Annotated in this window: 50 protein-coding genes, 1 tRNA gene and 2 pseudogenes; 27 read left to right on the top strand and 26 right to left on the bottom strand. The window is 67.2% G+C overall.

Annotated features, from left to right (window positions below; translation table 11 throughout):
- Positions 1–69: 69 nt before the first annotated feature.
- Entirely contained in the window at positions 70–975 is a 906-nt protein-coding gene (locus ACIGII_RS14130) for a LysR family transcriptional regulator ArgP (RefSeq protein ID WP_399639009.1), read from the bottom strand.
- Positions 976–1,107: 132 nt separating this feature from the next.
- Between ACIGII_RS14130 and ACIGII_RS14125 the strand changes: the two genes are divergently transcribed.
- Positions 1,108–1,743 carry a LysE/ArgO family amino acid transporter gene (locus ACIGII_RS14125; RefSeq protein WP_399639008.1) on the top strand — a complete coding sequence of 212 codons (636 nt, stop codon included), beginning with the start codon at positions 1,108–1,110 and terminating at the stop codon, positions 1,741–1,743.
- Positions 1,744–1,867: 124 nt separating this feature from the next.
- Positions 1,868–3,850: pseudogene (locus ACIGII_RS14120) on the top strand (alpha/beta hydrolase family protein).
- 6 nt (positions 3,851–3,856) lie between these two features.
- Here the strand turns inward: ACIGII_RS14120 and ACIGII_RS14115 are convergent.
- From ACIGII_RS14115 to ACIGII_RS14105, 3 genes are all read right to left on the bottom strand, one after another.
- On the bottom strand, positions 3,857–6,508 hold the full coding sequence (locus ACIGII_RS14115) for a hypothetical protein (RefSeq protein ID WP_399639006.1): 2,652 nt from the start codon (positions 6,506–6,508) through the stop codon (positions 3,857–3,859).
- Positions 6,509–6,707: 199 nt separating this feature from the next.
- Positions 6,708–8,465: a peptide MFS transporter gene (locus ACIGII_RS14110; protein ID WP_399639004.1), complete on the bottom strand. Its 1,758-nt coding sequence runs from the start codon at positions 8,463–8,465 to the stop codon at positions 6,708–6,710.
- A 149-nt stretch (positions 8,466–8,614) separates the two neighbouring features.
- Positions 8,615–9,802 carry a DUF1624 domain-containing protein gene (locus ACIGII_RS14105; protein WP_399639002.1) on the bottom strand — a complete coding sequence of 396 codons (1,188 nt, stop codon included), beginning with the start codon at positions 9,800–9,802 and terminating at the stop codon, positions 8,615–8,617.
- Positions 9,803–10,011: 209 nt separating this feature from the next.
- On the opposite strand from ACIGII_RS14105, the gene ACIGII_RS14100 reads away from it, so the two are divergent.
- From ACIGII_RS14100 to ACIGII_RS14090, 3 genes are all read left to right on the top strand, one after another.
- Positions 10,012–11,979, top strand: coding sequence for an OPT family oligopeptide transporter (locus ACIGII_RS14100; RefSeq protein ID WP_399639001.1), 1,968 nt, complete (start codon positions 10,012–10,014; stop codon positions 11,977–11,979).
- A gap of 179 nt (positions 11,980–12,158) precedes the next feature.
- Positions 12,159–14,222 carry a prolyl oligopeptidase family serine peptidase gene (locus ACIGII_RS14095; protein ID WP_399638999.1) on the top strand — a complete coding sequence of 688 codons (2,064 nt, stop codon included), beginning with the start codon at positions 12,159–12,161 and terminating at the stop codon, positions 14,220–14,222.
- A gap of 177 nt (positions 14,223–14,399) precedes the next feature.
- Positions 14,400–15,641, top strand: a complete 1,242-nt coding sequence (locus tag ACIGII_RS14090) for a DUF819 domain-containing protein (protein WP_399638997.1) — start codon at positions 14,400–14,402, stop codon at positions 15,639–15,641.
- A gap of 62 nt (positions 15,642–15,703) precedes the next feature.
- Here ACIGII_RS14090 and ACIGII_RS14085 read toward each other — a convergent pair whose 3' ends face one another.
- From ACIGII_RS14085 to ACIGII_RS14065, 5 genes are read right to left on the bottom strand one after another with little or no spacing between them, the layout of a single operon-like run.
- Complete coding sequence (locus tag ACIGII_RS14085; protein ID WP_399638995.1) at positions 15,704–16,186, bottom strand: hypothetical protein; 483 nt, start codon at positions 16,184–16,186, stop codon at positions 15,704–15,706.
- A gap of 45 nt (positions 16,187–16,231) precedes the next feature.
- The gene (minE, locus tag ACIGII_RS14080; protein ID WP_068850125.1) at positions 16,232–16,492 is read right to left on the bottom strand and encodes a cell division topological specificity factor MinE; all 261 of its coding nucleotides are present in this window, start codon (positions 16,490–16,492) and stop codon (positions 16,232–16,234) included.
- 2 nt (positions 16,493–16,494) lie between these two features.
- Complete coding sequence (gene minD, locus ACIGII_RS14075) at positions 16,495–17,304, bottom strand: septum site-determining protein MinD (protein WP_399638994.1); 810 nt, start codon at positions 17,302–17,304, stop codon at positions 16,495–16,497.
- 36 nt (positions 17,305–17,340) lie between these two features.
- Entirely contained in the window at positions 17,341–18,123 is a 783-nt protein-coding gene (gene minC / locus ACIGII_RS14070) for a septum site-determining protein MinC (RefSeq protein ID WP_399638992.1), read from the bottom strand.
- Positions 18,124–18,136: 13 nt separating this feature from the next.
- Positions 18,137–18,733, bottom strand: a complete 597-nt coding sequence (locus ACIGII_RS14065) for a GNAT family N-acetyltransferase (RefSeq protein ID WP_399638990.1) — start codon at positions 18,731–18,733, stop codon at positions 18,137–18,139.
- A 137-nt stretch (positions 18,734–18,870) separates the two neighbouring features.
- Here ACIGII_RS14065 and ACIGII_RS14060 point away from each other — a divergent pair, with 137 nt between their 5' ends.
- The 6 genes from ACIGII_RS14060 (at position 18,871) to ACIGII_RS14035 (ending at position 23,199) form a co-directional block, all read left to right on the top strand.
- Positions 18,871–20,070: a sensor histidine kinase gene (locus ACIGII_RS14060; RefSeq protein ID WP_399638988.1), complete on the top strand. Its 1,200-nt coding sequence runs from the start codon at positions 18,871–18,873 to the stop codon at positions 20,068–20,070.
- On the top strand, positions 20,070–20,711 hold the full coding sequence (locus ACIGII_RS14055) for a response regulator (protein ID WP_399638986.1): 642 nt from the start codon (positions 20,070–20,072) through the stop codon (positions 20,709–20,711). The genes ACIGII_RS14060 and ACIGII_RS14055 overlap by 1 nt, the downstream gene beginning before the upstream one ends.
- Positions 20,712–20,741: 30 nt before the next feature.
- Positions 20,742–20,936 carry a hypothetical protein gene (locus tag ACIGII_RS14050; protein WP_399638985.1) on the top strand — a complete coding sequence of 65 codons (195 nt, stop codon included), beginning with the start codon at positions 20,742–20,744 and terminating at the stop codon, positions 20,934–20,936.
- A 56-nt stretch (positions 20,937–20,992) separates the two neighbouring features.
- The gene (locus tag ACIGII_RS14045) at positions 20,993–22,072 is read left to right on the top strand and encodes an SRPBCC family protein (protein ID WP_399638984.1); all 1,080 of its coding nucleotides are present in this window, start codon (positions 20,993–20,995) and stop codon (positions 22,070–22,072) included.
- Between the two features lie 79 nt (positions 22,073–22,151).
- Positions 22,152–22,523 carry a DUF423 domain-containing protein gene (locus tag ACIGII_RS14040; protein WP_399638983.1) on the top strand — a complete coding sequence of 124 codons (372 nt, stop codon included), beginning with the start codon at positions 22,152–22,154 and terminating at the stop codon, positions 22,521–22,523.
- Position 22,524: 1 nt separating this feature from the next.
- Entirely contained in the window at positions 22,525–23,199 is a 675-nt protein-coding gene (locus tag ACIGII_RS14035; RefSeq protein ID WP_399638981.1) for a DNA-3-methyladenine glycosylase family protein, read from the top strand.
- 49 nt (positions 23,200–23,248) lie between these two features.
- Here ACIGII_RS14035 and ACIGII_RS14030 read toward each other — a convergent pair whose 3' ends face one another.
- From ACIGII_RS14030 to ACIGII_RS14010, 5 genes are read right to left on the bottom strand one after another with little or no spacing between them, the layout of a single operon-like run.
- Complete coding sequence (locus ACIGII_RS14030; protein ID WP_399638980.1) at positions 23,249–24,067, bottom strand: M15 family metallopeptidase; 819 nt, start codon at positions 24,065–24,067, stop codon at positions 23,249–23,251.
- A 9-nt stretch (positions 24,068–24,076) separates the two neighbouring features.
- On the bottom strand, positions 24,077–24,619 hold the full coding sequence (locus ACIGII_RS14025; RefSeq protein ID WP_399638979.1) for a PH domain-containing protein: 543 nt from the start codon (positions 24,617–24,619) through the stop codon (positions 24,077–24,079).
- 1 nt (position 24,620) lies between these two features.
- A complete protein-coding gene (locus tag ACIGII_RS14020) occupies positions 24,621–24,797 on the bottom strand; it encodes a DUF4177 domain-containing protein (RefSeq protein WP_399638977.1) in 177 nt (58 codons plus the stop codon).
- A complete protein-coding gene (locus tag ACIGII_RS14015) occupies positions 24,794–24,973 on the bottom strand; it encodes an Arc family DNA binding domain-containing protein (RefSeq protein ID WP_070206839.1) in 180 nt (59 codons plus the stop codon). Before ACIGII_RS14015 ends, ACIGII_RS14020 begins: the two co-directional genes overlap by 4 nt.
- 2 nt (positions 24,974–24,975) lie before the next feature.
- Complete coding sequence (locus ACIGII_RS14010; RefSeq protein ID WP_399638976.1) at positions 24,976–25,845, bottom strand: SPFH domain-containing protein; 870 nt, start codon at positions 25,843–25,845, stop codon at positions 24,976–24,978.
- A gap of 198 nt (positions 25,846–26,043) precedes the next feature.
- Here ACIGII_RS14010 and purT point away from each other — a divergent pair, with 198 nt between their 5' ends.
- Entirely contained in the window at positions 26,044–27,231 is a 1,188-nt protein-coding gene (purT, locus tag ACIGII_RS14005; RefSeq protein WP_399638974.1) for a formate-dependent phosphoribosylglycinamide formyltransferase, read from the top strand.
- Between the two features lie 129 nt (positions 27,232–27,360).
- On the opposite strand, the gene ACIGII_RS14000 is transcribed toward purT, so the two are convergent.
- Positions 27,361–28,566 (bottom strand): endonuclease/exonuclease/phosphatase family protein, encoded by a 1,206-nt coding sequence (locus ACIGII_RS14000; RefSeq protein ID WP_399638973.1) that lies wholly within the window; start codon positions 28,564–28,566, stop codon positions 27,361–27,363.
- A gap of 37 nt (positions 28,567–28,603) precedes the next feature.
- Positions 28,604–29,359: an arginyltransferase gene (locus tag ACIGII_RS13995; protein WP_399657547.1), complete on the bottom strand. Its 756-nt coding sequence runs from the start codon at positions 29,357–29,359 to the stop codon at positions 28,604–28,606.
- Positions 29,360–29,517: 158 nt separating this feature from the next.
- Here ACIGII_RS13995 and ACIGII_RS13990 point away from each other — a divergent pair, with 158 nt between their 5' ends.
- Positions 29,518–30,087: an EF-hand domain-containing protein gene (locus ACIGII_RS13990; protein ID WP_399638970.1), complete on the top strand. Its 570-nt coding sequence runs from the start codon at positions 29,518–29,520 to the stop codon at positions 30,085–30,087.
- Between the two features lie 111 nt (positions 30,088–30,198).
- On the opposite strand, the gene ACIGII_RS13985 is transcribed toward ACIGII_RS13990, so the two are convergent.
- The 4 genes from ACIGII_RS13985 to ACIGII_RS13970 all read right to left on the bottom strand — a co-directional run bounded on the left by ACIGII_RS13985 (position 30,199) and on the right by ACIGII_RS13970 (position 34,310).
- On the bottom strand, positions 30,199–31,404 hold the full coding sequence (locus ACIGII_RS13985) for an RNA polymerase sigma factor (protein WP_399638969.1): 1,206 nt from the start codon (positions 31,402–31,404) through the stop codon (positions 30,199–30,201).
- Between the two features lie 297 nt (positions 31,405–31,701).
- Entirely contained in the window at positions 31,702–32,217 is a 516-nt protein-coding gene (locus ACIGII_RS13980) for a putative signal transducing protein (RefSeq protein WP_399638967.1), read from the bottom strand.
- Positions 32,218–32,223: 6 nt separating this feature from the next.
- Positions 32,224–33,132 (bottom strand): acyl-CoA thioesterase II, encoded by a 909-nt coding sequence (gene tesB, locus ACIGII_RS13975; RefSeq protein ID WP_399638965.1) that lies wholly within the window; start codon positions 33,130–33,132, stop codon positions 32,224–32,226.
- A gap of 398 nt (positions 33,133–33,530) precedes the next feature.
- A complete protein-coding gene (locus ACIGII_RS13970) occupies positions 33,531–34,310 on the bottom strand; it encodes an enoyl-CoA hydratase/isomerase family protein (protein ID WP_399638963.1) in 780 nt (259 codons plus the stop codon).
- Between the two features lie 34 nt (positions 34,311–34,344).
- Between ACIGII_RS13970 and ACIGII_RS13965 the strand changes: the two genes are divergently transcribed.
- Positions 34,345–34,779 (top strand): copper chaperone PCu(A)C, encoded by a 435-nt coding sequence (locus tag ACIGII_RS13965; protein ID WP_399638961.1) that lies wholly within the window; start codon positions 34,345–34,347, stop codon positions 34,777–34,779.
- A gap of 239 nt (positions 34,780–35,018) precedes the next feature.
- Here ACIGII_RS13965 and ACIGII_RS13960 read toward each other — a convergent pair whose 3' ends face one another.
- Positions 35,019–35,426, bottom strand: coding sequence for an acyl-CoA thioesterase (locus ACIGII_RS13960; protein WP_399638959.1), 408 nt, complete (start codon positions 35,424–35,426; stop codon positions 35,019–35,021).
- On the bottom strand, positions 35,426–38,431 hold the full coding sequence (gene uvrA, locus ACIGII_RS13955; protein WP_399638957.1) for an excinuclease ABC subunit UvrA: 3,006 nt from the start codon (positions 38,429–38,431) through the stop codon (positions 35,426–35,428). Before uvrA ends, ACIGII_RS13960 begins: the two co-directional genes overlap by 1 nt.
- 266 nt (positions 38,432–38,697) lie before the next feature.
- On the opposite strand from uvrA, the gene rplU reads away from it, so the two are divergent.
- The 3 genes from rplU to cgtA all read left to right on the top strand — a co-directional run bounded on the left by rplU (position 38,698) and on the right by cgtA (position 40,484).
- On the top strand, positions 38,698–39,015 hold the full coding sequence (rplU, locus tag ACIGII_RS13950) for a 50S ribosomal protein L21 (protein ID WP_399638955.1): 318 nt from the start codon (positions 38,698–38,700) through the stop codon (positions 39,013–39,015).
- A gap of 15 nt (positions 39,016–39,030) precedes the next feature.
- Positions 39,031–39,291 carry a 50S ribosomal protein L27 gene (gene rpmA, locus ACIGII_RS13945; protein ID WP_070209175.1) on the top strand — a complete coding sequence of 87 codons (261 nt, stop codon included), beginning with the start codon at positions 39,031–39,033 and terminating at the stop codon, positions 39,289–39,291.
- A gap of 143 nt (positions 39,292–39,434) precedes the next feature.
- On the top strand, positions 39,435–40,484 hold the full coding sequence (cgtA, locus tag ACIGII_RS13940; RefSeq protein WP_399638954.1) for an Obg family GTPase CgtA: 1,050 nt from the start codon (positions 39,435–39,437) through the stop codon (positions 40,482–40,484).
- A gap of 130 nt (positions 40,485–40,614) precedes the next feature.
- On the opposite strand, the gene rpsT is transcribed toward cgtA, so the two are convergent.
- Positions 40,615–40,884 carry a 30S ribosomal protein S20 gene (rpsT, locus tag ACIGII_RS13935; RefSeq protein WP_017354922.1) on the bottom strand — a complete coding sequence of 90 codons (270 nt, stop codon included), beginning with the start codon at positions 40,882–40,884 and terminating at the stop codon, positions 40,615–40,617.
- Between the two features lie 116 nt (positions 40,885–41,000).
- Here rpsT and murJ point away from each other — a divergent pair, with 116 nt between their 5' ends.
- The 7 genes from murJ (at position 41,001) to ACIGII_RS13900 (ending at position 50,861) form a co-directional block, all read left to right on the top strand.
- The gene (gene murJ / locus ACIGII_RS13930) at positions 41,001–42,605 is read left to right on the top strand and encodes a murein biosynthesis integral membrane protein MurJ (RefSeq protein ID WP_399639103.1); all 1,605 of its coding nucleotides are present in this window, start codon (positions 41,001–41,003) and stop codon (positions 42,603–42,605) included.
- A gap of 125 nt (positions 42,606–42,730) precedes the next feature.
- A complete protein-coding gene (locus tag ACIGII_RS13925; protein ID WP_399638953.1) occupies positions 42,731–43,678 on the top strand; it encodes a bifunctional riboflavin kinase/FAD synthetase in 948 nt (315 codons plus the stop codon).
- Positions 43,675–46,506, top strand: coding sequence for an isoleucine--tRNA ligase (gene ileS / locus ACIGII_RS13920; RefSeq protein WP_399638952.1), 2,832 nt, complete (start codon positions 43,675–43,677; stop codon positions 46,504–46,506). The genes ACIGII_RS13925 and ileS overlap by 4 nt, the downstream gene beginning before the upstream one ends.
- Positions 46,506–47,024 carry a signal peptidase II gene (gene lspA, locus ACIGII_RS13915; protein WP_399638950.1) on the top strand — a complete coding sequence of 173 codons (519 nt, stop codon included), beginning with the start codon at positions 46,506–46,508 and terminating at the stop codon, positions 47,022–47,024. The genes ileS and lspA overlap by 1 nt, the downstream gene beginning before the upstream one ends.
- Before the next feature lie 33 nt (positions 47,025–47,057).
- Positions 47,058–48,008 carry a 4-hydroxy-3-methylbut-2-enyl diphosphate reductase gene (ispH, locus tag ACIGII_RS13910; RefSeq protein ID WP_399638948.1) on the top strand — a complete coding sequence of 317 codons (951 nt, stop codon included), beginning with the start codon at positions 47,058–47,060 and terminating at the stop codon, positions 48,006–48,008.
- A gap of 286 nt (positions 48,009–48,294) precedes the next feature.
- Complete coding sequence (locus ACIGII_RS13905; protein WP_399638946.1) at positions 48,295–50,178, top strand: M61 family metallopeptidase; 1,884 nt, start codon at positions 48,295–48,297, stop codon at positions 50,176–50,178.
- Entirely contained in the window at positions 50,175–50,861 is a 687-nt protein-coding gene (locus tag ACIGII_RS13900) for a lysoplasmalogenase (RefSeq protein ID WP_399638944.1), read from the top strand. Before ACIGII_RS13905 ends, ACIGII_RS13900 begins: the two co-directional genes overlap by 4 nt.
- Before the next feature lie 23 nt (positions 50,862–50,884).
- Here ACIGII_RS13900 and treA read toward each other — a convergent pair whose 3' ends face one another.
- Entirely contained in the window at positions 50,885–52,501 is a 1,617-nt protein-coding gene (treA, locus tag ACIGII_RS13895) for an alpha,alpha-trehalase TreA (protein WP_399638942.1), read from the bottom strand.
- Between the two features lie 145 nt (positions 52,502–52,646).
- On the opposite strand from treA, the gene ACIGII_RS13890 reads away from it, so the two are divergent.
- The 3 genes from ACIGII_RS13890 (at position 52,647) to ACIGII_RS13880 (ending at position 54,347) form a co-directional block, all read left to right on the top strand.
- Positions 52,647–52,722, top strand: a tRNA-Thr gene (locus tag ACIGII_RS13890).
- Between the two features lie 354 nt (positions 52,723–53,076).
- Positions 53,077–53,943 carry an RHS repeat-associated core domain-containing protein gene (locus ACIGII_RS13885; RefSeq protein ID WP_399638940.1) on the top strand — a complete coding sequence of 289 codons (867 nt, stop codon included), beginning with the start codon at positions 53,077–53,079 and terminating at the stop codon, positions 53,941–53,943.
- A 38-nt stretch (positions 53,944–53,981) separates the two neighbouring features.
- A complete protein-coding gene (locus tag ACIGII_RS13880; protein ID WP_399638938.1) occupies positions 53,982–54,347 on the top strand; it encodes a hypothetical protein in 366 nt (121 codons plus the stop codon).
- Positions 54,348–54,653: 306 nt separating this feature from the next.
- Here the strand turns inward: ACIGII_RS13880 and ACIGII_RS13875 are convergent, their stop codons facing one another.
- Together ACIGII_RS13875 and ACIGII_RS13870 are read right to left on the bottom strand one after the other, a co-directional pair.
- On the bottom strand, positions 54,654–55,604 hold the full coding sequence (locus ACIGII_RS13875; protein ID WP_399639104.1) for a GIY-YIG nuclease family protein: 951 nt from the start codon (positions 55,602–55,604) through the stop codon (positions 54,654–54,656).
- Positions 55,605–55,620: 16 nt separating this feature from the next.
- Positions 55,621–55,734 (bottom strand): annotated as a pseudogene (locus tag ACIGII_RS13870) (hypothetical protein); the annotation flags it as partial.
- Between the last annotated feature and the right edge of the window lie 223 nt (positions 55,735–55,957).

Here is a 55,957-nt window from a genome sequence, read left to right as displayed (position 1 = left end):
GCAGCGGCCACGCGCGCGCAGCCGAGGTAGTGCCGACCGTTGGTCGGCACCTGCGCCGCGGCGGCGGCGCTAGCGCTTTCGCCGCACCAGCGACGCGGAGGCGGCCAGGACCGCCTGGGTCAACAAGGCCATGGTCTGCACATCGCCCTTCCAGTGCTGCCAGTACAGCGGCACGTCTTCCCACGCGCGCTGCTTCATCAACACCAGCCGGCCCGCTTCCAGGTGCCGCTTCACCAGCGGCAGGGGATTCATGGTCCAGCCCAGGCCACCCAGGTTGGCCTGCACGAAGGCGCGCGTGGACGGGATCCACCAGGTCGGTGCGGTCATCGGCAGGTCGTCGCCGGCCAGGCGCCGGGCAAAACGCGCCTGCATGTCGTCCTTGCGGTTGAACACCAGTACCGGCGCCTGGGCCAGCGACTGCGCGTTGACGCCCTTGCCGAAATAGCGGGCATGGAAGGCCGGGGTGCAGGTGGCGGCATAGCGGATGCTGCCCAGCGGATGGATCTGGCAGCCCTGCACCGGTTCGTCCAGCGTGGTCACCGCTCCCAGCACCGCCCCCTGGCGCAGCAGGGCCACGGTGTGGTCCTGGTCTTCCAGGCGCAGGTCCAGGGTGGTGCCGGTCTGTCCGGCGAAGCGCAGCGCGGCATCGGTGAACCAGGTTTCCAGGCTGTCGTGGTTCACCGCCACCGGGATGCTGGCATGCGGCAGGTCCTCGTCGGCGATGCCCATCCGGTGCAGGGCGTCGTGTTCCAGCAGCGCGGTCTGTTCGGCCAGCTGCACCAGCACCTGGCCTTCCGGGGTGGCCACCGCCGGCGAGGCACGCTTGACCAGCAGCCGGCCGACGCGGTCTTCCAGGGCCTTGACCCGTTGCGACACCGCCGAGGCGGTGACGTTGAGCGACTGCGCCGCGCGTTCGAAGCTGCCTTCGCGGATCACCGCCGCCAGGGCGCGCAGCTGGGCATGGTCGATCCGCATGGTCTTAAGTTCCGCTAAGGATGGTTAAGTAAGTTTAGCTCTACTTTTTCATGTTGCGGCGCGACAATACGCGCCATCCGGTGCTGTACGCCTTGGCGAGGCACCGCTCCCCCGCAAGACAGGTAGCAACCCATGTTCTCTTTCATTTCCGGCGGCCCCGGTCTGGCCGCGTGGTTCAGTGGCGCCGCCGCCGGCATCGGCCTGTTCGCCGTGGTTGGCGCGCAGAGCGCCTTCATCCTGCGCCAGGGCATCCTGCGCAAGCACATCGTGCCGGTGGTGGCGACCTGTGCGGCGATCGATGCGATCTTCATCTTCGCCAGCGTGGCCGGGCTGAACACGCTGACCCGCGCGCTGCCGTGGCTGACCACCGTGGTGCTGTGGGGCGGGGTCACCTTCCTGGCCTGGTACGCCTGGCAGTCGGCGCGCCGCGCGCTGGCCGGTACCGGCGGCATGCAGGTGGACGACAGCGACAACAGCTCGCGCCGCGCGGTGCTGACCGCTGCGGTCGGCTTCTCGCTGATCAACCCGCATTTCTGGCTGGACATGATGGTGATCGGGTCGATTGCCGACAACTTCGGCACCGCGCGCATGGCCTTCGCCGCCGGCGTGGTCACCGCCAGCTGCCTGTGGCTGACCGCCCAGGGCCTGGGTGCGCGCCTGCTGGCGCCGCTGTTCACCAAACCGAAGACCTGGCGGATCCTGGACGGCACCATTGCCGTCATCCTGTCCATCCTGGCGCTGAGCCTGGCGTTCCGCGGCGTGCATTGATCTCTCTCTCTCTCTCTCTCTCCATCAATACACGTCCAGATGGCACCGTTCGCGGTGCCATTTTCTTTTGCGGTATGGCTAGAATCGGCGCGCACGGACACGGTGTCCGGACCAGGGGGAAAGGATGCGTCATTCAATGTGGGCGGCAGGGGCGGTCATTGCCCTGCTGTGCGGCTCGGCCGCACCGCTGGCAGCGGCAGGACTGGACCTTGAGCACTAGCTCAAGCGCGACACCTTCACCGACATCAAGCTGTCGCCGGGCGGGGAGTACTACGCAGCCACGGTGCCGATGGAAGACCGCACCGCGCTGGCCATCCTCAGCCGCGCCACCGGCAAGGTCACCGGCTCGTTCGTGCCGCCGCGCAACACCCACGCCACCGCGTTCTACTGGGTAGGCGACCAGCGCGTGCTGATCGGGCTGGCCGAGAAATCCGGCAGCCTGGACACGCCGCGCCCCACCGGCGAGCTTTACGCGATGAACGCCAACGGCGGCCGCGGGGAATTGCTGGTGGGCTACCGCGTGGAAGGCAATGGCCCGGGCACCCGCATCCAGCCGAAGAAGGTCGAGTCGGTCGCCGCGTTCCTGATCGATTCCATGCCACAGGAAGAGCGCAACGTGCTGGTGGCGGTGTGGCCGTTCTCCGAAGACCCGTACACCCGCGTGGACCACCTGGACGTTGCCACCGGTCGACGCCAGACCGTGGCCCGCTCGCCGGTGCGCAATGCGGACTTCACCAGCGACCCGAACGGGCAGATCCGCTTCACCCACGGTGCCGGCATCGACAACGTCAACAAGCTGTACTACCGCGATGCGATCGGCGAGGGCTGGAAGCTGGTCAACGATGAGGCCGACAGCGGACGCATCGAAACCGCGCTCGGCTTTTCCGAAGATGCCAGGACCGCCTACCTGCAGGTGGAACAGCCCGAGGGCCCCGATGCCATCGTCGCCTGGGATCCGGTCACCGGCACCCGCACGCCATTGCTGCGCGACCCGGTGGTCGACCCGCACCAGCTGATCTACCGCCCCGGCACCCGCATACCGGTCGGCGCGCTGTACCTGGGCGACACCCCGCGCACCCGCTTCTTCGATGAGCGTTCGGCCGATGCCCGCCTGTACCGCAGCATGGAAGCCGCGTTCGGGGGCGATGCGGTGTTCATCGCCTCGAGCACGCGCGATGGCCGGCACGTGCTGGTGCAGACCTGGTCCGGGCGCAACCCGGGCGACTTCTACATCTTCGATACCGTCGCCAAGAAGGCCGAGCACCTGATCAGCCGCAGCGCCTGGGTCGACCCGGACGCGGCGGCCAAGGTGCTGCCGTATGCATTCAAGGCGCGCGATGGCATGCAGCTGCATGGTTACCTGACCCTGCCAGCCACGGCGGGTGCGGCCAAGCCGCCGCTGGTGGTGATGCCGCATGGCGGCCCGTTCGGCGTGTTCGACGACGGCAGCTATGACAGCGAAGCGCAGATGCTTGCCGGCGCCGGCTATGCCGTACTGCAGGTCAATTTCCGGGGGTCGGGCAACTTTGGTCGCGCCTACCGGCATGCCGGTGCCAGGCAGTGGGGAGCGGCGATGCAGGACGACGTCACCGACGCCACCCGCTGGGCGATCGCCCAGGGCCATGCCGATGGCGCGAAGGTCTGCATCTACGGTGCCAGCTACGGCGCCTATGCGGCCATGATGGGAGCGGTGCGCGAACCGGGCCTGTACCGCTGCGCCGCCGGGTACGTGGGCGTGTACGACCTGCCGATGATGCACACCACCGGGGATATCCAGCGCAGCGGCTCCGGCGGACAGTATCTGAAGGAATGGCTGGGCGACCCGAAGCAGCTGGCCGAGGTGTCGCCGGTGAACCTGGCCGCGCACATCACGGTGCCGGTCTTCCTGGCCGCAGGTGGCGAAGACGAACGTGCACCCATCCAGCACACGCGGCGGATGGAAGCGGCCCTGACACAGGCCGGGGTGCCGGTGCAATCGCTGTATTTCCCCACCGAAGGCCACGGCTTCTACACCGACCCGCACCGCCGCGAGTACTACACCCGGTTGCTGGCGTTCCTGTCGCGCAGCCTGGGCGGCGAGACGGCCAGCCCGGCCGCCCAGCCGTAGCGCCGATCAGAACGCCATCGACAGCTGCATCTGCGCCTGCAGGTCGCGCATCCCGAGCAGGCGCTCTGCGATGAGCGCGCCGCCCAGCCCGGCGCGCCGGTAACGGTAGTCCGTGCCCAGCGTCACCCGGTAGTCCATGCCGGACGGTGCCAGCCCGGGCACGGCGAAGTCGTGTTCGCCCGCACCGTGCAGGGTGGCGCGGCGCACGCTGGCCGTGTGCGCCAGCGCCGCGGACAGCGCGGCATCCCCCCGCAGCGTCCAGCCGTTGCCCAGGTCGCCGTGCAGGGCGGTGCCCAGTTCCAGCTGCATGCCGCGGCGGGTACCGGCCGACACGGCCAGGCCCAGGGCATCGGCACCGACCTCATGGAATGCGCCCTCGCGCGCACGGTACGCGCTGACGCCCAGTCGCGGCTGCCAGCCCAGGCCTGCGGCGGACAGCTCGGTGCTGAGCGTGGTGGCCAGCCGCGTGCGCGACAGGGCGCGCTGGCTGTGCGCGGTCCTGCGCGTGCTGCCCCAATGCAGCTGGCGCTGGCCGTCGGTCTGGTGCCACTCGTTGCCGAGCAGGTACTGCAGGGTGAATGCACCCTGCGGCCGGGCCATGCCGATCCCCGCAAAGCGCGAGTGAGAACGCGTCTGGCCCCCATCGCTGGAGAAGTCCGAGCCCAGCAGGCCGGTGCTCAGCTGCAGCTGACGACCGCCGCCCAACGGCATCGCCACCTGCATGCCGGTGCCCACGCCCTGCACGCCGGCGCTGCGTGCCGAACCCGGACCGAATGCCACCATGCGGTAGCCGCGGGCGGGCGTGGCACGCGCCAGGCTCGACCAGAACGCATCGCCGTTGGCGCCCAGGCGCAGGCCGGCCATGGCCAGCCCCGCGCCGGACAGCTGCTGCAGCGCGTGGTTGAACTCGGCAGCGCTGGCCACTTCCAGGCTGTGGTACAGCGCGTTGTTGCCGTAACCGGCTTCCAGCGCCGAGGCGACGCCTTGGGTGCCGGCGTCGGCCAGGTCGCGGTAATCGTTGCGGGTCATCACCACGTCGACCGTGCCGGCGGCGTCGCGCTCGGCCTGGGCCTGCCACACCACGGTGGCGCTGCGGATGTTCTGCTCGCCGCCGTCGGCACCGACGAATACGCCCTGCAGGCGGACCTGCGAGGCATCGGTACCACGGGTGAAACCGGTATCGACGTCGACATCGGACAGTTCACCGCCTGCATGCAGCACCATCTGCCCGGCGCTGCCGTCGGCGTTGGTGCCGACGGTGTAGCCGACGATGCCACGCGGTGCCTGCCAGCCCAGGTCCGGCGCCGGGCGATCGGCGCCCTGGGTGGCCAGGTCGGCATGCACGCCGCTGCCGTTGCCATGCACGTTGACCTGGCCGTTGTTGATCAGCCGCCCGCCGCCGCCGGCGCCCATGCGGAAGGCGTGCGAATTGTCGGCGTGGATGTTGATCACGCCGCCACGGCGGTTGTTGAGCGTGGCCGAGCCGTCGGACTGCATCGCCACCAGGTGCTGGCCGTTGCTGCCGCCGGCCACGCCCAGGTTGATCACCCCGTCGTTGATCAGGGTGGCGCCGCGTGCGCCGGACATCGCCACCGCGCCGTCACCGGTGACGGTGAGCGTGCCCTGGTTGAGCAGGGTGGCATGGCTGCCTTCGGCGTGCAGCGCCGCGTGGTTGCGCGCGTTGCTGGTGATCTGCGCGCCCCGGTGGTTGATGCCGGTGCTGGCATGGCTGTCGGCGACCAGGGTCAACACGCGTGCGTCGCCGGCCAGGCTGACCTGGCCGTGGTTGTCGAAGGCTTTGATGGTGTCGCGGTCATTGCCGACCCGCGCGGTCACGGCGTGCACCAGCGCGCCCTGGTTGAAGCGGCCGCTGGCGGTGACCGTACCGTGGTTGTCGAATTCGGCCATGCCGCCCAGGACGAAGCCGCCGCCGTCGACCACCAGCAGCGCGTTGCGGCGACGCTCGCCGTTGTCGAATTCGCTTTCGCCGCTGAGCGTGACCACGGTATCGCGCAGTTCCATGCGACCCAGGTTCTCCAGTTCCGAATCGCCGTCGATGCGGATGCTGGTGCCCTGCGCGAACAGGGTGCCATGGTTCTCCAGGCTGCCATCGCGCATCAGCTGCAGCTGGCCGTGCAGGTCGAGCTGGCCGTGGTTGCCCAGCTCGCCGTCGTTGTCCAGCAGCAGGCGCGCGGCCTGGCCGATGCGCAGGGTGCCGCTGTTGCGCAGCTGGCCGTCGTTGCGCACCGCCAGGGTGCCGGCGCTGATCTGCAGGCTGCCTTCATTGCGCGCGGTGCCGACCACGCGGGTTTCCACGCTGCGGTCCCAGTGGATGTCGGTGCCGGCGGCGGTCAGCTGCTGGTTGCCGCTGTACTGGCCGCCTTCGCTGCCGGGCGCCGCGCCGCCACCGCCACCGTCGCCGCGTCCACCGCCACCGCCACCGCCTGCTGCTGCAGCGCCGGCGGCCAGGGCCAGGCCGCCCAGCAGCCAGCCGCTTGCGCCGCGCGACCCGGCCTCGTTGTCGTCGCAGTGCAGGTCATCGTGCGTGGTATCGCAGTCCGGCGTGTCGTCGGCATGCACGGGCGCGGCGAAGGAGGTGCAGAGGGCGAAGGCGATGAACGCGGCCAGGGGCCGCGGGGACGGAACTGCACAGATCATTGGACACTCCATGGACGCGTCGGGAAGCGCATGCATCGGCTTCGGGCAGGCCTGCACGCGGGGAGCGCCATGGTGGTAAGCGCGGGGGGCGCGAGTAACTACAACTAGTTTCAACGACCGGGAAGTGTGACTCGGTCGGATGGTGTTAAGAACCGTTTATATGCAAGTAGCAGCGGCACCCGCGGGTGCCGCGGTCGCCTCACTTCACCTCGTGCATCATCCGCTTCAGCCACGGCGCGCTGGCCAGCGCGACCGCAGCGCAGCCCAGGCCCATCCACATCAGCAGCCAGAACAGGTGCTCGTAGCTGGCAGCGGCGGTAGCGATGTTCAGGGTCTCGCCCTCGGGTACCTCGATCGCGGCGAGCTTGCCGAACAGGGCGGCCAACGTTTCGGAGAAGGCCGTGGCGAGGAACCAGGTACCCATCATCAGGCTCATCACGCGCGGGGCCGCCAGCTGGGTGACGGCCGACAGGCCGACCGGCGACAGGCACATCTCGCCGATTTCCAGCACCAGGTAGGCCAGCACCAGCCACCACACGCTGGCCATCTGCCCGGTGGCGCCCACCTGCTGCGCGGCCAGCGCCAGCGGTATGAAGGAGAGGGCGCCGAACACCAGGCCGAGCGAGGATTTGACCGGCTTGGACGGATCCAGCCGACGTGTGTCCAGCCACGCCCAGAGCACGGCGAACAGCGGCGCCAGCACGACCAGGAACAGGCCGCCAAGGTAAGTGAGCGAACCGGCGGTCTGCGGAATCACCAGGCAGTCGCGGACCAGCAGCACCAGCATCAGCGCGACGATGGCGACGAACAGGGTGCGCGGTGCGGCGGAGCCGGGGGTGCGTTCGGACAGGCGTGCGGCGACCACGAAGCCGAGCGGGGCCAGCAGCAGCGAGGCGATCGACCACGGCAGCGGGGTGCCGCCCTGGATCACCAGTGCGGGCACCAGGTCCTTGGTCAGCATGCGGTCGGTGAAGGTGACCCAGGAGCCGTACGTCTGCTCGTACAGGGTGAAGAACACCAGGGCCATGAAGATCAGCGCCATCAGGGCGATCATCTGCTGGCGCTGCACGGGGGTGCAGCGGGTGCCGGTAAACCAGGCGAACCAGACCAGCACGGCGCCGAGCACGACGATCATCAGCATCAGCGCCAGGCTGATTTCGCCGCCCAGGGCGAAGGCGCCGTTGGCGGCGGCCCACATCAATGCGGCCACCGGCAGCACGCCGACCACGGCGACCGCGTAGATCAGCCATTCGCGGCGCAGGCCGAACACGGGCTGGCGCAGCGCGGCCGGATCGGTGGGTTCGGCGTGGCAGTGCAGGTACTTCTGGCCCCACAGGAACATGGCCAGGCCGACCACCATGCCGATGCCGGCGGCGCCGAAGCCGTACTTCCAGCCATACGCTTCGCCGAGGAAGCCGCAGACCAGCGAGGCGAACAGCGCGCCCAGGTTGATGCCGGCGTAGAACAGGGAGAAGCCGGAATCGCGGCGCGGGTCGTTTTCGGGGTAGAGCTTGCCGACGATGGTGGAGATGTTGGGCTTGAGGAAGCCCACGCCCATGATGATCAGGGCCAGCGAGAGGTAGGTGATGCCCAGGGCGGCATCGTCGCGCACCACCTGGCCGTCGATGCGGGTCGCGGCGTGCCCTTCAAAGGCCATGCCGAGGTGGCCCAGCACCAGCAGCACGCCGCCGAACACCACCGCCTTGCGCATGCCCAGCCAGCGGTCGGCAAGCAGGCCGCCGAACACGGGAATGCAGTAGACCAGGCCGCCATAGGCACCAAGCAGGTCCAGGCCGGCCTTGTCGCCGAACAGGTGGTACTTGGTGAGGTACAGCAGCAGCAGCGCCTTCATGCCGTAGAAGGAGAAGCGCTCCCACATCTCGGTGAAGAAGCAGACGTAAACGCCTTTGGGGTGGCCAAGGAAGTCGTCGGAAGCGGGCAGGGCGGTGGCGGTCATCAGGCGATAAGCGACAAAACAGGTCGCGATTATCACCTTTCCAACGCCCACTAGCTGCCGCCCGTTCCGAATGGCGCTGCGCCGACAACCTTGTCGATTCACGGCAAACGCCCCGCGCCCCCAAGGCGGCGATGTCGGAACGAATGGCCCTACAGGTACCGCAACCAGGCCAGGTCTTTGCGGCGTGCCTTCAGGCGCGCGAACGCGCGCGTAGGCCAATACAGCGCCAAAGCCAGCGCGGCGGTGATCAACCACAGCTGCCACACGGAGTCCACGCCGAAGTACGCGCCATGGGTGTGGCCCCAGCGCGCTTCGGCGGCGACATACAGCGCCTTCAGCACATACAGGTGCAGCAGATAGAAGAACATCGGGGCGGCGCCGATGGTGGCCAGCGGGGCCAGTGCGCGGGCCACGCGCGGATGCTCGTACAGGCGCAGCAGGAGCAGGCCGATGCCCAGGGTAAGCAGCAGGAACAGCAGCGAGGGCGGGTACTTGGTGACGTTGAGGAGGCTCATCGCGGTCTGGAGGCTGCTGCTGGACGCCTGCCACGGCGCATCGCCGTACACATTGAGCGCACGCAGCAGCACGAAGGCCAGCACCGCGCCGCCACCCGCCCACAGCAGCCGGCGCCGGCGCAGCGCCGGGTCGCCGTTGCGGGCAAACCAGGGGCCCAACGTGTAGCCCAGGGCGATGACTGCAATCCACGGCAGGACCGGGTACGAGCTGCGCAGGCGGAAGGCGTCGGTCACCACGATCCAGTCGCGCTGGTGCAGGATCTTCCAGAGCACGGCAAGGGGGCCGTTGCCGTCGACGTGCAGGCCATCCAGCAGGTTGTGGCCGGCGATCACCGCCAGCGCCAGGGCGGCCAACGCGCCGCGCGGCAGCCACAGCAGCCCGGCCAGGGCGACCATGCTGATGCCGATGGCCCAGATCACCTGCAGGTAGAGCACGCTGGGGGGGAACGCCAGGGTCCAGGCGACGCTCACCACGGTCAGCTCGAGCGCGATCAGGAACAGGCCGCGCTTGAGCAGGAACGCCGAGGCCGCCCGGCGCGGGTCGGGCTGGGTACTGCCGTACAGCCAGGCCGACAGGCCGGTGAGGAGCACGAATACCGGGGCGCACAGGTGGGCAAGCAGGCGGCTGGCGAACAGGGCCGGTTCGACCTGGTCGACCGCCATCGGGTCGGGCACCTGCTGGTGCAGGTAGAAGGTTTCGCGCACGTGGTCCAGCAGCATCAGCACCATCACGGTGCCACGCAGCTGGTCGATGGAGGTCAGGCGAGGGAGGGTGGGGGCCACGGGCACCGCGGGGAGGGGTGGCGTGACAGGATATAACATTACAAAGTGGGTGTGCCGGTGCGGGATCCGGGTTTGCTGGGTTGGGTGGTTGGGCGATGCCTTGCCTGGTCCGGCCAACGGCCGGGGCTACGCGGGGCGCGTTTGGCGCCCCGGTATCGCCTTTCGGCGATACGCCGTGCCTGCGGCACGGCTTGCCTTGCCTCCGCATGAAGGCTAGGTTTGACGGGATTTTTACAGCAGGGGCTTCCATGAACAACGACGCTGCGCCCAAACAGCTCACTTTCCGCGCGGTGGTGCTTGCCATCGTGCTGGCGGTGATCCTGTCGGCGGCCAACGCCTACCTGGGTCTGTTCGCAGGCCTGACCATCGCCACGGCGATTCCGGCCGCGGTGATTTCAATGGGGGTGCTGCGCCTGCTCGGCGGCGGCACCATCCTGGAAAACAACATCGTGCAGACCGGCGCCTCGGCCGGTTCCTCGATCGCCGCCGGCGTGATCTTCACGATCCCGGCGCTGGTCATCATGGGCTACTGGCCGGACTTCAAGTACTGGTGGGTGCTGGGCATCGCCGGCCTGGGTGGCCTGCTGGGCGTGCTGTTCTCGGTGCCGCTGCGGCGTTCGATGATCGTCGAAGACCCGCTTCCCTTCCCGGAAGGCAAGGCGGCGGCCGAAGTGCTCAAGGCCGGTGAAAACCCGGGCCCGGGCCTGAAGATCCTGGCGGTGTCGGCGGTGATCGGTGCCGCGGTCAAGGTGGCTGCGGCCAGCGGCATGCGCCTGATTCCCGATGCCTGGGCGCAGTCGGCGTACATCGGCAGCTCCAAGGTCACCGCGTTCATCGGCACCAACCTGTCGCCGGCGCTGCTGGGCGTGGGTTACATCGTCGGGTTGAACGTCGGCATCGTGGTGGTGTCCGGCTCCATCCTGTCCTGGCACATCGCCATTCCGTTGTACCAGGCCTTCTTCGTCAACAGCGACCCGGCGCTGGCCGCAGCCATCGCCACCGCCAACTCGACCGACGCCGCCTTCGCCATCTGGAGCGCCAAGATCCGCTACCTGGGCGTGGGCGCGATGCTGATCGGCGGCGTGTGGACCCTGATCTCGCTGCGCAAGTCGCTGCTGAACGGCGTGAAGAGTGGCTTCGCCGCCGCGCGCAAGAGCGGTGGCCCGGCGCTGGCGCACACCGAACGCGACCTGCCGATGAAGTGGATGCTGGTGGCGCTGGTCGTGTTCACCCTGCCGCTGCTGGCGCTGTACCAGGCCATCGTCGGCCAGTGGCACGTCTCGATCCCGATGACCATCATCATGATCGTCGCCGGCTTCCTGTTCGTTTCGGTTTCGGCCTACCTGGCCGGTCTGATCGGCTCGTCCAACAACCCGGTCTCGGGCATCACCATCTCCACCATCCTGTTCGCCTCGGCGGTGCTGGTGCTGCTGCTGGGCAAGAGCGGCCTGACCCCGGTCGGGGTGGGCGGTGCCCCGCTGGGTGCAGTGGCGGCGATCATGATCGGCGCGGTGGTGTGCTGCGCCGCTGCGGTGGGCGGCGACAACCTGCAGGACCTCAAGGCCGGTTACATCGTGGGTGCCACGCCGTGGAAGCAGCAGCTGATGCTGGGCATCGGTGCGTTCTCGTGCGCGCTGATCATGGCGCCGGTGCTGAACCTGCTGGCTACCGCGTACGGCATCGGTGCCCCCACGGCCGCCCATCCGAATGCGCTGGCGGCCCCGCAGGCCAACCTGATGGCGTCGGTGGCCAAGGGCCTGTTCGGCGGCCAGCTGCCGTGGACCTTCATCGGCATCGGCGCAGTGATCGGTGCGCTGATCATCGCCCTGGACGGCTGGCTGAAGTCGCGCAACGCGCGGTTCCGGGTGCCGGTGCTGGCTGCGGCCATCGGCATCTACCTGCCGCTGGAGCTGATGGTCCCGATCTTCCTCGGCGGCCTGATCTCCTACCTGGTCGAGCGTTTCCACAAGATCCGCGCCGACGACGAAGAAGGCCGCGACCGTGTGCACAAGCCGGGCGTGCTGTTTGCCGCGGGCCTGATCACCGGTGAGGCGCTGATGGGCATCGCCATTGCGATTCCGATCGTGCTCAGTGGCCGCGCCGACGTCATCGCGGTTCCGTTCGCGCTGCCCGGTGCCGACTGGATCGGCCTGGCCGTGCTGTTCGGGGTGGGCTGGCTGATCTACCGCACCGGCAAGAAGGCCGGCACGGTCTGATTGCGGTCCACTGTGAACCCGACAAACCCCGCCACGGCGGGGTTTGTTGTTTCAACGGCCCCTGTCGTTCTTTTCGGGGCTGCGAGTCAGGAATGCGGGGACAGGCATGACCTGTGGCCGTAGCGCGCAGGCCATTGGCGACATTACCATCGGCGTTTTGCCGTTCCGCGGAGACCCCGATGAAGCTTCGTTACGCCCTGTTGCCGTTGTGCCTGCTGACCGCGCTGCCGTCGCTGGCCGCCACGCGTGGCCTGGATGTGCGCGACATGATCGCGCTGGACCGGGTTTCGGCCCCGCTGCTGACCGCCGATGGCGGCAACGTGGTGTTCGCCAAGCGCGTGGTCGGCGCCGACAGCAAGGCCAGCACGGGCCTGTTCATCCGCAACCTGCGCACCCGCGATGCCGCGCCGCCCAAGCCGCTCACCCCGGCCGGATGGAACGTGAATTCGGCCGCGCTGTCGGCCGACGGCCAGAGCGTGTATTTCCTGAGCGCCAAGGGCGGCAGCCAGCAGCTGTATGCGATGCCGCTGGCCGGCGGCACCCCGCGCCAGCTGACCGACTTCGCGGTGGACGTGGACAGCTTCCATGTTTCCCCGCAGGGCGACCGCGTGGCCTTCAGCGCCGGCGTGTTCCAGGACTGCGGTTCGGACCTGGCCTGCACCGCGAAGAAGCTGGACGCGCACAAGGCGCGCAAGAACACCGGCGAAGTGTTCGACAGCCTGTTCGTGCGCCATTGGGACACCTGGAACGACGGCCGCCGCAACACCCTGTTCGTGGCCCCGCTGCCGGCGGCCAAGGCGGCTGCAGTGAAGGGCGCCTCGGCGATCAGCGCCACGCTGGCCGGCGATGCGCCGTCCAAGCCGTTCGGCGGCAATGACGATTTCACCTGGGCACCGGATGGGAAGACCGTGGTGGCCAGCATCCGCGTAGCCGGCCGCGAGGAAGCCTGGTCGACCAACTTCGACCTGTACCGCCTGGACGCCGAGGGCAAGCAGGCCCCGGTCAACCTGACCGCGGCCAACCCGGCCTGGGACGCCGGCCCGGTGTTCAGCGCCGACGGCAACACCCTGTACTACCGCGCGATGAAGCGCCCGGGTTTCGAAGCCGACCGCTTCGGGGTGATGGCAATGGACCTGGCCTCCGGCAAGACCCGCGAGATCGCGCCGGATTGGGATCGCTCGGCCGGCGAAGTGGTGCTGGCGCAGGATGAAAAGAGCTTCTACACCGCGGCCGATGACCTGGGCGAACACCGCCTGTTCAACATCGACATCGCCACCGGCAAGCCCACGGTGGTGGCCGAGGGCGGCAGCGTCGGCTCGCCGGTGATCGCCGGCAGCACGCTGGCCTACACGAAGAACAGCCTGAAGAGCGGCGACCAGATCGTGGTGGCCCAGGCCGACGGCAGCAGCCCGCGCGAGATCACCCCCAGCGCCGGCCAGATGCTGCCCGACGTGGCCTTCGGCGATTACGAGCAGTTCCAGTTCAAGGGCTGGAACAACGAAACCGTGCACGGTTACGTGGTGAAGCCGTACAACTACCAGGAAGGCAAGACCTACCCGGTGGCGTTCCTGATCCACGGCGGCCCGCAGGGCAGCTTCGGCAACGGCTGGAGCTACCGCTGGAACCCGCAGACGTACGCGGGCCAGGGCTACGCAGTGGTGATGATCGATTTCCACGGTTCCACCGGCTACGGCCAGGCCTTCACCGATGCGATCAGCCAGCACTGGGGCGACCGCCCGCTGGAAGACCTGCAGAAGGGCTGGGCGGCGGCGCAGAAGCAGTACCCGTTCCTCAACGGCGACAAGGCCTGTGCGCTGGGTGCCAGCTATGGCGGTTTCATGGTCAACTGGATCGCCGGCAACTGGAACGCGCCGTGGAAGTGCCTGGTCAACCATGACGGCGTGTTCGACCAGCGCATGATGGGCTACGCCACCGAAGAGCTGTGGTTCACCGAGTGGGAGCAGGGCGGCACGCCGTTCGCCAAGCCGCAGAACTACGAGAAGTTCAACCCGGTCAACCACGTGGCGGACTGGAAGAAGCCGATCCTGATCATCCACGGCCAGCTCGATTTCCGCATTCCGGTGGAGCAGGGCCTGGGCGCGTTCACCGCTGCGCAGCGGCAGGGCATCGAGTCGAAGTTCCTGTACTTCCCGGACGAGAACCACTGGGTGCTCAAGCCGCAGAACAGCGTGCAGTGGCACGACACCGTCAACGGCTGGCTGAAGCAGCACATCGGCCAATGATGTGGAGCAGCCGCCCTGGCGGGCGGCTGACCTCCGGGGCGGCGGGTAGCGCCGACTGTCAGTCGGCTGCTCTCCGCGCTGCAATGAAACCCCCCATTCCTGACATTCCGCGTGTTCCGGCAGCCGACTGACAGTCGGCTCTACCCCGTCGCCATCTACCGTCGGTCCTATCGCCCCGTGAAAGCACCCGCCCTGATCCAGAACGACATCGTAGTCTTCGGCCTGATCGCCGCCACGCTCGGGGCCGTGTTCTGGACCGCGTCGCGTGAGCAGGGGCCCTGGAAGCGCTTCTATACCTTCGTGCCAGCCCTGCTGCTGTGCTACATGATCCCCGGCATCTACAACACCGTGGGCCTGATCGACGGCCAGAACACCCGGCTCTACAACCCGGTCGCGCGCGACATCCTGCTGCCGGCCGCGCTGGTACTGCTGACCCTGGCGGTGGACATCAAGGGCATCCTGCGGCTGGGGCCGAAACTGATCGTGATGTACCTGGGCGCGTCGCTGAGCATCATGCTCGGTGCGGTGGTGGCGTTCCTGCTGATGAAGTGGGTGCATCCGGAAACCGTGGCCGGCGACACCTGGTCGGGCATGGCCGCGTTGGCCGGCAGCTGGATCGGCGGCGGCGCCAACATGCTGGCCATGCGCGAGGTCTTCGACGTCAACGCCACCACCTTCGGCCAGTTCGCGGTAGTGGACGTGGGCGTAGGGTACGTATGGATGGCGGTGCTGATCTTCATGGCCGGCCGCGCGGCGAAGATCGACGCGCGCACCGGCGCCGATACCTCCGCGATCGACGACCTCAAACTGCGCATCGAAAAATTCCAGGCCGAGCACGAACGCGTGGCCAGCCTGACCGACCTGATGCTGATCGTGGCGGTAGCATTCGGCACGGTGGGGCTGTCGCACGCCATCGCCGGGCCGGTGTCGGCATGGTTCAAGGGCCATGTGGCCTGGGCGCCGCAGTTCAGCCTGGACGCGCCGTTCGTGTGGGTGGTGGTGATATCCACCACGTGCGGGCTGGCATTGAGCTTCACCCGCGCGCGCAACCTGGAAGGCGCAGGCGCGTCGAAGCTGGGCTCGCTGCTGCTGTATTTCCTGATCGCCTGCATCGGCATGCAGATGGACCTGCTGGCCCTGCTGCAGCGCCCCTGGCTGTTCGCACTGGGCCTGATCTGGATCGCGGTGCACATCCTGCTGCTGCTGGCATTGGCGAAGGCGCTGAAGGTGCCGTTCTTCTACTTCGCGATCGGCTCGCAATCCAACATCGGCGGCCCGGCGTCTGCGCCGGTGGTGGCGGCTGCCTTCCATCCGTCCCTTGCTCCCGTCGGCGTGCTGCTCGGGACCATGGGGTATGCGACGGGCACGTACCTGGCCTACATCGTGGGCATCACGCTGCGAGCGTTGGCCGGGGGCTGATTGTCATCGCGTGAAGCGCTGGCTGTTCGTTTCTGCGCGCCCCCGGACAGGTCGCGCTGGCGCTACGTGAAGAGCAACCCGCGTTCGATCAACCAGGCTTTGGCGTCTTCGGCATCCTGCTCGAACCAGGCGCGCGTGGAGCCGAGGCGATAGGTGTAGCCCCACGCATCCATGTCGGCCATCAGCTGTGCGCTGCCTACGCCGGGCAACTGCCCGGCCAGCACGATCTGCAGGTAACAGGTGGCGTCTTCCTCGGGGACCGAGTCGGTCGCGTCGGTATGCACCAGCGCGCGACGTTCCGGCGGCAGCACGATCAGGTGGCAGGCTTCGTGCAGCATCGAATGCACCGGCGTGTCGTCGCGCACGTACACATCGCTGGCGATGATGCCTGCCTCGGGCTCGCCCCAGTAACTGCCGGGAATCGGCGCGCCGTCGGCCACGCGGTGCAGGCGCAGCGCATGCCTGGCCAGCAACGCGGCGGCGGCGTCGAAGTCGATGTCGCCCACGCGGGTGACCTGCGGTTCTGCTTCAGCGGTGGCGGTCATGGCGCGGGCGTCGTGCGCCCCTTCCCGAAGGAAGGGGCAGGGCGGTCAGGGTTGCTGCGGGCCTTCCGGCAGCGCCACTGAAATGTCCAGCACGTCGTGCTCGCCGTCCTTGACCAGGTCTACCTTGACCGCGTCGGCGTCGATGTTGACGTACTTCTTGATCACCTCCAGCAGCTCGCGCTGCAGCAGCGGCAGGTAATCCGGGCCGCCACGGTGGCTGCGCTCCTGCGCGATGATGATCTGCAGGCGGTTCTTGGCCGTTTCGGCGGTGGTCTTCTTGGTCTTGAGGAAATCGAACAGCCCCATGCTTATCCTCCGAACAGCTTGCTGAGGAAGCTCTTCTTCTCCACCGAAGTGAAGCGCATCGGACGCTCTTCGCCGAGGATGCGCGCCACGGCATCGTCGTAGGCCTGGCCTGCGGCCGATTCGGCATCCAGGATCACCGGTTCGCCCTTGTTGGAGGCATTCAGCACGTCGCCCGACTCGGGAATCACGCCGATCGCCTTCAGCCCGAGCACTTCTTCCACGTCGGTGATGCTGAGCATCTCACCGGTGGCCACGCGCGCCGGGCTGTAGCGGGTCAGCAGCAGGAACGCGGGAACGTTCTGGCCGGATTCGGCCTTGTGCGTCTTCGAATCCAGCAGGCCGATGATGCGGTCCGAGTCGCGGACCGACGACACTTCCGGGTTCACCACCACCACGGCGCGGTCGGCGAAGTACATCGCCAGGAACGCGCCCTTCTCGATGCCCGCCGGCGAATCGCAGATGATGTAGTCGAAGCCGTCCGCGGCCAGGTCCGCGAGCACCTTGCCCACGCCTTCCTGGGTCAGCGCATCCTTGTCGCGGGTCTGCGAGGCAGCCAGCACGTACAGGTTGTCGAAGCGCTTGTCCTTGATCAGCGCCTGCTTGAGCGTGGCTTCGCCGTGTACGACGTTGACGAAGTCGTACACCACGCGCCGCTCGCAGCCCATGATCAGGTCGAGGTTGCGCAGGCCGACGTCGAAGTCGATCACCGCCACCTTCTTGCCCTTGCGTGCCAGCCCGCAGGCCAGGCTTGCGCTGGAAGTGGTCTTGCCGACGCCACCCTTGCCGGAAGTGACTACGATGATTTCAGCCAAAGGACTTCTCCTGATGATTCTGTTGGTGCGCCGGTTTCAGTCCAGCGCAGCGATCTTGATCTGGTCGTTGTCCAGCCACACCTGCACGGCCTTGCCGCGCAGCGTGTCCGGCACATCGTCCAGTACCTTGTAATGGCCGGCAATGGCGACCAGTTCAGCGTGGAATTCACGGCAGAAAATGCGTGCCGCGGTATTGCCCTGGGCACCTGCCAGGGCACGGCCCCGCAGCGTACCGTAAATATGGATGCTGCCGTCGGCGATCACCTCGGCACCGGCGCCCACCGTGGCCATGACCGTCAGGTCGCAGTTCTCGGCATACAGCTGCTGGCCCGAGCGCACGTTGCTGGTCTGCATGCGGCCGGGCTGCGGCGCACCGCCGCTGGCGGCCGGCGCGGCGGCCACCGGCGCGGCCGCGCGCGGCCGACGGGCCGGTTCAGGCGCCGCGGCGGGCGCGGGGGCGACCGCCGCCACCACCGGATCGGCCTCGGCACGTTCGTACTGGGCGCGGAACTTGGCCAGCAGCGGCAGCCCGAGCTGCTGCGAAAGCAGGTCGGTATCGCTGCTGCCGTAGGCCAGCGCCACCGGCAGCACGCCGGCGCTGCGCAGGCCATCAAGCAGGGCCTGGGCCGTGGCCACGTCGGGCATCTGGCTCAGGCCACCAAAGTCCAGGATCACCGCGGCGCGGCCGAACAGCTTCGGCGCGCGCGCCACGCGGTCGTGCATCTCGCGGGTGAGGCGTTCCACATCGAGGGTACGGATGCGCAGGTTGGCGATACCCACCTGGCCGATCTTCAGCTCGCCGGCCTGTTCAAAATCCATGTTCGCCGCCACTTCAGGTCCCCGTCGGTCGAGGCGCGCGCTGCAGCTCGCGACGGTGGCCCACCCAGGGCACGTCCGGCAGCGCGTCGCCGTAGGTGTCGTGCACCCATTGATAACTGCACAGGTCCTTGAGCAGCATGCTGGCACGCACGTCCACGTGCGGCATGTTGTTCTGCCCGACCTCGCGGAAGCCGAAGCTGCCATGGAACAGCAGCGCCGCATCGGCACCGTGGTCCAGGAACACTTCGCAGGTCAGCTGCGGGTAACGCAGTTCAGCGTAGCTCTGGGCGTCGGCGTAGAACGCCCGGCCCACACCGCCCCCACGGCGGCGGCTGGCCACCACGATGCGGTCGATGTAGAAGAATTTGCGGGTCAGGTGCTGCTGGAACCAGGCGAAGTTGCTGCTGTCGTGCTGGCTGTCGCTGCCAAAGCCGATCAGGAAGCCGGCCAGGTTGCCGTCGCGCTCGGCGACGCGGAAATACTCAGCGGTATCGAAGAACAGGCGCAGGCGCGCGGCATCCAGCGGAAGGATGGCCAGGCCGGCGTTGTTGTTCAGGGCCAGGACGGAATCGAGCTCGTGCTCGCGCACGTCGCGGATGACAATCGACATTGTGACTCCGTGGGGTAACGCGGTTGGCCCCTTGAAGGGCCCTGCGGTCGATTATTACATGGGTGGGCGGGCAGGGCACAGGCCAGGCATGACTTATGCCCGGGTGCAGCGGCACAGGTTCAGCCTAAGATGCGGGCATGTTGGGATACCTCAGCCAAACCCGAGTACTGCGACTGGCCGGCCTGTTTACCTGGGTCATGCTGGGCTTGCCGTTGGTCTATTCCCAGTACGAGGCGCTGGTCCGGCGCGGGGGCGGGCTCGACCTGCCGACCGTACTGCTGTTCGTGGCGTACCTGGCCTTCGGCGGCGGCTACCTGTGGCTGACCCGTGGCCTGCGCGACGGCGGCGGCCACTCGGCCTGGTACGACCGCGCCATCCTGGTCCTGCTGACCATCTCCGCGCTGGGGGTGAGCTTCCTCAGCGGCTCCGGGCTGGGCAGCATCCTGATGATGGTCGCCGCCGGGGTCATCCCGTGGATGCTGCCGGCCCGGTTCGGGGTGATCTGGCTGCTGGTCAGCCAGCTGGCGGTGGCCCCGGTCTACTACCTGTTCCTGCCGTTCTCGTTGTTCGAGGCGGTCATGCAGTCGCTGCTGTACGGCGGCTTCTCCATGTTCATCTTCGTGACCAGCCTGGTCGCCCGGCAGCAGACCGACGCCCGCGAGGAGCAGCGCCGGCTCAATACCGAACTGCGCGCCACCCGCGTACTGCTGGCCGAAAGTGCCCGGGTCAACGAGCGCACCCGCATCTCGCGGGAACTGCACGACCTGCTGGGCCACCACCTCACCGCGCTGAGCCTGAACCTGGAAGTGGCCGGGCACATCACCGAGGGCCAGGCCCAGGAGCACGTCCACCAGGCCCACACCCTGGCCAAGCTGCTGCTCACCGACGTGCGCGAGGCGGTCAGCCAGCTGCGCGACAGCGGTGCCATCGACCTGGCCGCGGCGCTGCGGCCGCTGACCGAGCAGGTGCCCTCGCTGCATATCCACCTGGACATCGAGGAACCGCTGAGCGTGGAAGACCCTGAACAGGCGCACGTGCTGCTGCGCTGCACCCAGGAAATCATCACCAACGCGGTGCGCCACGCCCGTGCCCGCAACCTCTGGATCCAGGTGCGGCGCGAACCACCGGGCCAGGTGGTGGTGCAGGCGCACGACGACGGGGTCGGTGCCGACGGTATCGTGATCGGCAACGGCTTGCGCGGAATGCGCGAACGCCTGCAACAATGCGGCGGAGAACTGCAGATTGAAACCCGCCGGGGTCAGGGCTTCCGCCTGCGCGCCTCGGTCCCCGGCGTGCCAGTCCTGATGCTGGGTGCCATCCTGGAAGGAGTGCGTTGATGATTCGCGTCTGCCTGGTCGACGACCAAACCCTGGTGCGGCAGGGGATCCGCTCGCTGCTGGCCCTGGACGACGGGATCGAAGTGGTGGCCGAGGCGGCCGACGGGCGCCAGGCCGTCGAGCTGATCCCCAGTGTGCGCCCGGACGTGGTGCTGATGGACATGCGCATGCCGGTGATGTCAGGGCTGGAAGCGCTGCAGATGCTGTCGCGCCTCAACCAGCTGCCGCCGACCATCATCCTGACCACCTTCGACGACGACCAGCTGGTGCTGGCCGGGCTCAAGGCCGGGGCCAAGGGTTACCTGCTCAAGGACGTGACGCTGGAGCAGCTGGTCGGCGCCATCCGCACCGTGGCCGAGGGCGGCTCGCTGGTGCAGCCGGCGGTGACCCAGCGCCTGCTCTCGGGCCTGGAGCACATGCGCAACGAGTTCGTGAGCCTGGACCGGCCCGACCCGCTCACCGACCGCGAAACCGAGATCCTGCGCCTGATGGCCAGCGGCTTCTCCAACAAGGAGATCGCCAATTCGCTGGGCGTGGCCGAGGGCACCATCAAGAACCACGTCTCCAACATCCTGTCCAAGCTCGGCGTGCGCGACCGGACCCGCGCGGTGTTGAAGGCCTTCGAGCTGCAGCTGGTCTGAGCGTGCACAGCGATCGAAAATGAACGGCAGTTGAAAGCATTGTGGCGCAAGGCCTTTGGCCGTCGTGTGGGGCCGGATTGCCGAAACCGGCAAATAAATATCGTCGCCGGACACATGCTGGCCCACACGATGCGCTATCTTTCCGCTCCTTGCCTTCTGAAAACCGCTGCCGGTATGGAAACCGGTGCGCCAATCCTGATCCATAACACCCGCGAAGCCTGCTAGGATTGGCGCTTCGCTTCAATCAACCCGGCCGTGGGATCGGCCCCGGAGACTCCTGAATGACCCGTATTATCGAGTTCCTGATCGCCTTGGGGATCGTGGCTGGCCTGTTCGTCATCATTGGCGTTGTGCTGCCGGGCGAGCGTCACATTACCGAAAGCGTTGAGACCAACCGCAAGATGACGATCGTGTACGACACGGTCAACAGCCTGCGCCGCTTCAAGGACTGGAACCCGCTCCTGCTGCGCGATCCCGCCGTTGAACTGAAGCACTCCGGCCCCGCCGCCGGCGTGGGTGCCCGCCTGGACTATTCCTCCAAGGAATCGTCGCTGGGCCAGGGCAGCTGGGTGATCACCGAGAGCGAGCCGAACAAGCGCGTGGCCATCGCCATCGAGGACGCCAGCAAGGGCCACGACAAGACCACCAGCTTCACCCTCGAGCCGACCGGCAAGGGTGGCCGCAACGTCAAGATCACCCAGGACTACAGCGTCAAGTACGGTTTCGACCTGTTCGGTCGTTACGCCGGCCTGTACGTCAGCCGTCACATCGGTGACGACCTGAAGCTGGGTCTGTCGCGCATGGCCAACATGCTGGCCACCGTGCCGAACGTCGACTACCGCACCGCCGAAGCCCCGCTGACCGACCTGGCCATCATCGACGTCCCCGCCGAAGACCTGCTGGTGGTCACCGCCGGTAACGTCGACCGTGGCGAAGCGACCATCACCAAGTCGATCAAGGACAACCAGGAGTGGATCAAGCGCGTGATGGAGGCCAACGACCTCGAAGCCGCCGGTCCGTTCCGCATCATCACCACCGACTTCGGCCAGGAAAAGTACGCCTTCGACGTGGCCCAGCCGGTCAAGAAGAAGGGCACCGAAGGTGCGTCGGCTGAACCGTTGACGGTGAAGATCGACGGTGGCGCCCCGGTCAAGTACGTGCACGCCGCTCCGCACCGTTCCGCGCATGCGAAGTACACCGGCCACATGGCTGGCCTGGACATCGCCCGCAACGCCCTGCGTGCCTGGGCCGTGACCGGTGGCAACGAAGTGATCGACCGCCCGTACGAGTCCTGGAACGCCGGTGTCGAGAAGTCGTTCACCCCGGAAGCGACCTACGACATCTACTGGGCCGTCAAGTAATCCGACGGTTGCCACGGATGTAACGCAGAACAGAAAACGCGCCGCTTCCTGCGGCGCGTTTTTTTTTGGAGGATGCAGCATGCTCAACCTGGAACGACGCGCGCGTAGACCTTCGCTGCTGGCCTGCCTGGGTGGGCTGCTGGCCGCCACCGCGGTAGGCCTGTCGGCCTATGCCTCGCACGGCATCGCCGAGCCGCTGGCGCAATCGCACGTCAATACCGCCGCGCTGTTCGCCTTCGGGCATGGCGTGGCGCTGGCGGTGCTGGGTCCAACCCAGCAGAACAGCGTCGGCAAGCTGGCCCTGTACGTGCTGCTGCTGGGCACGCTGCTGTTTTCCGGCAGCCTGGTGGCCGGCGCGTTGTGGCAGTTCAGCACCGGGTTGGCGCCGGTGGGCGGCACCGCCTTGATGCTGGGCTGGGCGGTCTACGGCTTCAACGCGCTGAGGCGCTGACATGCCCCGCTTCCGGCGCGGGTTCGACATTGACCAGGCGCACGACTGGCTGGCGCGGCGCGACCGCCGGCTGGGCGCGTGGATGAAGCGGCTGGGACTGATCGAAGCGCCACCCGGCTGGGCGCGCGGATTCGACCCGGTCGACGCGCTGGCCCGCGCGATCCTGTTCCAGCAGCTCAGCGGCAAGGCCGCCTCGACGATCGTGGGCCGGGTGGAAGCCGCCATCGGCAGCACCCGCCTGCACGCGGACACGCTGGCCCGCATCGACGATCCCGGCCTGCGGGTGTGCGGGGTGTCCGGCAACAAGGCGCTGGCCCTGCGCGACCTGGCCCGGCGCGAAGCGGCCGGTGAGATTCCCGACCTGCGGCGGATGTCGGTGATGCCGCACGACGCCATCATCGACGCGCTGGTGCCGATCCGCGGCATCGGTCGCTGGACGGTGGAGATGATGCTGATGTTCCGCCTGGGCCGCCCCGACATCCTGCCGATCGACGACCTGGGCGTGCGCAAGGGCGCGCAGCGGGTGGACAAGACCGAGCGGATGCCCACCCCGAAAGAGCTGGCGCTACGCGGCGAGAAGTGGGGCCCGTACCGGACCTACGCCAGCCTGTACCTGTGGCGGATCGCCGATTTCAGCGAGACGCCGATCGCGGCGACCAATCGCTCGCAGGGGTGATCCGGGCGATGCAGGGGCGGTGACACGCGTGGCGTGTCACTACGCGTCATCACCCGACAGAACCGCCTCGCCTGCACCAGTACCAGTGCCAGGGTTCGTAGACGATGCCGTGCGGATTGTCGCGGGGGTAACTCAGCCGGAACCCGTGCGCTGCCGCATGCGTCGTCAGCCAGGCGAACGCCGCTGTGCCCTCGAAGCTCTCCTCGGCCGGCGGCTCGCCCGGGCAGCTGATATCCAGCGCCCGCCCGCTGTGGTGTTCGCTGTAGCCCGGCGCGGCGTTGACCTGCAGGATGTCGGCCACTGCCATGCCACGCGCCCGTTTGCGCGCGAAGATGCCCAGCTGGTAGTCGTGGCTGCGGTAGCCGGAGATCGCCTCCAGCACCACCCCGTCGCGGGCGGCGTGCTGCTGCAGGCGCTGCCAGCAGAATGCAGCGCCCTGCTGCAGCCACAGCGGTCGCCGGTAACGATCAACGCCGGCCAGGGCCAGGCGCGCTGGTTCGGCTTCAAGGGCCAGCCCGGTATCGTCCTCATAGCGCCCGGCATCGATGCCCAGCGCCTGCAGGCGCTGCTCCAGCCCGCTGAGCGGCAGCACGGCGTCGGCGGCATGGCCGCGCTGGGTGCCATGCAGGGCCTGGTCGAGCGCATCCAGCGCCTCCTCGATGCCCGGTTCGCGCATCAGGTGCGGCACCAGCGGCAGCAGGCCGTGCACGGTCGCGGCCGCCAGGTACTGCCCGTCGCGTTTGCGCCGCAGCACCCAGCGTGCCTTGGCCAGCGCACGCGCGTCGGCGTTGCTGCGCGCGCGCAGCAGGCCGCCCGGCCACAGTTCGATGTCGGCGGTGTTGATCAGCAGGGCAGGGTAACGGCGCATGCGTCCAGCTTAGCGCGTCGCCTGCGCGTTCAGTGCATCCAGCAGCGCACGCGGGTGATCGGGGCTGAGCAGCAGCACGCGGTCGTCGCGCGTCGGCAGGTACAGCACCCGGCTGGGGTCGGTCACCAGGCAGAACGCCTTGCGCTTGCCCAGTCGGTAGTGGCCGGACTGGAACCCGGGCATGCCGAACCCGTTGATCTTCATGCCCGGCTTGAACTGGCTGTGCTCGGCCAGGTCGACGATGCGCGCCTGCTCCAGCTGCAGCGACGACACCGTCGTGCGGCGACGGTAGAAGGTGGAGGTCACCACCAGTTCGCCGTTTTCCAGCACGATGCGGCGGCGGAAGAACGCCCAGCTGAGCACGCCGCCCAGCACCAGCAGGAACGGGACGGTGATGGCCATGTCCATCGGCGTGCGTTGTTCCTGCAGGTGGGTGGTGACCAGCAGCACGGCCACGCCGAGCAGTGGCAGCCACAACCAGAGCAGTCGCCACAGCGGCGCGGGCGCGACCGCGAATGCAGTGGCGGGCACGGCCGCACTGCGGGCAGGCATCTCAGATCTCCTTCTTGAAGAACAGCAAGGCCACGCCCATTGGCGTGCCCTGCATCACGTTCACCAGCTCCCAGCCGAGTTGGCCCTGGCGGTTGAGTTCGGCCTGCAGGTCTTCCGGCTTCAGGCCGGTCCATGAGGGCTTCACTTCCACGGTGAGATAGCTCCAGCGTCTGCTCATTCCTTGCTCTCCGGATCAGGTGCGGGTTTGGGAAGGCGTCCAGCCTTGCGCAGTGCGTCGCGCAGCACGTACTCGATCTGCGCGTTCAGGCTGCGCAGCTCGTCATCGGCCCAGCGCTGCGCCGCCGCGAGTACGTCGGCATTGATGCGCAGCGGATAGGCTTTCTTTTCGCTCATGCTCAGTACAACGAACCGGCGTTGACGATCGGCTGGGTGCCGCGGTCCGAACACAGCACGGTCAGCAGGTTGCTCACCATGTGCGCCTTGCGCTCTTCATCCAGCTGCACCACGCCGTTCTTCTGCAGTTCGGCCAGGGCCATTTCCACCATGCCCACCGCGCCGGCCACGATCCGCGTGCGTGCGGCGATCACCGCATTGGCCTGCTGGCGCTGCAGCATGGCCTGGGCGATTTCCGGGGCGTAGGCCAGGTGGCTGATGCGGGCGTCGAGCACCTGCACGCCCGCGTCGGCCAGGCGTTCGGCCAGTTCGTCCTTGAGGTGCTGGGAAATCTCGGCGGCGTGGCTGCGCAGCGACAGCTGGCCGTCCTCGTGCTGGTCGTAGGGGTAGCTGGTGGCCATCGCACGCAGCGCCGACTCGGACTGGATGTGCACGAAGCTTTCGTAGTCGTCCACGTTGTAGACCGCCTCGGAGGCGTCCACCACCTGCCAGACGATGACCGCGGCGATCTCGATCGGGCTGCCGTCCAGTTCGTTGACCTTGAGCTTGCCGCTTTCGAAGTTGCGCACGCGCTGGCTGACCTTCTTCTTGCTGAAGAAGGGGTTGTTCCAGCGCAGGCCGTTGTCCTTCACGGTGCCGACGTACTTGCCGAACAGGCTCAGGACGGCGGCCTGGTTGGGCTGCACGGTATACAGGCCGGTCAGGCTGAACAGGGCGACCAGGCCGAGCAGCACGCCGCCGACGATCAGCAGCAGGTTGACGTTGCCGCGCTCGACGCCGGAGAAGAACAGCCACGCCGAGACCACCAGCAGGGCCAGTACGGCCAGCAGGAAGGGGATGCCGGAGAGGGAGGGGACGGGCTTTTCTTTCATGGCTGGGCATCCTTTGCGGGTCGGTTTCCTATAGTGATATCAATTTGATATCAGGTTTGCAAGTGCCGCCCGGGCTGGCCGGCCGGGCCGCGTCGCTGCTGGAACCGGCGGCCACGTCACGCCTGCACCTGTTGGCGCGCAGCCACGCAGGGCGTAGCTCTACAATTCCCCTCCCGCTCTGTCGTCCGGAACTCCACGATGATCACCCTTGGCACCCCGCTGTCTTCTTCCGCCACCCGTGTCCTGCTGCTGGGCTCGGGAGAACTGGGCAAGGAGGTGGCCATCGAACTCCAGCGGCTGGGGGTGGAAGTGATCGCGGCCGACCGCTACCCGAACGCGCCGGCGATGCAGGTGGCGCACCGATCGCACGTGATCGACATGCTGGATGCGATGGCGCTGCGCGCGTTGATCGCGGAGGAAAAGCCGCACCTGATCGTGCCGGAGATCGAGGCGATCCATACCGAAACCCTGGTCCAGCTGGAACAGGAAACCGGGCAGCGGGTAGTGCCGACGGCACGCGCGGCGCGGTTGACCATGGACCGCGAAGGGATCCGCCGCCTGGCGGCGGAAACGCTGGGGCTGCCGACCTCGCCGTACCGGTTCGTGGACACCGAGGCGGAGTACCGCGCGGCGGTGGCGGCGATCGGGCTGCCGTGCGTGGTCAAGCCGGTGATGTCCTCGTCCGGCAAGGGCCAGAGCACGCTGCGCGGGGAGGCGGACATCGCGCCGGCCTGGGAGTACGCGCAGACCGGCGGCCGTGCCGGTGCCGGTCGCTGCATCGTGGAAGGGTTCATCGACTTCGATTACGAGATCACCCTGCTGACCGTGCGCCATGCCGGGGGCACCTCGTTCTGCGCGCCGATCGGGCATTGGCAGAAGGACGGCGACTACCGCGAAAGCTGGCAGCCGCAGCCGATGTCGCCGGCGGCGCTGGCGCGGGCCGAGCAGATTTCGCAGGCGATCACCGATGACCTGGGTGGCTGGGGCCTGTTCGGGGTGGAGCTGTTCGTGAAGGGCGACGAGGTATGGTTCAGCGAGGTCTCGCCGCGCCCGCACGACACCGGGCTGGTGACGCTGGCGTCGCAGGAACTGAGCGAGTTCGCGCTGCATGCGCGCGCCATCCTGGGCCTGCCGATTCCGCTGATCCGCCAGAGCGGCCCGTCCGCGTCGTGCGCGATGCTGGCGCACGGCGAGGGCGTACCGGTCTTCAGCAACGTCGAGGCGGCCCTGGCGCATCCGGACACGGCGCTGCGCCTGTTCGGCAAGCCGAGCGTGCATGGGCACCGCCGGGTTGGGGTGACGCTGGCGCGGGCTGAGTCCATCGACGAGGCGCGGAAGATCGCGCGCGAGGCGGCGGAAGCGATCACGATCGAGTTGCGCGCGTAACGCGTTGGCGCCGTGCGCAACCCACGGTTGCGCACAAGGCGTTGGCGTCGTGCGCAACTCACGGTTGCGCGTAAGGCGTTGGCGTCGTGCGCAACCCACGGTAGGTATCGACCGTTGGTCGATACGCTCTTACCGCACGTCCACCCACACCAGGTGGTGGTCGCTGCCGTCGGCGATCTTCGCTTCAGGGCTTTCGTTGGCCGGCCAGAACACACCGCTGCCGACGTACGCGAACCCGGTCGACGGCAGCACGTAATCCAGCCGCATCGTGCCGGACTTCGGGCCGAAATCGCCGGTGGCGTGGAACGGCGCACCCTTCCGCACGATGCCCTTTTCGGCATAGGCCAGGCTGGTCTGTTCGGCACCCACGCTGCGCGGGGTCGGGTAACGCAGCACGCGCGGGTTTTCGATCAGTTCCACAATCGCCTCGTGGCGGCCGTCGCCGTCCACCGGGTCGTTGTTGAGGTCACCGAGGATGACGAAGCGGGCGTCCTGGGCGAGACCGCCGCACTGGCCACGGTCATCGCACAGCCAGGGCTTGTCGCCGGCCGACAGGTACTCCTGCCACAGCCGCAGTTCGTCATGGTTGCGCGCGGCGTTGCGTTTTTCCGGACCGTCGAACACCGGCGGAGTGGGGTGCGACACCAGCGCATGGACCACGCCATTGGGCGTGGTGACCGGCACGTCCCAATGCGACTTGGACGACAGCCGCAGCTGCGACCAGACGTGGTCGTTGTAGAAGGATGTGCCGGTGCGCGGGTCGATCGGGCGCAGGGCGCCGGGCAGGGTGCTCCACTTCAACAGCTGGAAGCTGCGCACCTTGGCCTCGTCGATCGGGTACCGCGACAGCACCAGCATGCCGTACTGGCCCGGGTGCAGGCCGTAGCCCCAGGCATCGTTGCCGCGGTTGCGGCCGTCGCCGCCGACCTGGCCGTTGTTGTCCAGGTCCAGCCCGCTCTGCACGCCGGTGTTGACCGGGGCCAGGTAGCGGTAGGCGAAATGCAGTGGTTCCCCGCCGCCGGGCTGGGCGACTTCCAGGTAGCGCTGCTGGAACAGGTCGGCGGCGCGGTGGGCGTCGTCGAAGTCGAATTCGTTGAGCAGCACCAGGTCCGGGCGGACCTGCTGCAGCACCGCGGCGATCTTGCGTGCGTGGGCGCTGTCGCCTTCGAGTTCGGCGATCAGCCCGCCGGTCTCGTCGCTGTACAGCGAGGTGTTGTAGGTGGCGATCCGCAGCGGCGCGGCGGTGGCATCCGGCATGGTGGCGGTCTGGGTCGGGGAATGGGCGCAGGCGCCGCAGAGCAGGGCCAGCGCAAGAATCAGGGGATGGGCTTTCATCCCGCTATTCTGCACGGGCGCGCGTTGCAATGGCGGGTCAAATGCCGTCGCGCGCGTCGTCGAACGCGTGCCAGCGGCGGCCGTCGTAGGCCTCCAGCGGGCGGAAGCGGCGCTTGTAGTCCATCTTGCGGTGGTCGCGGATCCAGTACCCCAGGTACAGGTGCGGCAGCTGCTCGCGCCGGGCCCAGGCGATCTGCTGCAGGATCGCGAAGGTGCCCAGCCCGCGCTGGGCGTGGTCCGGGTCGAAGAAGGTATAGACCGCCGACAGTCCGGTGGGGGTGACGTCGGTGACCGCCACTGCCAGCAGCGGGCCGCGATGGCCTTCCACGGCGGGGCCACGGATTTCCAGGAAGCGGCCCTGCGACCACTGCCCGATCAGGAACTGGTCGAACTCGTGCGGGCCATGCTCGTCCATGCCGCCCTGGGCATGGCGGTGGGTGAGGTAGCGGTGGTACAGGGCGAACTGCTCGTCGGTCTGTTCGGCGGCGACGATGCGGACTTCCAGGTCGTCGTTGCGTGCCAGGCAGCGCCGCTGGCTGCGGTCCGGGGCGAAGCGCGCCACCGGTACGCGCACCGACACGCAGGCGTGGCAGTTGGCGCAATGCGGGCGATAGACCAGGTCGCCGGAGCGGCGGAAGCCCCAGCTCAGCGCCATCGGGTAGAGCGTGCCCAGGCGCTGGTCGTGCGGGTCCAGCACCAGGTCGCGCGCAGCGCGTTCCGGCCAGTAGCCGCAGGGGTGGTCGCCGGTCTGGAACAGGCGCAGCTCGTCGTCGCGGTCGGTGTGGATCGCCATGCCCACAGCATAGCGCCGGGGCGTCGCAGGCGCCGCGACTGTCTGCCGGATTAACGCGGCCTTCCGCGCTGTCAACGCCGGCGCCGCCCGGGCGTTTTCTCTCCCGTGGGTGCCAAGGCACCACACGCAGATTCCCCCCTAGACACCCGGAGTGACCCATGCGCAACCGCAAACCCCTTCTGCTGCTGGCCCTGCTGATGACCACCGGCGCTGCCGGCCTGGCGGCGGCCGCCGATGCCCCGGCCCCGGCCGCCAAGCCGGGCCGCGCGACGCTGGATACCAATGGCGACGGCTTCGTTGATCGTGCCGAAGCCGCCAAGGCGCCACGCCTGGCCGGGAAGTTCGACAGCCTGGACGCCAACAAGGACGGCAAGCTGTCCCGCGAGGAACTGCCGCGCTGGCACGGCAAGCGCCACGGCCGCGGCCCGGGCGGCGCGCATGAGCGCCTGGAAAAGCTGGACGCCAACAAGGACGGTCGGATCAGCCGTGACGAAGCCAAGGCCGACCCGCGCCTGGCGGCCCGGTTCGACCAGATGGACATCAACAAGGACGGTTACCTGGACAAGACCGACCGCGAGCTGGGCATGAAGCAGCACCGTGACGCCTGGTTCGCCGCCGCCGACACCAACAAGGACGGCCAGCTCAGCAAGGCCGAGTTCGACGCGGCCAAGGGCCCGTTCGGTGGCCCGCGTGGCGCCAAGCCGCCGATGCCGCAGAAGCCGCGCTGACGTGGTGCCGGGCACTGCCCGGCAACCACGCAACGGCATCACCCAGCGACAACCAAAGCGCCGGTCCATGACCGGCGCTTTGCATCCGCCGCACACCCGGTTCGCACCCCCTCACACCCACCCCGCCATCCGCATGCTGTACACCAGCAGCGCGATCGTTCCCAGCGACACCCCCACCACCGCGCTGCGGCCATACATCATCTCGAACTTCCAATCGCGTCCGCTGCGCCCCGTCCGTGCCGCCCGTCGCGCGAGCAGGGGGGCCATCAGCCGCTGCAGGGTGACCACGCACTGGTAGTTGACCGCCGCCATTCCCAGCAGCAGGGCGGCCATGATCGACCACACCGGCGCATGCAGCAGGCTCAGCACCAGCACCGCCACGCTCATGCCCATGGCGGTCACCGTGCTCAGGTGCACCCAGCGCCGAACCTGGGCCCGCTCCAGCGGTGTTTCCGCGTAGCCGAGCAGGAATCGCCCGCCCAGGTAGCTGCCGACCGCACCGCCGGCCAGCCCGGCGAGGATCGCGCTGCCGGTGAACACGCCGGTCATGGCCGGGCTCTGGCCGAGCGCAGCGGTGAGCGAGCCCAAGGCGGTGGCGCCGGACACCGTCGCGCCCCCCAGACCCAGTTTTCCACTGCCCACGCTGGTGCCGACGATGATCGCGGCCGTAGCCGTGCCCGGCGCCGCAATCATGGCCATGGACACCACAGCGCTGGCAAACGCCGCGCTGGGCGCACTGCCGCGGGCGAACTCGCCGAACCGGCGCAGCATTTCCTCGCGCACGCTGGCCCGCGCGCGTGACAGGCGCTTGCGTACCGCCGCATCGCTCAGCCCCAGCAGATCGGCCACCTGCTGCGAGCGCTGGCCTTCGCGGTAATACAGCAGCAGCGTCTCGCGGCTGTCTTCGGGCAGCGCCGAGATGATCTCTTCGGCAGCCAGTTCTTCCTCCACCCGCTGCAGGTAGTCCGGCGCGCTCGGGCCGGGATCGGCGGCCATGCTGATCGCGATCTCGGCGGCCTCGCCCGACAGCGGCCGGCCGCGGTTGGCGCGCAGCCAGTCGCGGGCCAGGTTGCGGGTGATCTGACGCAGCCAGGGCAGGAAGCTGGCCGGGCTGTTGAGCTGGTTGAGCTGCTGCCAGGCCTTGATGAAGGCTTCCTGCGCGATGTCTTCGCTGGCCTGTACGTCGCGGGTGATCGCCAGTGCGATCGCGGTCACCGTGTTCTGGCAGGCCAGTACGATGCGGCCATAGGACTGCTGGCAGCCGCTGGCGGCTGCGGGCAGTTCACGGTCCAGCGTGTCGATCAGCAGCGTGGTCATGGCGTCGGTCCCGGTGGGTGGTGACAGCATGACGGGATGGGGCGGGAAATGTGACCGTCTGGCGGGGCGGGGTCGCGCGAGGGGCGCGGTAGAGCCGACTGTCAGTCGGCTGCTCTTCGTTCCGGCATCATGAGCGCCTGACAGGTGGCTTCGGCAGGGGGTAAACGTCGACCACACCATCGGCGTGGTGCGTTACGGTCTTCGGACGCTTGGGCCGCGCTGGCGCGCGGTTGCCGACTGACAGTCGGCATTACGAATTTTTACGTGCGCAGGGAGATCCGGATACGTCGGGTCGGCTCACGGTTGTTGGGTCGGAGGTGTGATCCGGACGCGGACCTCTTCTTCTTCCTGGGCAGGTGCCGGTTCGGCTGCCGGGGCCTGGGGGTGTGCCTGTTGCGTCTGTACCGGCGCAGCCGGGGGGGCGCTGCGGTGGCGCATCATCACGACCATCGCGACGGCGGCGATGACCAGCAGCAGGCCGATGCGGATGCGCCAGGCCCAGTTGCGGCGCGGCGCCACGTCGTCGACCTGGTCGCGGAAGGCGAACTCGGCGGTCGGATGGTCGCGGCGGGTGGTTTCCAGCAGGCGGGCGTCGCGCAGGATTTCGCGGGCGCGCGGCTGGTCGTTGGCATGCACCACCCACAGGGTCGGGTGGGTGCTGGCCTTGCTGGTGTCCAGGTAACTGAACTGGCTGCCGCGCTTGCTGTGGTACGAACGGCCGTTGGTGATGCGCACCTCGATACCGGCATCGCGCAGCAGCTGGGCCACGCCTTCCACGGTTTCCACGCGCTGGCTGGTGAAGATCTGACGCATATCGAATTATTCCTTGGCCGGTACGGCGGCGGCCGCGGCACTGTCATCCACCACGCGGATCAACCCTTCCTGCGCGGTGCTGGCGACGAGGATGCCGTTACGGGTGAAGAACTGGCCGCGTGCCAGCCCGCGCGAATCCTGCGCGCTGGGGCTGTCCAGCGAATACAGCAGCCAGTCGTCGGCGCGGAACGGGCGGTGGAACCAGATCGCATGGTCGAGCGAGGCCATCTGCACGTGCGGCTGGTAGTAGCTGATGCCGTGCGGGAAGGTCGCGGTACCCAGCAGGTGGAAGTCCGAAGCATAGGCCAGCAGCGCCTGGTGCAGCTCGGGCGCGTCACCAACCTTCTCGTTCAGGCGCAGCCACACCTGGTGGTAGGGCGGGCGCTTGGGCGGGTGCAGCTCATCGCGCGGGTACACGTGGCGGAACTCGAACGGACCACCGCGCGAGAGCCAGCGCTGCACCTTGATCGGCAGGCGTTCGAGCACCTCCGGCGGCAGCGGGCGGTTCGGTTCGATGTCTTCCGGCTGCGGCACTTCCGGCATCTTGTGCTGGTGTTCGGCGCCGCTCTCGGCCTGCTGGAACGAAGCCGCGCAGAAGAAGATCACCTTGCCGTGCTGGATCGCGGTGACCCGGCGCACCGAGAAGCTGCCGCCGTCACGGGTGCGGTCCACGTCATAGACGATGGGGTGGTCGATATTGCCGGCACGCAGGAAGTAGGCGTGCAGCGAGTGCACGTGGCGACCGTTGTCGACCGTGGCCTGCGCCGCCGACAGCGCCTGGCCCAGCACCTGGCCGCCGAACACGTACTTGGTGCCGATGTCGCGGCTCTGGCCGCGGAACAGGTTGTCTTCCAGGCGCTCGAGCGTGAGCAGGTCGATCAGCTCGGAAACGACGGGTTCTTGCGTGTCGTTCAAGGGACGGGGCCAATAGGGAGCAGGCGCCGATTATAGCCGGGCGGTGTGCCGACCAACGGTCGGCACCTACCGGGGTGACGCACGACCGTAGGCCGTTCGGCCGGGGTGACGCACGACCGTAGGCCGTTCGACCGGGGTGACGCACGACCGTAGGCCGTTCGGCCGGGGTGACGCACGACCGTAGGCCGTTCGGCCGGGGTGACGCACGACCGTTGGTCGTTCGGCCGGGGTGACGCACGACCGTTGGTCGTTCGACCGGGGTGACGCACGACCGTAGGCCGTTCGGCCGGGGTGACCACGACCGTTGGTCGTTCGACCGGGGTGACGCACGACCGTTGGTCGTTCGACCGGGGTAGCGCACGACCGTTGGTCGTGCGGCGGCGCCCGGCGCCGGGCTTTTACCCCTTCCCCAACCGCGTCGCCAGCGCGTGCAGGGCATTCTGCGCATCCGGCGCGAACCAGGCCTCGACGAACCGGTGCAGCTGGATCAGCTCCGGGTCCAGCGCCTCGTGCAGGTCCACCCGGGCAGTAGCGCGGGTCAGCAGCATCGGCTGGCGCGGCTGCGCCAGCAGACGCTGCAGCCAGGCCAGCGCCCGCGGCACCACCTGGTCGCCGTCGGCCAGCTCGTCCACCAGCCCGATCTGCAGCGCCTGCTCGGCCGGCACCAGCGCGCCGGTGGTCAGCAGCACGCTGGCCCGGTGCGGGCCGACCACGCGGCGCAGAAGGCGCTGGATGCCCTCCGGCGCCACCAGCCCGACCTGCACTTCGTTCAGCCCGATCCCATACGGCTTGGCCGGATCCACGCTGCGCGCCATCACCCGGTAATCGCAGCACAGCGCCAGCACGCAGCCACCGGCCGGGGCGTGCCCGGTCAGCGCGGCCACCACCGGAATGCGGCTCTGCGCGATGGTGCGCACCGCGCCGAAGAACGCGTTCCAGCTGTCCAGCAGCTTGTGCTTGTCCTCGCCGTGCGAGAGCAGGTGCGGCACATCCATGCCGCCGGTGAAGATGCGTTCGCTGCCCGAGAGGATCACCCCGTGCGCGTCCTCGGCCATCGCCAGTTCCACTTCGTGGATCAGCTGGCGGCACAGCTCGGTGTCCAGCGCATTGACCGGCGGCCGGGCCAGCCGCAGCTCGCGGATGTCGCCGTGGTTGATCACCTCGATAAGCGTCGTCATGCTGCGATCTCGTTGCGGGCAGGGAACTGAGGCGATGATAACCAAACCATTCGTGTGCGTACTGTTGGGGTTGGGCGTGGCTGCATCGCTGGGGGCGGCCGAGCCGTCATGCGTGACGGTGCGCGAAGGCTGGGTGCGGTTGCCGCCGCCGGGGGTGCCGATGGCGGCGGGCTACGGCGAGATCCACAACGGCTGCAGGGCGCCGGTGGCGGTGGTGGCGGCCGGCAGCAAGGCCTTCGGCGACGTTTCCCTGCATGAAACCACGCTGGTCGATGGCGTCAGCAGGATGCGCGCGGTGGAGCGGTTGCCGATCGCGCCGGGGGCAAGCGCGGTGCTCAAGCCCGGTGGCCTGCACCTGATGTTGATGCAGCCGGACGTGGCGTTGGAAGCGGGCAAGGCGTTGCCGGTGCGGCTCAGCCTGGAAGACGGGCGCAAGGTCGACGCCACGTTGGTTGTGCGGACGCCCTGATCATGGCGCCCGGCGCGTTGCGCCGCCGCCCGACCAACGGTCGGGCGCTACCGGGCAGGGTAGCCCGTACCGACCGGCAAACCCCGGTAGGTGCCGACCGTTGGTCGGCACGCCTTCGCGGGTACGGACCGTCGGTTGGTACGCCCTGGTAGGTGCCGACCGTTGGTCGGCACGCCTTAACGGGTACGGACCGTCGGCCGGCACACCCTGGTAGGTGCCGACCGTTGGTCGGCACACGCTCAGCTGCAGGCCGCGCGCAGCGCGTCCGGCAGCGGGGCGCTCTTGCCGGTCTGGGTATCCATCCACACCACCACCACGTTGCCGTCCGAATACAGCGTGCTGTCGTTCTTCTGGTCCACGATGCGGTGGCCGATGGTCACGCTGCTGTTGCCCAGGCGTTCGACGAACAGCTCCACCACGATGTCGTTGGGCCACACGATCGGCAGGCGGTAGTTGACGTTGGTCGCCGCCACCACCGGGGCGATCCGGTCGGTCATCGCCACGCCTTCCACGCCCAGCATCCAGCGCACGCGCGCCTCTTCCAGGTAGGAAATGTACTTGGCGTTGTTGACGTGGCCCATGCTGTCCATGTCGCGCCAGCGCACGCTGATCGGTACGCGGGCAATGATCTTGTGTTCGTCGCTCATTACTTCTTCTTCGCCTTCGTGGTCTTGGCAGGGCTGGTCTTGCTGGGGATGGTCGCACGCTTGGCGGCCACCGCCTTCTTGGCCACCTTGGCCGGCTTCTCCGGCTTGGCCTTGCGCGGCGGGCGGGCGTCGGGCTTGTTGGCCACCGCCGCCGGGCGTTCCGGGCGCGCGCTGACCGACGGCAGCATCTTGGCCAGGAACTGGCCGGTGTACGACGCCGGGTGCGCGGCCACGTCTTCCGGCGTGCCGGTGACCAGGATGGTGCCACCGCGGTGACCGCCCTCCGGACCCAGGTCCACGATCCAGTCCGCGGTCTTGATCACGTCCAGGTTGTGTTCGATCACCACCACCGTGTTGCCTTCGTCGCGCAGCTTGTGCAGCACGCCGAGCAGCGCTTCGATGTCGTGGAAGTGCAGGCCGGTGGTCGGCTCGTCCAGGATGTACAGCGTGCGCCCGGTGTCGCGGCGCGACAGTTCCTTGGACAGCTTCACGCGCTGCGCTTCGCCACCGGACAGCGTGGTCGCGCTCTGGCCCAGCTTGATGTAGCTCAGGCCCACGTCGACCAGCGTTTCCAGCTTGCGGGCGATGCTCGGCACCGGCTCGAACAGCTTCAGCGCATCTTCGACGGTCATCTGCAGCACGTCGTTGATGTTGTAGCCCTTGTACAGGATCTCCAGCGTTTCCCGGTTGTAGCGCTTGCCGTGGCACACATCGCAGGGCACGTACACGTCCGGCAGGAAGTGCATTTCCACCTTGATCAGGCCATCGCCCTGGCACGCTTCGCAGCGGCCGCCGCGCACGTTGAAGCTGAAACGGCCCGGCGAATAGCCGCGCGCACGTGCTTCGGGCACCTGCGCGTACAGCTCGCGCAGCGGCGTGAACAGGCCGGTGTAAGTGGCCGGGTTCGAGCGCGGGGTGCGCCCGATCGGCGACTGGTCGATGTCCACCACCTTGTCGAACAGGTCCAGCCCGTCCACCGACGTGTACGGCGCGATCGGATGCGAGGAGCCGTTGATCTCGTTGGCGGCCAGCGAGAACAGGGTGTCGTTGATCAGCGTCGACTTGCCCGAACCGGACACACCGGTGATGCAGGTCAGCAGGCCCGACGGAATGTCCAGGTCCACACCCTTGAGGTTGTTGCCGCTGGCCCCGCGCAGGTGCAGGGTCATCTTCGGGTTCGGCTTGTGCCGGCGCGCCGGGATCTCGATCGCGCGCTTGCCCGACAGGTACTGGCCGGTCAGCGAACGCGGTGCGTCCAGGATGTCCTGCAGCGTGCCCTGGCCGACGATTTCGCCACCGTGCACGCCCGCGCCCGGACCGATGTCCAGCACGTAGTCGGCCAGGCGGATCGCATCTTCGTCATGCTCGACCACGATCACCGTGTTGCCCAGGTCGCGCAGGCGGGTGAGGGTACCCAGCAGGCGCTCGTTGTCGCGCTGGTGCAGGCCGATGGACGGCTCGTCGAGCACGTACATCACCCCCACCAGGCCGGCGCCGATCTGGCTGGCCAGGCGGATGCGCTGCGCTTCACCACCGGACAGGGTGTCGGCCTTGCGCTCCAGGGTGAGGTAATCCAGGCCCACGTCGACCAGGAAGCCCAGGCGCTCGCCGATCTCCTTGACGATCTTGCCGGCGATCTCGCCGCGCCAGCCGGGCAGGGTCATGCCGCTGAAGAACTTCAGCGCTTCATCGATCGGCAGCACCACCAGTTCCGGCAGCGCACGGTCGGCCACGAACACGTTGCGCGCGGCGCGGTTCAGGCGCTGGCCCTGGCACTCGGGGCAGTTGCGTTCGCTGATGTACTTGGCCAGCTCTTCGCGCACCGCCGCCGATTCGGTTTCCTTGTAGCGGCGTTCCAGGTTCGGAATGATGCCCTCGAAGCGATGCTTGCGCTGGGTGCGCCCACCGGCTTCGGTGAAATAGGTGAAGGTGATGGTGTCATCGCCGCTGCCGTACAGCACGGCCTTGCGCACCGGCTCGGACAGGCTCTGCCACGGCGCGTCCACGTCGAACTTGTAGTGCTTGGCCAGCGAGGCGATCAGCTGGAAGTAGTACGCGTTGCGGCGGTCCCAGCCGCGCACGGCACCGGCCGACAGCGACAGCTCCGGGTGCACCACCACGCGCGAGGGGTCGAAGAATTCGGCCATGCCCAGGCCATCGCAGCCCGGGCAGGCGCCCACCGGCGAATTGAACGAGAACAGGCGCGGTTCCAGCTCCGGCAGCGAGTAGTCGCAGACCGGGCAGGAGTACTTGGACGAGAACAGCACCGGCTCGGCGCCTTCCACGTCCAGCGACTGCACCGAAACCATGCCGTCGCCCAGCTTCAGCGCGGTTTCGAAGCTTTCGGCCAGGCGCTGCTTGATGTCCTCGCGCGGGCGGAAGCGGTCGATCACCGCTTCGATGGTGTGCTTCTGGCGCAGCGCCAGTGGCGGCACCGCGTCGATTTCATGCAGCACGCCGTCCACCCGCACGCGCACGAACCCCTGCGCGCGCAGCTGGTCGAACACCTGGGCATGCTCGCCCTTGCGCTCGCGGATCACCGGGGCCAGCAGCATGTAGCGCTGCTCCGGGTCCAGGGTGAGCACGTGGTCGACCATCTGGCTCACGGTCTGCGCTTCCAGCGGGTAGCCGTGGTCCGGGCAGCGCGGGCTGCCGACGCGGGCGTAGAGCAGGCGCAGGTAGTCGTAGATTTCGGTGATCGTGCCCACGGTCGAGCGCGGGTTGTGCGAGGTCGACTTCTGCTCGATCGAGATCGCCGGGGACAGGCCTTCGATATGGTCCAGGTCCGGCTTTTCCATCACGCTCAGGAACTGGCGGGCATAGGCCGACAGCGACTCCACGTAGCGACGCTGGCCTTCGGCGTAGATGGTGTCGAACGCCAGCGACGACTTGCCCGAGCCGGACAGGCCGGTGATGACAATCAGCTTGTCGCGGGGCAGGTCGAGATCGATGTTCTTGAGGTTGTGCGTCCGCGCGCCGCGGATGCGGATGAAATCCATCGCCATGGGGGATCCGTTGAAAGTGGGGCAAGCGGAGACGGCAATCGGTCAGCCTACCGAGCTTGGGATTTGGGGGCAATCAGCGACATTGCCAGCCCTGTGTCTCATCTGGTGCGACCGGCCGGGCCTGAACCTGAACAGGGTTCAGCCTGACCGGCGTCAGAGAAGGGGGTGGGTTGACCCGGGGTGGGGGAAGTCATTAAAATCCCGCTTCTGTCCGCCCTCGACGGCGGCAGTCCATAGACCACAATAACTACAGAGGAAGTCTGGTCATGTACGCAGTACTGGTAACCGGCGGTAAGCAATACCGCGTGGCGCAGGGCGAAACGCTCCGCGTTGAAAAGCTCGAAGCCGACGTTGGCAACGAGATCAAGTTCGAAGAAATCCTGCTGCTGGGCGACAGCGACGGCATCAAGCTGGGCGACGCGCTGAACGGCGCCTCGGTCACCGCCAAGGTCGTGTCCCAGGGTCGTGCCGACAAGGTCCGGATCATCAAGTTCCGTCGCCGCAAGCACCACATGAAGCGCCAGGGTCACCGTCAGTACTACACCGAAATCGAGATCACCGGCATCGCCGGTGGCAAGAAGTAATAAGGAGAAGCAGTCATGGCACATAAAAAGGGCGTAGGCTCCTCGCGCAACGGTCGCGACTCCAACCCGAAGTACCTCGGCGTCAAGATCTTCGGTGGCCAGGCCATCGATGCCGGCAACATCATCGTGCGTCAGCGCGGCACCCAGTTCCATCCGGGCGCCGGCGTCGGCCTCGGCCGTGACCACACCCTGTTCGCGCTGGTCGACGGCAAGGTGGAGTTCTCGGTGAAGGGCCCGAAGAAGCGTCGTACCGTCAGCGTCGTCGCCGAAGCCTGATCTTCGCGATACGCAGGCGCCGCCCCCGCCCCGGCGTGGGGCCGCCGACGAAAGCCCCGCTTCGGCGGGGCTTTTGTTTTTCACGTTAGACTCTGCGGTCGGGCGCTTTCCCTGCCCACCGCCTCCAGTTGGCATCCAGAACCATGAAACTTGTAGACGAAGCAGAAATCCAGGTTACCGCCGGCAATGGCGGCAACGGCTGCGTCGGTTTCCGTCGCGAGAAGTTCATTCCGCTGGGCGGCCCGGACGGCGGCGACGGCGGCAATGGCGGCAGCGTGTACATCCGCGCCGACGAAAACCTCAATACCCTGGTCGACTTCCGCCACGAGCGCATCTTCAAGGCGCAGCGCGGCGAGAACGGCATGGGCCGCCAGGCCTACGGCAAGGGCGGCGAAGACCTGATCATCACCGTGCCGGTCGGCACCGTGGTGATGAACGTGGCCACCGACGAAGTCATCGGCGACCTCACCCAGCACGACGACATCCTGCTGGTGGCCAAGGGCGGCAAGGGCGGCCTGGGCAACATGCACTTCAAGAGCTCCACCAACCGCTCGCCGCGCCAGTCGCTGCCGGGCGAAGAGGGTGAAGAGCGCCTGCTCAAGCTGGAGCTGAAGCTGCTGGCCGACGTGGGCCTGCTGGGCTTCCCCAATGCCGGCAAGAGCACCCTGATCCGCGCCGTGTCCGCGGCTACCCCGAAGGTGGCCGATTACCCGTTCACCACGCTCTACCCCAACCTGGGCGTGGTGCGCGTGGAGAACTACCGCAGCTTCGTGATCGCCGACATTCCCGGCCTGATCGAGGGCGCCGCCGACGGTGCCGGCCTGGGCGCGCAGTTCCTGCGCCACCTGCAGCGCACCCGCCTGCTGCTGCATCTGGTGGACATTTCCCCGATGGAAGGCGGCGTGGAGATCTCGCCGATCGAGCAGGTCCGTGCGATCGAGCGCGAGCTGGAGAAGCACGACCCGGAACTGCTGGAAAAGCCGCGCTGGCTGGTGCTGAACAAGGCCGACCTGATGTTCGAGGACGAGGCCAAGGCCGCGGCCGAGAAGATCGTCGCCGAACTGGGCTGGACCCAGCCGTGGTACCTGGTCTCGGCGCTGGGCCGTGAAGGCACCTGGCCGATCATGACCAACATCATGGCCTTCTTCGACCGCCAGAAGGAAGACGAAGCGGATGCGCGCAACGCGCTCTGACGCTGACGGTGCTTCCTCGGGAAAGCCGGCTTCGGCCGGGTTTTTCTGTGGGGCAGGGCACGCAAAAAACCCGGCCGGGGCCGGGTTCTTTTCCTGCACGCCGCGCGTGGCGCGGCGTCGCAGCGCCGTATCAGGCGGCCTTGAGGGCCTTGATGCGCGCGGTCAGGCGGCTCTTGTGGCGAGCGGCCTTGTTCTTGTGGATCAGACCACGCGAGCTGAAACGGTCGAGGATCGGCTGGGCGACGGCAAAGGCTGCCTCGGCGCCGGCGGCATCGTTGGCATCCAGAGCCTTGATCACCTTCTTGACAGCGGTGCGCAGCATCGAACGCTGAGCCGTATTGCGCGCGTTGCGCACGACGGTCTGCTTGGCGCGCTTCTTGGCGGACTTGATATTGGCCACAGTGGTGGTTTCCTGAAAAATCGGTGTAATGGGAACAGCAAGCTGGAAAGTATGATGGCTCGAAAAATGTACGTCAAGTCAATTGTCAAGAGGAAACACGGGTGAGTTCACCAAGGATGTTGCGCGGGTTGCTGTCCTTCAGCAGCATGACCATGATTTCGCGTGTGCTGGGGCTGGTCCGCGACCTGGCCGTGACCACCACGTTCGGCACCAATGCGGTGACCGACGCCTTCTGGGTGGCCTTCCGGGTGCCCAACTTCCTGCGCCGCCTGTTCGCCGAGGGCTCGTTCGCCACGGCCTTCGTGCCGGTGTTCACGGAAGTGAAGGAAACCCGCTCGCATGACGAGCTGCGCGAGCTGATGTCGCGGGTTGCCGGCACCCTGGGCGCAGTGCTGATGCTGGTGACCGCGCTGGCGCTGATCTTCGCACCGCAGCTGGCCACGCTGTTCTCAAGCGGGGTGGAGACCGACCCGGCCAAGCATGGCCTGCTGGTCGACCTGTTCCGGCTGACCTTCCCGTTCCTCCTGTTCGTGTCGCTCACCGCGCTGGCGGGGGGCGCCCTGAACAGCTTCCAGCGCTTTGCGATGCCGGCGCTGACCCCGGTCATCCTCAACCTGTGCATGATCGCCGGCGCGCTGTGGCTGGCACCCCGGCTGGGCGGCACCCCGGAAAAGCAGATCCTGGCGCTGGGCTGGGCGATGCTGGCGGCGGGCGTGCTGCAGCTGCTGTTCCAGCTGCCCTCGCTGCACGGCATCAACCTGCTGACCCTGCCGCGCTGGGGCTGGCGCCATCCGGGCGTGCGCAAGGTGCTGACCCTGATGGTGCCGACCCTGTTCGGTTCCTCGGTGGCGCAGATCAACCTGCTGTTGGACACGGTGATCGCGGCCAAGCTGACCGACGGTTCGCAGTCCTGGCTGTCGCTGGCCGACCGCTTCCTGGAACTGCCGCTGGGCGTGTTCGGGGTGGCGCTGGGCACGGTGATCCTGCCGGCGCTGGCCCGCCACCATGTCAGTACCGACAAGGCCGGGTTCTCCAGCGCGCTGGACTGGGGCCTGCGCACCACGCTGCTGATCGCCGTGCCGGCCATGCTCGGCCTGCTGCTGTGCGCCGAGCCGTTGATCGCCACGCTGTTCCAGCACGGCCAGTTCACCCCGTTCGACACCCGCATGACCGCGCTGTCGGTGTATGGCTTGAGCCTGGCGCTGCCGGCCTTCGCCCTGCTGAAAGTGGTGCTGCCGGCGTTCTACGCCCGCCAGGACACCCGCACCCCGGTGCGGGCCGGCCTGGTCGCGCTGGTGGCCAACATGGTCTTCAACTTCATCCTGCTGGCGGTGCTCTACCACCTGATGGTGCCCGAGGCGCTGAAGGCGCAAGGCGTATGGGTGGCCCTGGGCAAGCAGCCGGGCCTGCATCTGGCGCTGGGCATCGCCAGCGCGCTGTCCAGCTACCTGAATCTCGGCCTGCTCTGGTATTGGCTGGGCAAGACCGACGTCTACCAGCCCAAGCCCGGCTGGGCCGGCTATGTGACCCGCCTGGGCCTGGCCTGTGCGGCCATGGTGGCGGTGCTGCTGGGCCTGCTGCACCTGATGACCGACTTCACCGACATGGACAAATGGCACCGCATCGGCAACCTGGCCCTGCTGGTCGGCGGCGGCGGCCTGACCTACCTGTTCGCCCTGGTTGCCCTGGGCTTCCGCCCGCGCCACCTGCGCGAGCATTGATCCACGACCCGATCGCCACCACCTGTAGAGCCACGCCCTGCGTGGCTGCTTCCCTTCAACGCCCGGCTATACTTGAGGGTCATGCATTGCAACACAGTGGCCCGGGTGGGCCGGATCTCCATCAGATGAGCACCTTGTTCCGATCCATCGAAGGCGGGCGTTTGTTCCCGCACGGAAGCGTGGTCTGCATCGGCGCATTCGACGGCCTGCACCTGGGCCATCGTGCGCTGGTGCGGCATGCGGTGGCGCGTGCCCGCGCGCTCGGCGTGCCGGCCGTGGCGGTCGCCTTCGAACCGCTGCCGCGCGAGTACTTCGCCCAGGGCGAACCGCCGCCGCGGCTGACCCTGGCCCGCGACAAGGTGGCCCTCCTGCGCGATTTCGGCGCCGATGCCATCGGCCTGCTGCGCTTCGATGCGCGCATGGCCGCCATGCCTGCTGAAACCTTTGTCGAACAGCTGCTGGCCCAGCGCCTGGGCGCCCGCGAAGTGTGGATCGGTCCGGAATTCTGCTTCGGCAACCGCCGTCGCGGCGACCTGGCCCTGCTGCAGGCCATGGGCGAACGGCTGGGCTTCAGCGCCGGCGAAATCGAAGCAGTGGACCTGCACGGCGACCGCATTTCCGCCACCCGCATCCGCCAGCTGCTGCGCGACGGCGACTTTACCCGCGCCGCCGACCTGCTCGGTCGTCCCTATGCGATCAGCGGGCGGGTCGTGCGCGGGCGCCAGCTCGGCCGCACCCTGGGCTTCCCCACCGCCAACCTGCGCTTCCCGAAGACGCCGGCGCTCGCGGGCATCTACGCCACCTGGGTGCACGGGGTGTTCGACCAGCCGTGGCCGTCGGTGTCCAGCTTCGGCACCCGTCCTACCGTGGACGGCGTGGAGCCGCTGCTGGAAGCGCACCTGTTCGATTTCCAGGGCGACCTGTACGTTCGGCACATTGAAGTCGAGTTCGTGGCCAAGCTGCGCAACGAAGAAAAGTTCCACGACCTGGCGGCACTGACCGACCAGATGCACCGTGACGCCGATCAGGCCCGTCACATCCTTTCCGAACACAGATTGCGAGCCACTGCGTGAGCCAGGACTACAAAGCCACCCTTCATCTGCCGGCCACCGAATTCCCGATGCGCGGCGACCTGCCCAAGCGCGAGCCGGGCATTCTGTCGCGCTGGGAGGACGAGGGCCTGTACGCCCGCCTGCGCGAAAACGCGCAGGGTCGCCCGCTGTTCGTGCTGCACGACGGCCCGCCGTACGCCAACGGCCAGATCCACCTGGGCCATGCGGTCAACAAGATCCTCAAGGACATCATCGTCAAGTCGCGCTACCTGGCCGGCTTCGATGCGCCCTACGTGCCGGGCTGGGATTGCCATGGCCTGCCGATCGAAATCGCGGTCGAAAAGAAGTGGGGCAAGGTCGGCGTCAAACTGGATGCCGTGGCGTTCCGCCAGAAGTGCCGCGAATACGCCGAAGAGCAGATCGAGCTGCAGCGCCGCGACTTCAAGCGCCTGGGCGTGATCGGCGATTGGGACAACCCGTACAAGACCCTGAGCTTCGATTTCGAGGCCAATGAAATCCGCGCGTTGTCGAAGATCTTCGCCAACGGCCACATCGTGCGCGGCGCCAAGCCGGTGCACTGGTGCTTCGACTGCGGTTCGGCGCTGGCCGAAGCGGAAATCGAGTACCAGGACAAGACCTCGCCGGCCATCGACGTGGCCTACGTGGCGCGCGACAGCGCACAGCTGGCCGCGCGCTTCGGCGTGACCCTGCCGGCCGATGTCGAGGTCGCCGTGCCGATCTGGACCACCACCCCGTGGACCCTGCCAGCGTCGCTGGCGGTGTCGCTGGGCGCGGACATCCAGTACGCGCTGGTCGAAGGGCCGGCCCACAATGGCAAGCGTCGCTGGCTGGTGATCGCCGCCAGCCTGGCCGAGCGCGCGCTGCGCCGCTATGGCGTGGAGGAGGTGCTGGCGCACGGCCATGCCGCCGGTGCCGCGCTGGAAAACCTGCTGCTGGCCCACCCGTTCTACCCGCAGCGCGACATCCCGCTGCTCAACGGCGCGCATGTGTCCGATGAAGACGGTACCGGTGCGGTGCACACCGCCCCCGGCCACGGCCAGGAAGACTTCGTGGTCAGCCAGCAGTACGGGCTGATGGACACCTACACCGCCGCGCAGATCAACCCGGTCGACGGCCGTGGCGTGTACCTGCCATCCACCCCACCGGCCGGCGAGGTGGTGCTGGCCGGCGTGCACCTGTGGAAGGCGCAGCCGCTGATCGTGGACGTGCTGCGCGACTCGGGCGCGCTGCTGGCGTTCGTGGAAATCGTGCACAGCTACCCGCACTGCTGGCGCCACAAGACGCCGGTGGTGTTCCGTGCCACCCCGCAGTGGTTCATCTCGATGGAGAAGGCCAACCTGCGCAGCGACGCGATGGCCGCCATCGACAACGTCGGCTGGTTCCCGAGCTGGGGCAAGGCGCGCATCGGCAGCATGGTCGACGGGCGCCCGGACTGGTGCATCAGCCGCCAGCGCACCTGGGGCGTGCCGATCGCACTGTTCACCCACCGCGAAACCGGCGAGCCGCATCCGCGCACCGTGGAACTCATGCTGCAGGTGGCCGACCGCGTGCAGCAGGACGGCATCGACGTCTGGTATGCGCTGGACGCCGCCGAACTGCTGGGCGATGACGCCGCGCACTACGAGAAGGTCACCGACATCCTGGATGTCTGGTTCGACTCGGGTGTCACCCATGAAGGCGTGCTGCTGGAGCGTGGCTTCGGCAAGCCGGCCGACCTGTACCTGGAAGGCTCGGACCAGCACCGCGGCTGGTTCCAGTCCTCGCTGCTGACCGGCGTGGCCATCGACAGGCACGCGCCCTACAAGCAGTGCCTCACCCACGGCTTCACCGTGGACGAGAACGGCCGCAAGATGTCCAAGTCGCTGGGCAACGGCATCGAGCCGCAGGACATCATGAAGACCCTGGGCGCGGACATCCTGCGCCTGTGGATCGCCTCGGCCGACTACAGCAATGAAATGTCGCTGTCGCAGGAAATCCTCAAGCGCAACGCCGACGCCTACCGCCGCCTGCGCAACACCGCGCGCTTCCTGCTCGGCAACCTGGACGGTTTCGATCCCGCCCAGCATCTGGTCGCTCCCGCCGACATGGTCGCGCTGGACCGCTGGATCGTGCATCGCGCCTGGGAAGTGCAGGAGAAGATCAAGGCGGCCTACACCGGCTACAACATGGCCGAGATCGTGCAGCTGCTGCTGAACTTCTGCAGCGTCGACCTGGGCTCGCTGTACCTGGACGTGACCAAGGACCGGCTGTACACCATGCCGACCGACTCGCGTGGCCGCCGTTCGGCGCAGACCGCGATGTACCACATCGCCGAAGCGTTCACCCGCTGGGTGGCGCCGATCCTGACCTTCACCGCCGACGAGCTGTGGGGGTACCTGCCCGGCGCGCGCAAGGACAACGTGCTGTTCGCCACCTGGTACGAGGGCCTGGCCCCGTTGCCGGCCGACGCCCCGTTGAACGCGGCCGACTTCGACCAGCTGCTGGCCCTGCGCGAGCAGGTGGCCAAGGTGCTGGAGCCGATGCGCGCCAACGGCGCCATCGGGGCCGCGCTGGAAGCGGAAATCACCGTCGCCGCCAGCGAAGACACCGCGGTGCGTTGGCAGCCGCTGGCCGATGAGCTGCGCTTCCTGTTCATCAGTGGCGACGTCAGCGTGCGCCCGGCGACCACCGACGAGGTGTTCGTCAGCGCGCAGCCGACCAGCAAGCAGAAATGCGTGCGCTGCTGGCACTACCGCGCCGACATCGGCACGGTGGCCGCCCACCCGGAACTGTGCGGTCGTTGCGCAAGCAACGTCGACGGTGCCGGCGAAGACCGGAAGTGGTTCTGATGGCCGCCCCGCGTCCGCGCCCGAGCGCGCTGGTGTGGCTGGTGCTGTCGGCCGCCATCATCATCCTCGACCAGTGGAGCAAGGCCTGGGTGCTGTCCAGCCTGCCCGAGTTCCAGCCGGTCACGGTCATCGACGGGTTCTGGAACTGGTACCGCACCTACAACACCGGCGCGGCGTTCAGTTTCCTGAGCGACGCCGGCGGCTGGCAGCTGTGGTTCTTCACCGCGCTGGCGGTGGGCATCAGCGGCCTGATGGCGTTCTGGCTCTCGCGCACCCCGCGCGCCCACTGGCGCAGCGCGGTGCCGTACGCGCTGGTGATCGGCGGCGCGATCGGCAACGTGATCGACCGCCAGGTGCACGGCCACGTGGTCGATTTCATCCAGTGGTACGTGGGTGAGCACTACTGGCCCGCGTTCAACATCGCCGACGCCGCCATCGTGGTCGGTGCCATCGGCATCGCCGTGTTCGGCCTGTTCGACGGCAAGGCCGCCAAAAAGGCGGATAATGCCAATCCGTAACCACCCGCCGGCGGCTGCCGGGAGACCTGTCTGATGGATGTGCTGCTCGCCAACCCGCGTGGATTCTGTGCCGGTGTCGATCGTGCGATCGAGATCGTCAAGCGCGCGATCGAAACGCTGGGCGCGCCCATCTACGTGCGCCATGAAGTGGTGCACAACCGCTTCGTGGTGGACGACCTCAAGCAGCGCGGCGCGATCTTCGTTGAAGAACTCGACGAAGTGCCCGATGGCAACACGGTGATCTTCAGCGCCCATGGCGTTTCCCAGGCCGTGCGCCAGGAAGCCGACCGTCGTGGCCTGAAGGTGTTCGACGCCACCTGCCCGCTGGTGACCAAGGTGCACTTCGAAGTGGCGCGACACTGCCGCGCCGGCCGCGACGTGGTGCTGATCGGCCACGCCGGTCACCCGGAAGTGGAAGGCACCATGGGCCAGTGGAAGCAGGAAGCCGGCAGCGGCACCATCTATCTGGTGGAGGATGTGGAGCAGGTGGCCACGCTGGAACTCAACCAGCCGGACAACTTCGCCTACACCACCCAGACCACGCTCTCGGTGGACGACACCCGCGGCATCATCGACGCACTGCGCGCGCGTTTCCCGGCGATGCAGGGCCCGAAGAACGACGACATCTGCTACGCCACGCAGAACCGCCAGGACGCCGTGCGCGACCTGGCCAAGCGCTGCGACCTGGTGCTGGTGGTGGGCTCGCCGAACAGTTCCAACTCCAACCGCCTCAGCGAACTGGCCCGCCGCGACGGCGTGGAAAGCTACCTGATCGACGGCGCCGACGAGATCGACCCGGCGTGGGTGGTGGGCAAGCAGCACATCGGCCTCACCGCCGGTGCCTCCGCACCGCAGGTACTGGTGGACGGCGTGATTGCGCGCCTGAAGGAACTGGGTGCGGGGAACGTAGGCGAGCTGGAAGGCGAGCCGGAATCGATGGTGTTTGCGTTGCCGAAGGAGCTGAGGCTGCGCCTCATCTCCTGATCGGTGTGACGACCAACGGTCGTCACCTACCGTTCCTGGTGTGACGACCAGCGGTCGTCACCTACCTGCGATGACGACCAACGGTCGTCACCTACCTGCGATGACGACCAACGGTCGTCACCTGCCGATTGGCGCCGGGTCTTTGCCGTTCATGGCGGAAACCGCCCGGTAGGTACCGACCGTTGGTCGGTACGCTCTTCCGCACCGAAGACATGACCTTTGGCCATGGGGCTGCACCTCCCCGCAGGTCTAGCATCGATCCTTTCGTATGCCGGAACCGTCTTCGATGAAACTGCGTGCCGCCGTCCTCTCCGTGCTTCTCGCCGCCACCACCACCGGCGTGTACGCGCAGACCCTCCCGCCGCAGGACGTCGCCTTCCCCGGCCTGCTGCGCATCGACGTCGACGCGCGCGACATCGGCCACCGCATCTTCAAGGTCAAGGCCACCGTTCCCGCCAAACCCGGCCCGCTGACCCTGCTGTACCCGCAGTGGCTGCCCGGCGCGCATTCCCCCAGCGGCCCCATCGACAAACTCGCCGGCCTGGTGGTCACCGCCAACGGCAAACCGCTGGCCTGGACCCGCGACCCGTACGACGTCTACGCCTTCACCGTCGACGTGCCGCAGGGCGCCAGCGAAGTGGTCGCTGAATTCAAGTTCCTCTCCTCGCAGGGCGCAGGGCAGGGGCGGGTCGTAATGACGCCGGAAATGCTCAACCTGCAGTGGAACGCCAACTCGCTGTACCCGGCCGGCGTGATCACCCGCAACATCCAGGCCCAGGCCAGCGTCACCCTGCCGCCGGGCTGGTCCTACGCCACCGCGCTGGACACCGAACGCCGCGACGGCGACACCGTGGTGTTCAAGCCGATCAGCTACGACCACCTGGTCGACTCGCCGCTGTTCGCCGGCCGCCACTACCAGCAGTTCGACCTCGACCCCGGCGCCAAGGTGCCGGTGCGCCTGAACGTGTTCGCCGACGACGCAAAGTCGCTGGTGGCCAAGCCCGAACAGCTGCAGGCGCACCGCGCGTTGGTGCAGCAGATGTACAAGCTCTACGGCGCACGCCACTTCGACCGTTACCACTTCCTGCTCGCGCTCACCAGCAAGCTTGGCGGCATCGGCCTGGAGCACCAGCGCTCCAGCGAGAACAGCGGTGACACCGGCTACTTCACCGAGTGGGACAAGACCTGGCTCGGCCGCGACCTGCTGCCGCACGAATTCAACCACTCCTGGAACGGCAAGTACCGTCGTGGCGCCGACCTCACCACCGCCAACTTCAACGTGCCCATGGGCGACAGCCTGCTGTGGCTGTACGAAGGCCAGACCCAGTTCTGGGGCCACGTGCTGGCTGCGCGCTCGGGGCTGTGGAGCAACGACCAGACCCGCGACATGCTGGCCAATGTCGCGGCCACCTATGACCGCGGTCGCCCCGGCCTGGCCTGGCGCAACCTGCAGGACACCACCAACGACCCCACCATCGCCCAGCGCCGCGCGCTGGCCTACCGCAACTACCAGATGAGCGAGGACTACTACTCCGGCGGGCAGATGGTGTGGCTGGACGTGGAGGGCAAGCTGCGTGCGCTGACCGGCAACAAGCGCAGCCTGGATGACTTCGCCAAGGCCTTCTTCGGCATGCACGACGGCGACTGGAACGTGAATCCATATACCTTCGACGAAGTGGTCAGCACCTTGAACGGCATCGCCCCGTTCGACTGGGCCAGCTTCCTGCGCGAGCGCCTGGACGGCCACGGCCCGCTCATCGGCGGCCTCGAAGCGGCGGGCTGGAAGCTGGTCTACACCGACACCCCGAACGACGCCTTCAAGGCGCAGGAAACCCGCGCCAAGAACACCAACCTGTTGTACTCGCTGGGCCTGGCGGTCACCGAAGCGGGCGCCGTGACCGACGTGCTGTGGGACAGCCCCGCCTTCAACGCCGGCCTGGCCCCGGGCATGACCGTGCTCGCGCTCAACGGCCGCGTGTTCAAGGGCGAGGAGTTGAAAGACGCCGTCGCCGCCGCGAAGACCGACAAGGCGCCGCTCACCCTGCTGGTGCGTAACTTCGACCGCATCGACACCGTCAAGCTCGACTACCACGGCGGCCTGCAGTACCCCACGCTGCAGCGCATCGCCGGCAAGCCCGACCGCCTGGCCGAGCTCTGGAAAGCGCGATGAACCCACGCCGCGACGCACCGATCCTGCTGGCGGCGATAGCCGCCATCGTCGGCGCGTCGCTCGACGGCGACGGCCGCTGGCTGCACTGGATAGCCAAGCCGCTGACCACGCTGCTGATAGCGTCCATAGCCCTCGGTAGTGCCGACCGTTGGTCGGCACCCGACACACCCTCCGCCCACAGTACCTACGCCCGCGCGATCCTGCTCGGCATGGCGTTTTCCTGTATCGGCGACATCGCCCTGATGCTCCCGTTCGACGCTTTCGTCCCCGGCCTGATCGCCTTCCTCCTCGCCCACCTCTGCTACATCGTTGCCTTCCGCGAAGGCTTCAGGGCAGGGCGCGGGCTGGGGGCGGCCGGCGCCCTGCTGGCCGTATTCGCCGGCATCAACCTGGCCGGCCTATGGCCGCTGCTCCCCAACGACCTGCGCATCCCGGTAGTGGTTTACGTGGTAGTGCTCGCGCTGATGGCCACACTCGCGCTGGCGCGCGCATGGACAAAGAACGCGGCAACCCCATCGGCGCGCACAAGCGCCCGGTGGGCCGCGATCGGCGCAGTCCTGTTCGTCATCAGCGACTCCGTACTGGCCTGGGACCGCTTCGGCGGTGGCCTCCCAGCCGCAACCCTGTGCGTACTAAGCAGCTACTACGCAGCGCAATACTGCATAGCCCGCTCGGTCAGATAACGACTCGCGCGCTTCGCTCTCGCTCACTCCCCAACATCCCCCGCCGACTCACACCGCTTCTTTTCCACGCACAACCGATCCAACAACGCCAACGCCACCCCATTGCTCCAGCCAAACCCATCCTGCAACGGGTACTCACCGCCATCACCACCCCCCGCCGACCCATCCACCACATACTTCTCCACCAACTTCCCCTCACGGTCATACACCGTCTGCACCGTACGCAGGAAGCGCACCCCGATCCGCCGTGCCAGTGCGTCCTGCTGGTAGCGCTGCAACCCATCTACGGCCACCCACTGCAGCGGCGCCCAGCCGTTCGGCGCATCCCACTGCTGCCCCGTGTTCTCGGTGGTGGTCAACAACCCACCCTCGCGCACCAGCTGTGCCTCCACCGCCTGCGCGGTCCGCTTGGCCTGCACCGGGCTGGCCACCTGCAGCCACAACGGGAACAACGCCGCGGCCGTCAGGGCAGGGCGGGGCGTACCACGCTCCAGATCACGATCGGCATACCAGCCTTGACGCTCGTCCCACAGCAGCGCGTTGATCGCCTGTTGCCGCTGCTTCGCCTGTTTCCGGAAATCGCGCGCTGAAGCGCGGTCCCCCGCCGCCCGGCTGGCCCGCGCCAACGTGCTTTCCAGATGGAACAGCAGACTGTTCAGATCCACCGGCACGATCTCCGTGGTGTGGATGCTGCCAAGGTCTGCCGGATGCACCAGCCAGCGCGAACTGAAATCCCAGCCCGATTCCGCACCCGCGCGCAGGTCGCGGTACACCTGCGACGGCGCCCGGTCCGGCACCGTGGCCGCCGTCGCCAGGTCGTCGGTCCACGACTCGGTGCGCGGCACCGCCCGCGCATCCCAGTACCGGTTGAGCAGGCTCCCATCATTCATCCGCACCACCCGCTCACTGGCCGCGCCGGGCGCCAGACCCTCCGCACCCCGCGTCCAGAATGCATGCTCGGTACGCAGCTGCGGCAGGTAGCGGCGATACGCGTCATCGCCCTCATGGGTGGCCAGCAGATCCACCATCAAGCTGAAGAACGGCGGCTGCGAGCGGCTCAGGTAATAGCTGCGATTGCCATTAGGAATATGCCCGTACTGGTCCAGCTGCCATGCGAAGTTGTCCACCATGTCGCGCACCTGCTGCCAACGCCCGCTGGACGCCAGGCCGAGCAGGGTGAAGTAGCTGTCCCAGTAATACACCTCGCGGAAACGCCCGCCGGGTACCACGTAGGGGTTGGGCAGGGGCAGCAGCGAGCCTCGCGGGTCCACCGTCTGCGTGGTGCGGGTCAGCACCGTCCACAGGCCCTCGATGTGGGCGCGCAGGGTTTCCCCGGCGGGCGGTACGTAGGCGGCCCCTTCCACGGGGACCGTGAAGTGCTTGGCGACGAACGCGTCCAGCGAGAAGCCCGGATTCACCCGTTCAGTCTGCCAGGCAGCAAGGACCTCGCCGGGAACGGCCGTCGGGACGGCATCCGCGAAGGTCTTCTGGTCCTTGAAAAGGTGCGTGCCCTGGACCTGCTGGAACAGCGGCTGCCATTGCTGGTCCGGCGGCGCCGGAGCGGGGGACTCGGCGATCGCCTGGGAAGTACACAGCAGGGAAGCAAGCAGCAGGCCGGCCAGACGGGTGCAGGGGCGCATGGGGCTCTCCAGAGGGCAACGGGCCCACTGTAGGGCCGGGCGCGTCAACGCCCGGTGCCCCGGATGGCAGGCGGGGCGGGGATTCCGGGAGGAGGGCCCCTTGCAATTGACCGCCTGACCCGCGCACCTTAGAATTGCGTGCTCAGCCGGAATAGCTCAGTTGGTAGAGCGGCGCATTCGTAATGCGTAGGTCGTAGGTTCGATTCCTATTTCCGGCACCAGTTGCATGAAAAGCCCCGACCAAGGTCGGGGCTTTTTCTGTATTCCGGTAATGCCGGCCGCTGGCCGACAACCCCCGTAGTGTCAGCCCATGGCTGGCAGCCCAGGATTTCCGAACCTCGCGGTCAACTGGCCCCGCCGGCTTCTCAGATGCTTAGCTCCTCGCGCTGTTCCTGACTTGGGACACCGCAGCTGGCCACTCCTGTGCTATGAATACCCAGCCTTGCTTGAAGGCTCTTTCAGGGATCGGAAGGATGCGCAGGTTCGGGGGAACTACAGGCAGCGTGTCGACCCGCGTCAGGGGAGTTGAAGATCGAGTTCGGAAGCTGGGTGTGGTAGGCGCTTGGCTATGCTTTGTGCTGTTGCTGGGTGTGGCTGCTGTGCCGACTGCAAGCGCACAAACGGTCACCTACATCCATACCGATGCCTTGGGCTCGGTAGTAGCCAAGAGCGATGCCAACGGCAACGTGATCGAGCGCATCACTTACGAGCCATATGGCGCTGTCGTAGGTTCGCCGGTTGCTGATGGCCCGGGATACACAGGACATGTGAGCGATGCGGCAACTGGGCTGAGCTACATGCAGCAGCGGTACATGGATCCGCAGTTGGGGGTGTTCCTCTCGGTGGATCCGGTGACGGCTTATGACCAGCCCGTGGGCCAGTTCAATCGGTATCGGTATGCGAACGGGAATCCGTACAAGTTTACGGATCCGGATGGGAGGCAGAGCCTGCCGCGTTCGGTCTATGAGACGGATTGGACCAAGCCTGAAACTAGGCAGGCATTCCGCGATGCTGCCTCGACGGTTGCAGATTTCACCCCCATTGTTGGCGACGCAAAAGGTGCCATTGAGGCAGTCCGTGATCCCTCTGCGATCAACGTGGTCGCGGCGACCATCGGTCTCGTTCCCATCGTTGGAGATGCCGGAAAAGCGGTCCTCAAGCACGGGGACGAGGCCGCACAACTTGGTAAGAAGTTGGCAAGCGAGCAGCAGATGGCTGAGTTGGCGGGTGGGGGTGGCACAGTGACGCACGGCCCAACTACGAAGCAGCCACTGCGACAGGGTGAGCGTCTTGCTGCCCAGCACGGAGGTGAAGCTGGCACTTATCAGAAAGTCTCCAGTTCGTCCTATAAGGCTGCAGATGGCGGGCATGTGGAAACGCATGCGTTCCGCAATTCTGAGACTGGTCAGATCATCGAGCCAAAAACTGTGATCAATCCATAGGTGAGTGTCGTATGAAAGTACGGGCGTTGAGAATAGGCATGGATGTGTCGCCTTCGTTGGGTACAGATCGGCGGAGGGAATTCCCGATCAACGTTGGGCATGAGTACCTTGTCTACACGGTTGCCTGCATCTTCGAGAAGGGCGAGTACCATGGTTTGACACTCTACGGAGTCGAAGACGAGTTCGGACGATTGATTCCTGTCCCTTCAGGGTTGTTTGAAATCACCGATCCCAGGGCTTCACGCTTTTGGGTAGTCACCAGTGATGAAGGCTCGTTCTACATGCGGCCACGTGAGTTTGTCGAAAACGAGTATCTTTCAGACGACATCCATGAGGATCTTCCTGGAGCGCGAGCGACACTTCAGGAAATCAAGGCTCGGCTTGAGGCCGAAGGCCTCGAGTAGTTGATGCAGGTCCGAACGTCTCATTGCGTAGGTCGTAGGTTGGATTCCTATTTCCGGCACCAGATACAGCAAAGCCCCGGCCTTGGTCGGGGCTTTTTGTTTTCGCGGATTGTGGAACTCATTGATGGGGAAGGGGTTCGCTGCTAGCCGATCGTTGGACGACACCTATGCTGTCCACTGCGGATGGTTCGCGTCCACGCGAATAGAGCGAGTTGATCCGGATCACTTGGCTTCATTCAAGCTTACATGGAAGCTTGAATGGCCTCACTCGAGCATGGGTCGAATCGCATCCCAAAGGGAAACGGACTAGTTGCGGTTGTAGCCGCAGTTCCGAGTCATTAATACCGTTTTCCAGTGCGACTCGCGCCTGTCGATTTCGCCAGGACCAGACTGTATATCCATGATCTCAAGCAATGAGAAGTGAAGGTCATCCTGCCGGTCGGTGGCCTTGATCCCAAGCTCTTGGACCAGCGCCGCATTGTGGCCGTGACCGGTGTTGGCATAGCACTCCCATCGTCCCCAAATGCCTTGCTCGCCGTCGGCCTTGCCGACATACAGCTTGCCGGTCTTCGTGTCCGTGATGAGGTAGATGCCTTTGACCGCTGACAAAGCGGTTTTCCAGGACTCCGTGCCTCGCTTAACCAACAGATTCAGATCCTGCTTGCTAATGTCTACACGCTTGTAGCCCGGAAATGGACCGATGCTGATCCGCTCGCGCAGCAACTCTGTGACCATCAAATCCCCGATGAGGTATTCGCCGGTCAGATAAGACGGACGTTTCTTGTAGGCGCTGGAGCAGAACAGGCGCCCTTCAAGGGGTTCGGTAGACGGGACGCGCTCCAGGTTGTAGTAATAGCCGCCCTTGGGCTTGTCGTCGTGGACCGTGAAGCCGACTTGACGAAAGAGTCCTGCGAACATCCATCGGGTGGCGTAATCGTCTTGGATAAGGCTCAACACCATCGGCCGGCTGAAGTTGTTGCCGTTTTGCCACCGCTGCCATTCCTCGAAGCCTCCACGCTTGTAGACGTCCATGGGATGGTCTACGTCGTTGTAGCGCGCCAAATGGACCTTGGTCAGCTTGGGGTCAAACGAGTACTCATGGAGCTTGATGAGGTCACACAGGAGCACGTGCAATCCCTGGCGGTAATGAGGACCACCATTCTCCACGGATAACGCGCCGTTGCACCAGTGCGCGGAAGGATTCTGGCGAGGGTGCGGGCCCGGGCCGCTGATGGCGGCGATGGTTACAGCAGGCATGGGCGGCCACCACGTTGCTGGCCGTGTCCCTTCCTCCATCTTGCTTGGGCACTAAGTGCTCTGCCGTGCATTGGAAGGGGGCAGCTGAGCGCGGGCGGAGGCCCAACTCACTGGGACACCATAGCCACATCGGCAAGTCGCAATAGAAGCAGCGACCGGACTGCGACTCAAATTTGGCGGCGCGAAGGGATCTGAGGCGTTTCTTGCTCATAGGGGCTCCGGAATCAGATGACGATTCCCGTGCCTCCTCTGGAGAACTGAACCTGCCCCTTGAGATCGGACGCCAAGAAACACGTGGTCAGCCGGCGGCTTTCAATCGTTTGGCATATTCGTTGGGTGATAGATATCCCAGC

It is taken from the genome of Stenotrophomonas sp. NPDC077420, assembly GCF_044543385.1.
Classification (GTDB): domain Bacteria; phylum Pseudomonadota; class Gammaproteobacteria; order Xanthomonadales; family Xanthomonadaceae; genus Stenotrophomonas.
This window is presented reverse-complemented; position numbering and strand designations above follow the sequence as displayed.

What these genes read in the sequence shown, in the direction of transcription:
- ACIGII_RS14130 (WP_399639009.1), bottom strand. Translation starts at nt 975, where the DNA reads ATGCGGATCGACCATGCCCAGCTGCGCGCCCTGGCGGCGGTGATCCGC.
- ACIGII_RS14125 (WP_399639008.1), top strand. Translation starts at nt 1,108, where the DNA reads ATGTTCTCTTTCATTTCCGGCGGCCCCGGTCTGGCCGCGTGGTTCAGT.
- ACIGII_RS14115 (WP_399639006.1), bottom strand. Translation starts at nt 6,508, where the DNA reads ATGATCTGTGCAGTTCCGTCCCCGCGGCCCCTGGCCGCGTTCATCGCC.
- ACIGII_RS14110 (WP_399639004.1), bottom strand. Translation starts at nt 8,465, where the DNA reads ATGACCGCCACCGCCCTGCCCGCTTCCGACGACTTCCTTGGCCACCCC.
- ACIGII_RS14105 (WP_399639002.1), bottom strand. Translation starts at nt 9,802, where the DNA reads ATGTTATATCCTGTCACGCCACCCCTCCCCGCGGTGCCCGTGGCCCCC.
- ACIGII_RS14100 (WP_399639001.1), top strand. Translation starts at nt 10,012, where the DNA reads ATGAACAACGACGCTGCGCCCAAACAGCTCACTTTCCGCGCGGTGGTG.
- ACIGII_RS14095 (WP_399638999.1), top strand. Translation starts at nt 12,159, where the DNA reads ATGAAGCTTCGTTACGCCCTGTTGCCGTTGTGCCTGCTGACCGCGCTG.
- ACIGII_RS14085 (WP_399638995.1), bottom strand. Translation starts at nt 16,186, where the DNA reads ATGACCGCCACCGCTGAAGCAGAACCGCAGGTCACCCGCGTGGGCGAC.
- minE (WP_068850125.1), bottom strand. Translation starts at nt 16,492, where the DNA reads ATGGGGCTGTTCGATTTCCTCAAGACCAAGAAGACCACCGCCGAAACG.
- minC (WP_399638992.1), bottom strand. Translation starts at nt 18,123, where the DNA reads ATGGATTTTGAACAGGCCGGCGAGCTGAAGATCGGCCAGGTGGGTATC.
- ACIGII_RS14065 (WP_399638990.1), bottom strand. Translation starts at nt 18,733, where the DNA reads ATGTCGATTGTCATCCGCGACGTGCGCGAGCACGAGCTCGATTCCGTC.
- ACIGII_RS14060 (WP_399638988.1), top strand. Translation starts at nt 18,871, where the DNA reads ATGTTGGGATACCTCAGCCAAACCCGAGTACTGCGACTGGCCGGCCTG.
- ACIGII_RS14055 (WP_399638986.1), top strand. Translation starts at nt 20,070, where the DNA reads ATGATTCGCGTCTGCCTGGTCGACGACCAAACCCTGGTGCGGCAGGGG.
- ACIGII_RS14045 (WP_399638984.1), top strand. Translation starts at nt 20,993, where the DNA reads ATGACCCGTATTATCGAGTTCCTGATCGCCTTGGGGATCGTGGCTGGC.
- ACIGII_RS14040 (WP_399638983.1), top strand. Translation starts at nt 22,152, where the DNA reads ATGCTCAACCTGGAACGACGCGCGCGTAGACCTTCGCTGCTGGCCTGC.
- ACIGII_RS14035 (WP_399638981.1), top strand. Translation starts at nt 22,525, where the DNA reads ATGCCCCGCTTCCGGCGCGGGTTCGACATTGACCAGGCGCACGACTGG.
- ACIGII_RS14030 (WP_399638980.1), bottom strand. Translation starts at nt 24,067, where the DNA reads ATGCGCCGTTACCCTGCCCTGCTGATCAACACCGCCGACATCGAACTG.
- ACIGII_RS14025 (WP_399638979.1), bottom strand. Translation starts at nt 24,619, where the DNA reads ATGCCTGCCCGCAGTGCGGCCGTGCCCGCCACTGCATTCGCGGTCGCG.
- ACIGII_RS14020 (WP_399638977.1), bottom strand. Translation starts at nt 24,797, where the DNA reads ATGAGCAGACGCTGGAGCTATCTCACCGTGGAAGTGAAGCCCTCATGG.
- ACIGII_RS14015 (WP_070206839.1), bottom strand. Translation starts at nt 24,973, where the DNA reads ATGAGCGAAAAGAAAGCCTATCCGCTGCGCATCAATGCCGACGTACTC.
- ACIGII_RS14010 (WP_399638976.1), bottom strand. Translation starts at nt 25,845, where the DNA reads ATGAAAGAAAAGCCCGTCCCCTCCCTCTCCGGCATCCCCTTCCTGCTG.
- purT (WP_399638974.1), top strand. Translation starts at nt 26,044, where the DNA reads ATGATCACCCTTGGCACCCCGCTGTCTTCTTCCGCCACCCGTGTCCTG.
- ACIGII_RS14000 (WP_399638973.1), bottom strand. Translation starts at nt 28,566, where the DNA reads ATGAAAGCCCATCCCCTGATTCTTGCGCTGGCCCTGCTCTGCGGCGCC.
- ACIGII_RS13995 (WP_399657547.1), bottom strand. Translation starts at nt 29,359, where the DNA reads ATGGCGATCCACACCGACCGCGACGACGAGCTGCGCCTGTTCCAGACC.
- ACIGII_RS13990 (WP_399638970.1), top strand. Translation starts at nt 29,518, where the DNA reads ATGCGCAACCGCAAACCCCTTCTGCTGCTGGCCCTGCTGATGACCACC.
- ACIGII_RS13985 (WP_399638969.1), bottom strand. Translation starts at nt 31,404, where the DNA reads ATGACCACGCTGCTGATCGACACGCTGGACCGTGAACTGCCCGCAGCC.
- ACIGII_RS13980 (WP_399638967.1), bottom strand. Translation starts at nt 32,217, where the DNA reads ATGCGTCAGATCTTCACCAGCCAGCGCGTGGAAACCGTGGAAGGCGTG.
- ACIGII_RS13970 (WP_399638963.1), bottom strand. Translation starts at nt 34,310, where the DNA reads ATGACGACGCTTATCGAGGTGATCAACCACGGCGACATCCGCGAGCTG.
- ACIGII_RS13965 (WP_399638961.1), top strand. Translation starts at nt 34,345, where the DNA reads ATGATAACCAAACCATTCGTGTGCGTACTGTTGGGGTTGGGCGTGGCT.
- ACIGII_RS13960 (WP_399638959.1), bottom strand. Translation starts at nt 35,426, where the DNA reads ATGAGCGACGAACACAAGATCATTGCCCGCGTACCGATCAGCGTGCGC.
- uvrA (WP_399638957.1), bottom strand. Translation starts at nt 38,431, where the DNA reads ATGGCGATGGATTTCATCCGCATCCGCGGCGCGCGGACGCACAACCTC.
- rplU (WP_399638955.1), top strand. Translation starts at nt 38,698, where the DNA reads ATGTACGCAGTACTGGTAACCGGCGGTAAGCAATACCGCGTGGCGCAG.
- rpmA (WP_070209175.1), top strand. Translation starts at nt 39,031, where the DNA reads ATGGCACATAAAAAGGGCGTAGGCTCCTCGCGCAACGGTCGCGACTCC.
- cgtA (WP_399638954.1), top strand. Translation starts at nt 39,435, where the DNA reads ATGAAACTTGTAGACGAAGCAGAAATCCAGGTTACCGCCGGCAATGGC.
- murJ (WP_399639103.1), top strand. Translation starts at nt 41,001, where the DNA reads ATGTTGCGCGGGTTGCTGTCCTTCAGCAGCATGACCATGATTTCGCGT.
- ACIGII_RS13925 (WP_399638953.1), top strand. Translation starts at nt 42,731, where the DNA reads ATGAGCACCTTGTTCCGATCCATCGAAGGCGGGCGTTTGTTCCCGCAC.
- lspA (WP_399638950.1), top strand. Translation starts at nt 46,506, where the DNA reads ATGGCCGCCCCGCGTCCGCGCCCGAGCGCGCTGGTGTGGCTGGTGCTG.
- ispH (WP_399638948.1), top strand. Translation starts at nt 47,058, where the DNA reads ATGGATGTGCTGCTCGCCAACCCGCGTGGATTCTGTGCCGGTGTCGAT.
- ACIGII_RS13905 (WP_399638946.1), top strand. Translation starts at nt 48,295, where the DNA reads ATGAAACTGCGTGCCGCCGTCCTCTCCGTGCTTCTCGCCGCCACCACC.
- ACIGII_RS13900 (WP_399638944.1), top strand. Translation starts at nt 50,175, where the DNA reads ATGAACCCACGCCGCGACGCACCGATCCTGCTGGCGGCGATAGCCGCC.
- treA (WP_399638942.1), bottom strand. Translation starts at nt 52,501, where the DNA reads ATGCGCCCCTGCACCCGTCTGGCCGGCCTGCTGCTTGCTTCCCTGCTG.
- ACIGII_RS13880 (WP_399638938.1), top strand. Translation starts at nt 53,982, where the DNA reads ATGGATGTGTCGCCTTCGTTGGGTACAGATCGGCGGAGGGAATTCCCG.
- ACIGII_RS13875 (WP_399639104.1), bottom strand. Translation starts at nt 55,604, where the DNA reads ATGCCTGCTGTAACCATCGCCGCCATCAGCGGCCCGGGCCCGCACCCT.